Origin of the sequence: Mangrovicoccus sp. HB161399, from assembly GCF_013184745.1 — a bacterium.
Classification (GTDB): domain Bacteria; phylum Pseudomonadota; class Alphaproteobacteria; order Rhodobacterales; family Rhodobacteraceae; genus Mangrovicoccus.
This window is the reverse complement of record NZ_JAATVU010000030.1, coordinates 1-57,671: the sequence shown is the minus strand read 5'-3', so window position 1 is coordinate 57,671 and position 57,671 is coordinate 1. Positions and strand designations below refer to the sequence as shown.

Here is a 57,671-nt window from a genome sequence, read left to right as displayed (position 1 = left end):
GATGGCGGCCAGAGCGCCCATCGCGCCACCGTCATTGACCGAGAAGACGCCGGCCAGATCGGGGTAGGACTGGATCATGTTCTCGACCACGCCGAGCGCGACCGAACGGTCCTGGCGGCCGTTCTGGGTGGTCACCAGCTCGATGCCGGGGAATTCCTCCAGCGCGGCGGTGCAGCCTTCGACCCGCTGCAGGATCGGCACGACCGGGATGCCGTCGAGGATCGCCACCTGGCCTTCGCCGTCCAGCGACTCCGCCAGGTACTTGCAGGACTGATATCCGGCATCGCGGTTCTTCGAGCCGACGAAGGTGTCGACCGGCCCGTTCGCGTTGGCGTCGACCGCGACCACGATCACGCCCTGCGCCTTGGCCATGTGCACCGCCGCCTCGATCCCGGCGCTGTCGGTCGGGTTCAGGAGCAGGATGTCGATGTCCTGCTGCAGCATGTCCTCGACATCGGAGATCTGCTTGGCGACGTCATGGCCGGCATCGGTGACCACCACCTCGGCGCCCAGATCTTCGGCCGCCTCCATCAGCGCCTCCTGCATCGAGACGAAATAGGGGTTGTTGAGCTCCTGGAAGGTCATGCCGATCTTCAGCGTGTCGTCGCTGTCGGCAAGGGCTGGGGCGGCAAGGGCGAAAGCGGCCAGCGCGGCGGCTCCGAGGGTTGTCTTCGTCATGGTTTCGTTCCTCCCGTTTGGTTGTTTCGGGCATGGCTTGCCCGTGTCCGGTCGGCATGCTGCCGGCCGGGGTCTGCGGTGTCTGGGTCGAGGGGCGCGCTATTCGGCGGCGGCGGAGAAGGCTCCGTTGGCGGCGAAGGTCTCGCGGAACTGCGAGGGCGACATGCCTTTAAGCTTCAGGAAATGGCGGTTGAAGTTCGACAGGTTGGTGAAGCCGGTATCGAAGCAGATGTCGGCCACCTTCATCTCGGGGCGGGTCAGCAGCATCTGGCAGGCCAGATCCACCCTGAGCTGGTTCTTGTAGCGCACCAGCGTCGTGCCGGTGTGGCGCTTGAAGGCGCGGGAAAACGCGCTCTGGCTCTGGCCGACCAGCTTGGCCAGCTCGGCCTCGTCCACGGTCTCGGTCAGGTTCTCGCGCAGGTGGGCGATGGCGCGGTTGACGCCGCCGCTGCCGAGCGCGTCCAGATCCAGCTGGTAGCTGAGGCTGGCCAGGACTTCCGGCGCGGGGGCGGAGGCCAGCAGGTCGAGGATCTCCCAGAACAGCGCGAGCCGCTTCAGCCCGCGGGCCTCGACCAGCTGTGCCATCAGCGGGCGGACGCTGCGGCTTGTCGCGTCGTCGAACAGCAGCCCGCGGTGGCTGCGCTCCAGCATCGGGCGGAGCGCCTCCATCTCGGGCATGGCGCGGCCCGCCTCGTCGATGAAGGTCTCCGGGAACTGGATGACCAGCGACCGGGCCGGGACGATCTCGCCGGGGGCAATGTCGGAAATCCAGTTCTGCGGCAGGTTCGGGCCGGTCAGGATCAGCTGGCCGGGAGCGAAGTCGCCGATGAAGTCGCCGATATAGAAGGTGCCCGAGGTCTCGACGACCAGGTGGATCTCGTATTCCGGGTGGTAGTGCCAGCGCACCGTCCGGAACGGATACCCGTGCATCCAGGCGGCAAAGCTCTCGCCCTTGCGGATATGGACCAGTTCCAGATCGGGTTGCATGTCTCGTCTCCTCCGTGCTTCCGCGGCCCTCCCCGGCCTGTCTGCGGAAGTGGAGCCACCCTACCGCGAAGCATGGGAGCGCACTACATCACCATTGGGAAAACGATGATACTTTTTTGCAGGTGGCGGGCGCGTGGCTGCGCAACGCGGCCGGTACGGAATTGCTGCAATGCAAAAGGGGCGCGCCGCAATGCAGCGGAGCGCCCCTTGTTCCGTTGGTTTTCAGCCGGTTCAGCCCTGTGCCGACCCGGTCCGGCCCGTCACGACAGGGTCTTCACGGCGGGCCAGGCGGCCATGTGGCGCTCATACTTTTCCGCATAGGCCGCGGCGAGGCGGGGATCCGGCGCGATTTCCCTCTGCACCTCGGGCGGGGCCATGATGCCGCTCCAGCCGGTGCCGGACACGCAGGCGGCGGCCAGCCGCGCCGCGCCGAAGGCGGCGCCGTAATCGCCCTCGGCGGGGACCAGCAGCGTCAGGCCCGTGGCCGAGGCCATGATCTCCAGCCAGGGCTCCGAGCGCGCGCCGCCGCCGACGGCATAGGCGGCCTCCAGCGCGGTGCCGGCCCGGCCCAGCACGCGCACGCAATCGGCGAAGGCCATGGCGACACCCTCCATCACCGCCTGCACCATCTCCGGCACTCCGGCGTCGCGGCGCAGCCCGAGGAAGGCCCCCGAGGCGCCCGGATCGTCGAGCGGCGTGCGCTCGCCCGATAGATAGGGCAGGAAAAGGGCCCGGGCGGGGGCAGCGGGCCGGCGGGGGACATGCGCCGCCAGCTCCGGAACGGGCAGGCCCGCGATCTCCGACAGCCAGGACATCGAGTCCGTCGCCGAGAGGAACACCCCCATCTGGTGCCATGTGTCCGGCACCGCGTGGCAGAAGGCATGCACGGCATCGCCGGTATTCGGCGCGAACCGGTCGGTGGCGGCGAAGAGCACGCCCGAGGTGCCCAGCGACAGGAATCCCGTGCCGGGGCGCATCACCCCCATGCCGCAGGCAGTCGCCGCATTGTCGCCGCCGCCGCCCGCGACGGGCACGCGGGGCAGCCCCCAGCGCTCCGCCAGATCGGCGCGCAGGTGCCCGGAGACCTCGGAGCCCTCGACCAGCGCGGGCATGTGGCCGTGGTCAAGCCCCGTCGCGGACAGCAGCGCGCCCGACCAGTCGCGCCGCGCCACGTCGAGCCACAGCGTCCCGGCGGCATCCGACATCTCGGCGACATGCTCGCCGGTCAGCCAGAGCCTCAGGTAGTCCTTGGGCAGCAGCACCTTGGCGATCCCGCCGAAGACCTCCGGCTCATTCTCCTGCACCCAGAGCAGCTTGGGCGCGGTGAAGCCCGCCATGACGCGGTTGCCGGCAATGCCGCGGAAATCCGCGCGCGCCTCCAGGGCGGCGCATTGCGCGGCGGAGCGGCCGTCGTTCCAAAGGATGCAGGGCCGGAGCACCGCATCGCTGCCGTCCAGCAGCACCGCGCCGTGCATGTGGCCCGAAAGCCCGATGGCGCGCAGCTGCGCCAGTTCGGCGGCGTGGCTCTGCCGCAGCTGGTCCAGCGCCGCCTCCGCCGCTGCGATCCAGCCGGCCGGATCCTGTTCGGACCAGCCCGGATGCGGCCGCGAGACGGAAAGCGGGGCATGCGCGGCGGCGACGGTGCGGAAGCAGCCGTCGACCAGCATCGCCTTAAGCCCGGACGTGCCCAGATCGATCCCGAGATACATGGGGCTATGCCGGCATCTCGATCTGCAGCTTCACGTCCGTGTCTCGCGCCTCGACCGCCCGGTCGAAGCCCGCGATGGCATCCGCGAAGGGCAGCGTGGCGGAGATCAGCGGCTTCAGGTCGACCTTTCCGGAGGCGATCAGCGCGATGGCGCGGTCATAGACATTTGCATAGCGGAATACGGTCTCGACGCGCAGTTCCCTGGCCTGCAGCCCGACGATGTCGACCGGCACCGGATCGACCGGCATGCCGACCAGCACGATCGCCCCGCCCGGCCGTGCCAGCGCGGGCAGGCCCAGGATGGCCGGGGCCGCGCCCGAGCATTCGAAGACGACATCCGCGCCCCAGCCCGCTGTCGCGGCCGCGACGGCCTCCGCCACCGGGGCATTGCGGATGTTGACCGTCTCGATCCCGTCATAGGCGCCGATGATGTCGAGCTTGGGCTGGGCGAGGTCGGCGACGATTACCTTCGCGCAGCCGCCGGCCAGCGCCGCCAGGGCGACCATCATGCCGATCGGCCCGGCGCCGGTCACCACGGCGATGTCGCCCGGCTGGATGCGCGCGCGCAGCGCCGCCTGCATGCCGATGGCGAAGGGCTCGACCATCGCGCCCTCGGCAAAGCTCACGCTGTCCGGCAGCTTGTACGTGAAGGCGGCGGGGTGGATGACTTCGGGCGTCAGGCAGCCATGGACCGGCGGGGTCGCCCAGAAGCGGACCGCGGGGTCGACATTGTAGAGCCCGAGCTTCGAGGCGCGGGAGTCCGGATCGGGGATGCCCGGCTCCATGCAGACGCGGTCGCCCGGCTCCAGCCCTTCGACTTCGGCGCCGCATTCGATGACGGTGCCGGCCGCCTCGTGGCCCAGAACCATCGGCGCCTCGACGACGAAATGGCCGATCCGGCCGTGGGTGTAGTAGTGCACGTCCGAGCCGCAGATGCCGACGGTGCGCGTCGCAATGCGAACGTCCCTCGGCCCCAGCGTGCCGGGGATGTCGAACTCCCGCAGCGAAAGCTTGCCCTTCTCCTCGAGTACAAGCGCCTTCATGTCTCCGTCCTCCCGTTTCGCGGCGGTCCCGGGCTGCGGCCCGGGACGGTGGCCGTTTCCCTTGCTGTCGTCCGGAGGGGCGGTTGTAAATGGAAACCGGCGGTTCCGGCCCGGAATCCGGCGCGGCCGGAAAAATCCTATCGGGGGGCCGTTCCTGCCTGGGCAGGCAGGCTGCGGAGGCGGGGGCGGAGATGGCCGGAAGCTGCCGCGGCGGCCCGGGACGTTTCCGTGATTCGGCCGCGCGGGGCGGTCCCGGACCGGGAAGCTGGACGCGCTGCGGCTGTTCTTGCCTCCGGATGCCGGGCAGGCCGCAATCTTGCTCCGGAGAGGGGACCCCGCATCGGCAGGCAGATCTGCCGCCACTTCGCCGCCGCGTTCAGGGAGCGGGCCGCCGCGGGGTCTTCCGGGCCGGGTGCCGCGCGGGCCAGCGACGCATGGGGCCACGCCGTGACGCCCTCGCAGCGGAAAGGCCGGCGGCTTGCGCTCGGCCGAGGCGGTCCGCCGCCATGGACCGAGGCAGCGGCTCAGGCCGGACTGTGGCGCGGGGCTTGGCGGCCCGGAGATCTGCTGGCGCCTCTCGGCTTCTGCGCGGACTCGAACGGGCCAACGTTCAGAGCGTTCCGGTGGGCCGTCCCCGCCCCGAGATGCAGGGAATGCCTGCCGCTGGGGCCGGGGACGGATCGGCCGCGGAGAGGGCGGGGCCCGGAGCTGGTCCGGGCCCCCGCCGCTGGTCTCAGTTGCTCAGCTCGGCGTCGATCGAGCCGATATCGGCCTCAAGCCGGGCATAGGTGTCCTCCAGCGACAGCTCGCCGACGATCAGCTGCGACATCCGCTGGACGATGGCCGACTGCACCGCCTGGATGCCCGGGAAGGCAGACCATTCGCGGATTTCGTCGGTCACCTTCGGGGCGTTGCGGGCGAAGACCTTCATCGCCGCGGCGGCATTCGGGTCGTCGAGCTGGTAATTCAGGTCGGGGATGTTCGCGCCCGGGATGATGACGAACTGTTCCGCCAGCTCGCGGACCACCTTCTCGGAGCCGAGGAACTCGACCAGCTTCGCGACCGCCTCGGGATGTTCCGTCGTGTTGAAGGCCGCCAGGAAGGTGCCGCCCGGCATCGGGATGCAGCCGCCGTCGCCGCAGGGCGCGTCGAGCACCGTCCATTCGAAATCCTGGCCGATCTTGGATCGGAACGGGTTCACCATCCAGTTTCCTGCAAAATAGGTGGCGACATTGGCATCGACGAACTCGTCGCCCATGTTCTTGTAGCGCGATCCGCCCGCGGCGCCCCACATCTCCTTCGGGAAGGCGCCTTCCTGGGTCCAGCGGTACATGTCGGCGATGTAGGCCTTGGCCGCTCCGTCGGGGAAGGTCAGGTGCCCGTCCTCCTCGAAATGCGCGCCGTAGGAGAAGGCCGGACCGGTGAAGCGGTGCCCCGAGCGGTCCATGGTGAAGGGAATGTCGATGCCCGTGGCGTCGGCGACGCGCTGCGAGGCCTCGACGATCTCGTCCAAGGTCGCGCCCGCCTCGGGCAGCGGTTCGCCGGCCTGGTCCCAGAGCGTCTTGTTGACGAAGGGCAGGTTGAGGGTCTGCGACAGCATGAAGCCGCCGATCTTGTCCGCGGGCGCGTCCGCGGTCTTCAGCAGGTTGAGCGTGCTGCCATGGAGCGCCGCGAACCCGTCCGGGTCGTCCATGTAGGGGTGCAGGTCCAGCGTGTAGCGCATCAGCCCGTGATCGGCGATCTTCGCCAGGTCCGGGCCCTCGCCGACGGCAAGCTGCAGCGGCAGCTGTTCGACCAGCTGCGAATATCCGGCGGTGATGTACTCCACCTCGATATCCGGGTTGGCCGCTTCGAACTCCTCCAGAAGCTCGCCCATCCGCTGGATATAGGCCGGGTCGTCATCGGTGAAGGCGAAGCTGATCGTGTCCTTGGCCAGAGCGGCCCCGGCAAACAGCGCCAGGGCGCTCGCGGCAGTCGCAAGCTTGAGCATTGTGTTCCTCCCTAGTGTGCAAAAAGTTTCGCAACACGTCTGGACAATTGTTCAAAGCTGTGGCTGTGTCAATGCCAACAAGGCGCATGATTGCAGTTCAAATCCGAAAATCTTGCGCCGGGAGGAGGAAAATCTTGCAAAGTGTAGAGCAAAACGTTGCGCAAATATTGCCTGAGCCGGTCTGGTGGGGGCTGGGCGAGGGGGCGTCGCTGAACCGCTGGCTGGTCACCCCGGCCGACTCCCGCATCTTCCCCGGCGAGGCGCGGCCGCATCCCGACCAGGTGGACTACCGCTTCGTCAACGGCTGGGTGGCGACCGGCGACCTGCCCTGCCGCGAGGCCTTCCGGAAGCTCCTGCCCGGGCTCGATCCGCGGATCCCCGATGCCTCCGCCTTCTCCGAGGTCTATCTGGGCGGGGAGAATCCGCGGGTCGATTTCACCACCTTCTGCTTCCAGCCGACCCGCATCGCGCGCTTCGCACGCGCATTGCTGCGCACGGACGCAGCGCAGAGCGCCACCTTCGAGATCGAGACCTGCGGCGTGGTCCATATGTGGCTCGACGGCCGCCCGGTGGCGGTGCATGCGCCGCTCGACCGCAACATCCCGCACACGGCGCGGGTCTCGGTCGCGCTGCCCGCGGGCGTCTCCGAGCTGACCGTCCGGCTCGAGGACATGCACGAGCGCGACACCAGCTGCTTCTTCCGGCTGGGCCTGGCCGCGGGGCAGGGGATCGAAGCGGGACTGCGCGCCGATGTCGATCCCGCCCGGCTCAAGGATGTCGAGAAGACGCTGGCCGCGCTGCGCACGACGCGGCTGTTCCACCAAGAGGGCAAGCTGGCGGTGGTTTGCGATCACAGCCCCGCGGAGCCGGTCGAGGTGGTGCTGCATGACGGCCAGTCCGCCGATGGCAGCGCGACGATGAACGTGCTGGCCGACCGGCTGCCGCTCGCCGAACCGGTGCGCTTCACCGTCACGCGGGCGGGCGAAGTGCATGAGCTCTTCGATGTGGCGGGCATCTCGCCGGGCTGCTACGCGCTGGCCTTCTCGGTGAAGGCAGGCGCGGTGCGGCTCGACGCGTCGCTCGGAACGACGATCATGGGCACGGTTGCGCGGCTCGGGGGGGGCAGCCTCGCCGAGCGGAAGGCCGAAGCCCGCGCCCGCATTGCCGCCGAACCCGGCAGCAGCATCTCGCGCGGCCTGCTCCTGCTGAAGGAAGGCGGCCCGGCGGACGAGATCGGGCGGATCGTCCGCCACACGCTGACCGGCATCGACGGACGCTACGATTGCGCGGATTTCTGGATCCTGCCGCTGATATGGGCCTGGCGCGGCCATGCCGGGACCGGCATCGGCGCGGAGCTCTGGAGCGAGGTGCGCCGCGCCATCCTCGGCTTCCGCTACTGGCTCGACGAGCCAGGCAATGACGTGATGTGGTTCTGGAGCGAGAACCATGCCTTCTGCTTCCATGTCGCGCAGTTCCTGGCGGGCGACACCTTTCCCGAGGAGGTCTTTCCGAACAGCGGCCGCACCGGCGCCGAGCATCGCGAGGCCGCCCGTGCCCGGCTGGGCCGCTGGTTCGACTCGGTCGAGGATCACGGGCTCGCCGAGTGGAATTCCTCCTGCTACTATCCGATCGACCTGCTCGGCCTCTTCACGCTGGAGGCCTGCAGCCCTGATGCGGCGCTGAAGGCGCGCGCCAGGGCGCTGATCGACAGCATCTTCGTGATGACCGCGCTGCATTCGGTCGACGGCATGCCGGTGGGCAGCCAGGGCCGGGTCTACGAGAAGGAGCTGTTCGCCGGACCCGCCACGGAGCTTGGCGCGGTTGCCGCCGTCGCCTTCGGCGGCATCTGGTGTCCGGGCCATGAACGTGCCGCCGCGCTCTTCGCGGTCTCGGACTACCAGCCGCCCGCCGCCTGCGAGGGGCTGCACCGGCTCGGCGGCCATGACCGGCTGGAGGCGCGCTACGTGCAGGGGCTGAACCGCAACGCCAAGCTCGCGCTGTGGAAATCGGCCGGAGCCCAGCTCTCGGCGGTGACCGGCCACCGCACCGGCGATCCGGGCCACCAGCAGCATGTCGCGGAGATCCAGTTCGCCGCGCATCCGCTGGCGCGGACCTGGATCAGCCATCCCGGCGAGCTGAAGGTCTGGGGCGGCGGGCGGCCCTCCTACTGGATGGCGAACGGCACCGTGCCGCGGGTCTGCATGGACGGCAACGTTGCCGCGCTGGTCTACGATCTCGGCCGCCATGGCCATCCGGTGCGCTTCACCCATGCCTTCGCGCCGGCCGAGCTGCTCGACGGCTGCATCGAGGACGGCCAGTGGCTGTTCCAGCGGGCGGGGCACGGCTATGCCGCGCTCTGGGCCTCGGCGCCGCTCGAACGGCTGGAGACCGGGCTCTACAAGGGCCAGGAATGGCGCGCCCATGCCGCGCAGGCGGGCTGGCTGATGGTGGCAGGCTCCGCCGCAACCCATGGCAGCTTCGATGACTTCCGCGCCGCGGCCCGCGCGCTGGCGCCCGAATTCGACGCGGCCGCGCTCTGCCTCGGCTGGCAGGCCGGGGGCGCCGCGCTGTCGGCGCGCTTCGCCGACGGGCTGCTGCGCGACGGCACGCCGGTGCCCTTCGCCCCTCTCTCGATCACCCCGCATGCCGGTTTCGACGGCGCGCCCCTCAAAGCTGTGGAGTTCTGAATGACCTATCACGCCAATCTGGACATTGCCTCCGCCATCGCCGCGCTGTCGCGCGGGTTCCGCAGGCTCAAGGGCATCGGCGACGAGGGCGCGGCCCCGGGCGACGAGATCGATTTCGACGAATGGGACTGGGAGGTCGGCGTCGGGCTATACGGCGAGTTCCGCCGGGCGGAGGCCGAGGGCGACGAGGCCGCGATGGACCGGCTGGCGCGCTGGTACGACCGCCAGATCGCCCGCGGCCTGCCGCGCCGCCAGGTCAATTCCACCGCGCCGATGCTGGCGTTGGCGCTGCTGGCCGAGCGCCGCCCGCGCGAGGACTGGCTCGCGATCATCGGCGGCTGGGCGGCGTGGCTTCACGAAGAGATGCCCAAGACCGAGGAGGGCGGCTACCAGCACACGGTCAAGGAGCGCGACAATGACGGCCAGCTCTGGGACGACACGCTGGTCATGGCGGTGCTCTTCGTGGCGCAGGCCGGCAAGCTCCTGGAGCGTCCCGAATGGATCGAGGACGCGCATTACCAGTACCTGACCCATGTCCGCTTCCTCGGCGACCGGGAAAGCGGGCTCTTCTACCACGGCTGGACCTTCATCGGTCGGCACAGCTACGCCAAGGCGCTCTGGGCGCGAGGCAATGCCTGGGTGACGATCGCGATCCCGGAACTTTTCCGCATCTGCCCGCCGGAAGGCGCTGTCGCGCGCTACCTGCGCGAGGTCTACCTGGCCCAGGTGCGGGCGCTGGATGCCCTGCAGAACGGCGAGGGACTGTTCCACACGCTGCTGGACGATCCCGGCAGCCCGGTCGAGGCTTCGGGCACTGCGGGCATCGCATACGGCGTGCTGGCGGGGCGCCGCGAAGGGCTGATCGGCGCGGAAGAGGCCCGGATCGTCGAGCGCGCGCTGCCCGCGATCCTGGCGCGGATCGACGGCGACGGCTTCCTCGGCGATGTCTCGGACGGCACGCCGATGGGCGACACGCTGGAATTCTACCGGCAGATCCCGAACCTGCCGACGCCCTACGGCCAGGCATTGGGGAGCCTGTTTCTGATGGAATATGACCGCGTCGCGCAGGCGGCGCGCTGAACGGATCCAGGGAGGAGACGGAAATGGCATCCATCCGGATGGACGGGCTGACAAAGGCCTACGGCAATCTCGAGGTGATCCACGGCATCGACCTCGATATAGAGGAAGGCGAGTTCGTCGCCCTGGTCGGCCCCTCGGGCTGCGGGAAATCGACGATGCTCAGGATGATCGCGGGGCTGGAATCCATCAGCCGCGGCGAGATCGCCTTCGACGGCGAGGTGGTCAACGAGATGACGCCGTCGGAGCGCGGCATCTCCATGGTGTTCCAGAGCTACGCGCTCTATCCGCATCTCACGGTGCGCAAGAACCTGTCCTTCGGGCTGGAGAACCTGCGGATGAAGCGCGCCGAGATCGACGCCCGCGTGGCCGAGGCCGCACGGATGCTGGAGCTCGACGCCTATCTCGACCGCAAGCCGAAGGCGCTGTCGGGCGGGCAGCGCCAGCGCGTCGCCATCGGCCGCGCCATCGTGCGCCATCCCAAGGTGTTCCTCTTCGACGAGCCGCTCAGCAATCTCGACGCCAAGCTGCGCGTCCAGACCCGCGGCGAGATCACCCGGCTGCACCGCCAGCTCGGCACCACGATGATCTACGTCACCCATGACCAGGTCGAGGCGATGACCATGGCCGGCAAGATCGTGGTGCTGAACGGCGGCAAGGTCGAGCAGGTCGGCCGGCCGCTCGACCTGTTCGAGCGGCCCGCGAACCTTTTCGTGGCGGGCTTCATCGGCAGCCCGCGGATGAACCTCTATGACGGCCGCATCACCGGCAGCGAAGGCGGATTGGCCCGCATCGCGTCGCCCGAAACCGGCGATCTCCTGCTGCCGCTGGGCGGGACGGCCACCGGGCGGGAGGTCAAGATCGGCCTGCGTCCGTCGCATTTCGCGGTCGGTGCCGAGGCGGCGGGATCGCCCCTGATGCTCGATGTCGACCAGGTCGAGAGCCTCGGCCACGAAACCTATCTGCATGGCCGGCTGAACGGGGCGGAGACCACCACCATCGTGCATGTCCAGAACCATCTGGACGCCGCCCCGGGCGACCGCTTGCCCGTCCGTCCGCGCGAGGGCCATGTCCATCTGTTCGACGCCGCCAGCGGCCAGAGCCTGGGGAGGGCGTGAGATGGCCGCCACCGATGACGGCTATGTGCGGCCCGCGCGCGAGGCGCCGGTGAGCAGCAGCGACCGCGGCGACCGGCTGCTCGAGGCCGCGATGGCGGTGGTCGAATGGCCCTTCACCCGGCTGCAGCGCCTGATCGGCCTGCGCCGGATGCCCTGGGTCTTCGTGCTGCCGAACATGGCGCTCTTCACCATCTTCGTGTTCATCCCGGTGCTTCTGGCGATCGGCTATGCCTTCACCGGCGGCACCGAGCTGCTCTTGTGGAACCGGCCCTTCGTCGGTTTCGAGAACTTCTCGCGGCTGCTCAGCTGCGGCAGCTACCTGGACCCGGCCACCTGCGAGCTCGACCTGTTCTGGACCGCGGTCTTCAACACCACCTGGTACACCGCCTTCAATGCCACCGGCACGCTGGTGGTGTCGCTCGTCACCGCGCTGGTGCTGAACCGGCTGACCCGCGGCAAGGCCTTCTTCCGCGCCATCTTCTTCTACCCGGTGCTGCTGTCGCCGGTGGTGGTCGCGCTGGTCTGGAAATGGTTCCTGGCGCGCAACGGGCTGCTGAACGCGGTCTTCGCCGACCTGATGGGCGAGCGGACGATCTTCCTTCTCGAAGTGCTCTGGTCGCGCTTCTGGGTGGTCTATGTCTCGATCTGGTTCCACATGGGCTTCTACACGCTCATCATCCTCGCCGGCCTCCAGGCGATCCCGCGCGACATCTACGAGGCCGCGCTGATCGACGGAACCACGCGCTGGCGGCAGTTCTGGCGGCTGACGCTGCCCCTGCTGATGCCGAACCTGCTGGTGGTGCTGGTGCTGCTCCTGATCCGCTCGGTGCAGGTCTTCGACGAGGCCTGGGTGCTGACCGATGGCGGCGGGCCGGGCACGGCCAACACCTTCGTCGTCCAGTTCATCTACGAGACCGCCTTTGCCACCGATGTCCGGCTCTACGGGCTCGCCTCCGCCGCCTCGGTGCTGATGGGGCTGGCGCTTCTCGTCCTCACGCTGGTCCAGCTCTGGCTCGGCAAGAAAGCGGAGAATTGACATGCTCGGTTTCCTGACCCGCACCCGCGGCAAGAGCCGCATGGACGTCACCGACATCCTCGCCTGGGCCTGGCTGATCCTCGGCACGCTGGTGATCGCCATCCCGATCGGCTGGGCGTTCCTGTCCTCCTTCAAGCCGGAAGCGGAGATCAACAGCTTCCCGCCGACGCTCCTGCCGCGCGCCGCCGAGGAACTGGCGATCGACGGCTATGACGAACCGCTGCCGGCCTATGCCTGGACCGACGAACAGGGCGAGACCCGCACCGTCGGGCTGGTCCGCCGCATCGGGCTGAAGGCGACGGTCGTCGATCCGGCAAGCCCGGGCGAGCGGCTGAGCGTCGATGCAAGCGCGATCGAGAAGCAGACCGTGCTGCGCCCGGAATGGTCGAACTACACCGACCCGCTGGAGCGCTTCGCCTTCCTCACCTACCTGAAGAACTCGGTCTTCGTGACCACGGTGGCGACGATCCTGACGCTGGTGCTGAACTCGATGGCGGCCTTCGCCCTGTCGAAATACCGCTTCCGCGGCTCGACCACGATCTTCGTGCTGATGCTCTCCACCCTGATGCTGCCGCTGTCGGTGATCATGGTCCCGGCCTTCATGGTCGTGGTGGGGCTGAACCTGGCCGACAATCTCTGGGGGGTGATCTTCTCCACCGTGGCGACGCCCACGGGCGTGTTCCTGCTGCGGCAGTACATGCTGACCATCCCCGACGACCTGATCGAGGCGGCGCGGGTGGATGCGGCCAGCGAGTTCCGCATCTACTGGCGGATCATCCTGCCGCTCTCGGCGCCTGCGCTGGCGGTTCTGGCGATCTTCTCGGTGATCTGGCGCTGGAACGACTTCCTGTGGCCGCTCATCGTGCTGTCGAGCCCCGAGAACTATACTCTGCAGCTCGGCCTCAACGCCTTCCAGGGACAGTTCACGGTGCAATGGCACTACATCCTGTCGATGACCGTTGTCGCGCTGCTGCCGGTGACCCTTATATTCCTCTTCCTGCAGAGGTACATAACCGAAGGGGTTGCCAGTTCCGGAGTGAAATGACGTGAGCCTGAAGAACATCGCCCAGGCGGCCGGGGTATCGGTCAGCACGGTCAGCCGGGCGCTGCAGGGCAGTTCCCGGATCTCCGAGGAGAAGCGCCGCGAGATCCTCGAGATCGCCCGGTCGCAGGGCTATATCGACACCCGCGTGCGCAAGGCCACCCAGGCGGGGCTGCACTCCATCGTCCTGGCGATGCCAGAGGCGATGCTGCAGCCCTCCGAGACCAACTTCACCTCCTGGCGCATCCTGGAAAAGCTGCGCTCGGAATGCGCGGAGCGGGGCATCCGGGTCGATCCGGTCCTCTGCCCGGGCGACCGGCTGGACCCGGACCGGGTGATGGCAGGGATCGCCGCCTCGGATGCCGAGGCCGTGGTCGTCCATTTCGACGAGAACCCCGCGCTGATCGGGCGGCTTGCCGACGAAGGGCGCCCTGCGGTCCTGCTTTTCGGGCTCGATCCCAGCTCGCGGATCAGTTCGGTCGGCATCGGCAACACCTATTCCACGGCGCTCGGGGTGCAGCATCTGCTGGATCTGGGGCATCGTGACATCCTGCTGCTGTCCTGGCCGGGGCGCTTCACCATCCGGCGGCGCGAGGCCGGGTTCCGCGAGGCGATGCGCGAGGCCGGGGCCGCCGATCCCGGCACGCGCATCCTGCGGCTGTCGGGCTTCGCGCCGGAGATCGTCGACCGCGAATTCGGCGCCTGGCTGGAGGCGCAGGGCGGGCGGCTGCCGGTGACCGCGATCCTCTGCCTGTCCGACAACATCGCGATCCGCGCCATGCACTGCCTTGCCCGGGCGGGATTCGACGTGCCGGGTGATGTCTCGGTGATGGGTTTCGACGACAGTTTCGCGGGCCAGATGTCGAAGCCGCCGCTGACCTCGATCCGGCCGCCGCTCGACGACATCGCGGTCACGGCGCTGGAGGAGCTGGAACTGTCGCTGCGCCGCCCGGGCAGCCATCTGGCGCGGCGGATCGAACTGGGCTGCCAGATCAGCCTGCGCGACAGCTGCGCGGCCCCGCCGGTCCGCCGGGCCTGACGCAGCGGGCTCCGTGCCGGCGGGTGGCGGCGCCATCGGCGGCCTGGCGCTGCGTACCGGCGAGAGTTCAGGGTTCGGGCAGGCGTCCGGCAGCCTTCGGACCGTTTGGCGGCCGGGCCCGCCTCATGCGGGTTGCCCGCCAGGCAGGGTCCGCCGCGCTCTGCACACTCCCGCGCAAGTCCCGGAAGATCCTGCCTGCGCGGCGCTTTTCATTGACCGGAAATCTGAACAATCTTGCGAAAATTGCAATGATCGAGAAGGAAATCGGGAAGAACGCGGTTCGCAATGCGCCGAGCCTGCCCGCAAGCAGCAGCATGGCGGCGGTCGCGCCGATGCCGTTGCCCCAGGTGTTCCGGAGTCTGGCCGGCGGCTTCTTGCTGGCCATCGCCATCGCCATCGCCAGCGCACCGCGGCCGGCCGGGGGCACGAACCGCCTGACCAGCAGGGGTATCGCCAGCGCGGACAGCGGCCGGGCGGTCCAGCACATGTCGCCTGTCCAGAGGGGCGTGCCGATATTGCCGATGGTGCCGTTGAGAGCATGGCAGATCCCGGTCGCGCTGCGTCTGGATGATCCCGCGGCTTCCGGGGCTGGTCCGGTGCCCATCGCCATCTCCTGCCGGATTGCGTAGCCGCTGAACGTGCCGAGCCGGAAGGAGCCGATCGCGGAGGGCTTCAGGCGCATGCCCGGCATGAATTCGCGGCCCGTCCTGCCGCGCGAGTTGCGGACGCTGGCCATGTCGGCCAGCGCTGGCTAGGCGATCCTCCGGCACCAGTGGAAGAACCGGAAGCCGCGCTGCCGGGCAACGCCCTTCGGGCCGACGGCCGTCCGGAAGCCCGCCGGGACGAAGTTCCAGACGGGCCTGCTGTACTAGGAAGACAGGATATCGCCGTTTGTCTCCAATTTATCCGCCGGATGGCATGACCAGACCACCGAAGGCGATGTGGAAGACCATCCCTTTGGCGGGCAAGTGATCAGGCGCGGCAGCAGCGGCCTGGCCCGGAGCTTCGGCGGTGTCGCCTCGTCACAGGGCATGACGGTGGCGCTGATGGGGTGGCCGTTTCGGCACGGCCGAGGCCTTCGCGGCGTCCTGCGGGAAAAAGCTTGGCCGTGTATCGGGCCGGGGCGGCGCGGCAGCGGGACGCCATCCGGCTTATGGCGGACCATCCCGGTCACCCGAAGACCGACGCACAGATGGCGTCGCGCTCGGCCGATCGCTGCGAAGCCTCGGCCGGATGGTCCGGGGCGAACGCGGCAAGAGCGCCCGCTGCTGCACCCGGATGCTGCGCCTGGCCCGGGCGTGCGAGCTGGCCACCGCGGCCGGACTCCCGCTCACGGAGATCGCCTCGCGCTGCGGCTGCGCCGATGCCGCCGCCTTGAGCAGGGCACTGCGCCGCCCCGTCGCTGCCAAGCCGCGGATGCCGCCCGGGAATTGACGGAATTGCCCGGCGGCCCGAAGACCTGCCGCCGACGACGCGGTGCGAATGGCCCTGTCCAATGCCAAGCAGGGTCGCCGCCACGCCCTGAACCGCCGCCGCAATCACAATGGCGCTCCGTTTCACTGCGCTGCTTCAACTCCGCTTCAGGCCGAAGAGCGGGACGGAGCCCCCGGACTCCATGCCGGCGCCTCCGGCTGGGAAGGGCCGGGGCAAGCTTTGTGCTCCGGACGAGGCGGCAGCCCTTTCCGGATCGCAGCGGGTCAGCACCTGCCGCGCTCCGTGCCTCCGGCGCGCCGTGCGGATGGCGCCCCGGGCAGTCCGCGTCCGCATGGCCCAAGGACGGCTGCACGGCCCGCCCCCGTCCCTCTATCTATCGGTCCGCAGAGCGGCAGCAGCGCAGCGCCACGTCCGGGTCGCGCGCTTCCTCCGCTTGGCGCCCGATCTTGCGGCGGGTGCGGCCCGATCGGACCGGCCCGGGAAAATGGCGGGTCGGGCAAGGTTGCATGCCGTGCGCATCGCCCATAAGCGTGAAGGGCCGCGGTCCGAGGGCCGCCCGCATTCCTGCAAGGAGCCCCGATGTCCTTCGCCCCCGATGCGTTCCGCCATCACCCCGGCCTCGCCGGCAAGATCCGCGATCCCGGCGACAGTTTCTTCCGCAATCTCGATCTGGCGGAAATCGACCGGATCTGGGCGGAAGCCGGAATGACGGAGAATCCGCGCTACAGCGACGAGGCCCGCGAAGCGATGCGGCGCCAGACGCTGGCGCCTTGGAGCGGCAGGGATCTCTGGGTCTTCGCCTACGGTTCGCTGATGTGGGACCCGGCGGTATATTTCGCGGAGGTGCGCCGGGCGCGGCTCCCGGGCTACCGGCGCAGCTTCTGCCTGGTCGACCGCTCCGGCGGGCGGGGCTCCGCGGAAGCCCCGGGCCTGATGGCGGCGCTCGACCACGGTCCCGCCTGCGACGGGCTGGCCTTCCGGCTCGCTGCCGGCAGCGCAGACCGCGAGTCCGAGGTGATCTGGCGGCGGGAGATGATGGCGCCCTGCTACATGGCGGTCTTCGCGCCGGTGGAAACCGCGCATGGGCCGGTCGAGGCCCTGTGCTTTGTCGCCGATCCCGAGGCCGACATGATCGATACGGAGATCAGCCGCGCGGATCAAGTCCGCTACCTTGCCACCGGCAGGGGGCGCCTGGGGACCAGCCGCGAGTACCTGGTCAACATCATCGAGGGCTGCCGCGAACTGCGCATCGACGATCCGGAGCTGGATGCGCTTCTGGCCGAGGTGGACGGGTGGAGCGAACCGGACGATGCCCTGTCGGCAAAGGCGAAGCGCGGCTGATCATCGGCGGGAACGCGGGACGGACTGCGTCCGGCGCCGTGCCGGGCAGGCGTGCCGGCGGCGCGTCGATGCTTGCCCCCCAGCCCGCGAGGCCGCAGCCGAACCGGAAGCGCCGGACAGCCGCCTAGCTGCCCGGGCGGGGCCGCGGCAGACAGGCCCAATCTTGCATTCCGCGGGCGTTTCGCGGGATACGGCGGCCAGACAGCTTCCCTTGGGCGGACCATTTCAAAGCGAAAGCCACAATGCCTCAGACCGACCATCTCAAGACCGATTGCTCGAAATGCGCAGCCCTGTGCTGCCTCGCTCTGGCCTTCGACAAGGGAGAGGATTTCGCATTCGACAAGAACCCCGGCGAACCTTGCCGGAACTTGTCGGGGCACAGTTGCACGATCCACGGCAAGCTGGCTCGGGAAGGCTTTCCGGGCTGCGTCGCCTATGATTGCCTGGGTGCCGGCAACCGCGTCGTCCAGGAGGTCTTCGGCGGCCGGTCCTGGCAGCAGGATGCGCGCCTGACGCGGCCGATGATGGAGGCCTTCTCGGGGATGCGGGAAGTCCACAAGCGCATCGACTTGCTGCGCGCCGCCGAGGTTCTGCCGCTGGAGCCGCATGACGACCGGACGCGCCTGGACTTCCTCGGCCGCCTCGAGCGGCACCGCTGGAGCGGGCAGGAGCTCAATGACTTCGAGGTGGGCCTGGCGCTGGAGATCGACATCTTCTTCCACGGGATCAGGAAATACGTGCCCGCGCACCTGTCCGGCGCATGGTGACCCCCTGAGCTGAGCGCGCAGGACTGCGCTGTCCGGCCCGCCGCGGACAGTTCATTCCCCGGCGCGCTGCCGCAGGGACCTGTCGTCCGGCGAGTGCCGAAACCGGCCGCTTCGTCAGATTCGCCAATGGGGCTCCGCCGCGGCGCCGCTAGTCCGCGTCGCTCGGCAGGCTGTTGCAGGCACCTCGGGCGCGGTGCCGTGGCAAGCGGCCGGACAGGTCCGCGAGGGGGGGGGGAGAGGCAGCTTCTGTCGCGCGGCCCAAGGCCTTGAAGCCCGACGGGTTATCGGCACCGGGGCCAGTCCTCCGCGCCGTCGCAAGGTTGTCGGCTCCCCATTCTCCACATTCGCCGACGCCGTGCGCATCGATCAGCATCAAGGCCGGAGTGCCCTCCTCGCCGCCACTGTTCCTGAACTTGGCCGGGGTGTCGCTCCGCTGCCGGGAGGGCACGATGCAGAAGATCATGTCAGGGCTGGGAACGGCGCTGCTTTTTGCCGGAGCCAGCGCCGCGCAGGATGCCGCGGTCCGAGGGACCGGCTCTGCGGTTTCCCGGAATGAATTTTCTCCAGAGGCGCAGCGATATTCTCCCTATTCCGGGCAGGATTTGCCCCACCGGGTCTTCCGGGGCGACCCGCACTTGCACAGGTCTTGCTCGTGGGACGCAGATCTCGTGGGTGGCCCCCTCGGCGCCGATGACGCCTCGCACTTGGCACGTGGCGAGCTTCGGAGTGCGCGCCAAGCTGGTCCGCCCGTTGGATTGGAGGGTGGCTGCGGATCATGCCGGAAGCTTCGGCGTCGTGCAGATGCTGGACCGCGCCGCCCCCGAGATTCCGGGCACGGAAGTCGGGAGGAGCACCCACGATTTCTGCCGGGCCGGAGAAATTTGCCGCGCTTCCGAACACTGGGGCTTCAGTGCCATCATTGGCGGCAACGGCCCTCTGGATGATCCCGAACTCGCCCGGCCGGTCCGGGAAGAGATCGTCGGCTGCGCAGACATGCTCAACGATTCGGGCGTGCTTGCCGGCTTCACCGGCGACCGCGTCCGGAGCAGGATCGAGGCGAAGATGCTGTGCCTCAAGCCTCTCGGCGAATGTAACGCCTCATTGGAGCCCGGCTGCCAGACCGCAGGGCGCCACATCCGCATCATTCGCGGCCGTGCTTGGACCAATGGCACTGGCAGCTCGTCCATGAACCGGCCCGGCGTCCCCGGCACCGAACGCGTTGGCTGATCTGACATGGGGAGGGGCAGCACATCAGGCAGCAGACTTCCGCAGCGATGCCGTCGCGCTGGCAAGGGGCGGGCGGCCCTTGGATGCGGCGGCGGCGCGGGACGCGCTTGCGCCGGTCGTCGAAGAGGACGGCCGCATTCCCGCGCAGGTCCGGGACAACGTGACGGTGCCGCAATCCGGAACCCGTCCGGCCATGCGGGAGGACCGGGACGGCGTCTCCGCCCGGGCCGAAGCGCTGTGCCCGGCGGCGGACGGACCGGAGACCGCGGACGGCGCGGCGGGATCTCGGCGTTGCCTGCGAGTCCTGGCACAGCGTCAGCCGGGAATGATTGCATCGCGGCCTTGACCTTCCAGCTGCTGGAACTCCCATCTCCCGGGAAACACCCGGTCCAGCGCGCAGGAGGCGGCCATGCCCCACGATCACTCCCATGCTCCCGCAGTCATCCGCGATCCCGTCTGCGGCATGACCGTCGATCCGGATGCGGGCAAGCCAGAGGCCCAACATGGCGGGCACCGCTACCATTTCTGCTCCGAGGGATGCCGGGAGAAGTTCCTGGCCGCCCCGGACGACTACCTGACCTCGACCGATCCGGTCTGCGGCATGGAGGTCGACCGCTCGACGGCGCAGCACATGCTGAAGCATGACGGGCAGCGGCACTATTTCTGCTCGGAAAAATGCCGCTCGAAATTCGAGGCCGATCCGGTGGCCTATGCCGATGGGCGTCCCGCCCCGGAGCCGATGCCCGCGGGCACGATCTATACCTGCCCGATGCATCCCGAGATCCGGCAGGACCATCCCGGCGACTGCCCCAAATGCGGCATGGCGCTGGAGCCCGAGACGCCCTCGGCCGATAGCGGCCCGAACCCGGAATACGTCGATTTCCGGCGCCGGCTGGCGATCGCCGCGCCCTTGGCGGCGGCGGTCTTCGTGCTGGAGATGGGTGCCCATCTGGGCATTCCCTTCGCCGACTGGATCGGGCACCGTGCCTTCGGCTGGGTGCAGTTCCTGCTGGCCACGCCGGTCGTGTGGATCTGCCGGCCGTTCTTCAAGCGGGGCTGGGCCTCCATCGTGAACCGCTCTCCCAACATGTGGACGCTGATCGCGCTCGGCACCGGAGCGGCCTACCTGTTCTCGGTGGTCTCGCTGGTCGCTCCGGGGCTGTTCCCGGCGGCGATGCGCGACGGCATGGGCATGGCGCCGGTCTATTTCGAGGCGGCGGCGGTCATCCTCGTCCTCGTGCTGGTCGGCCAGGTGATGGAACTGGCAGCGCGCGAGCGCACCGGAGACGCGATCCGCGCGCTCCTCGACCTCGCGCCCAAGACCGCGCGCCGGGTGACGGAGGCCGGCGAAGAGGATGTGCCGCTCGACGAGGTCGCCGCGGGCGATCTCCTGCGCGTGCGTCCGGGCGAAAGCGTGCCGGTCGACGGCACGGTGACCGAGGGCCGTTCGGCCGTGGACGAGAGCATGATCACGGGCGAGCCGGTGCCGGTCGAGAAGACGGAAGGCGAGCCCGTCACCGGCGGCACGCTGAACAAGTCGGGCAGCTTCGTGATGCGTGCCGAAAGCGTCGGCGCCGAGACGACCCTGTCGCGCATTGTCGGCATGGTCTCTAAGGCGCAGCGCTCGCGCGCTCCGATCCAGGCGGTGGCGGACCGGGTGGCGTCGTATTTCGTGCCCGCCGTAGTGGCCGTGGCGGTGCTGGCCTTCCTGGCCTGGGCGCTTTTCGGCCCGTCCCCGGCGCTCAGCTATGCCTTCGTCGCCGCCGTGTCCGTGCTGATCATCGCCTGCCCCTGCGCGCTCGGCCTCGCCACGCCGATGTCGATCATGGTGGCGACGGGGCGCGGCGCGCAGGCCGGCGTGCTAATCCGCGATGCCGAGGCGCTGGAGCGGTTCTCCAAGGTGGACGTGCTGGTCGTCGACAAGACGGGCACCTTGACCGAGGGCAAGCCGGCTTTGACCGACACGGTTCCGGCGGAGGGCATCGAGGCAGGCGAGCTGCTGTCGCTGGCCGCCGCTCTCGAGCGCGGCTCCGAGCATCCGCTGGCCGAGGCGATCCTCGCGGGCGCGCGCGAGGCGGACGCCGAGGAGCTCTCCGCCGACGGGTTCGAGGCGGTCACCGGCAAGGGCGTCACCGGCACGGTCGGCGGCCGGCGCGTGGCGCTCGGCAATGCCGCGCTGATGGCGGATGAAGGTGCCGGGACCGCCGCGCTGGAAGCGGAAGCCGGGAAGCTGCAGGGCGAGGGCAAGACCGCGATGTTCGTCGCCGTCGACGGCCGCGCCGCAGGGATCGTCGCGGTGGCCGACCGCATCAAGGAAACGACGCCGGAGGCGATCCGCGCTCTGCACGAGGCCGGGCTGCGCATCGTCATGGCAACCGGCGACGCCGAGGCGACGGCCCGGGCAGTGGCCCGCGAGCTCGGCATCGACGAGGTCCATGCCGGGGTCAGCCCGGAGGACAAGCATGCGCTGGTGGAGCGGCTGCAGGCAGACGGGCTGTCGGTGGCGATGGCCGGGGACGGCGTGAACGATGCGCCTGCGCTGGCCGCCGCGGATGTCGGCATCGCCATGGGCACCGGGGCGGACGTCGCGATGGAAAGCGCGGGCATTACGCTGGTCAAGGGCGATCTCGGCGGCATCCTGCGGGCGCGCAGGCTGGCCGAGGCGGCGATGGCGAACATCCGCCAGAACCTGTTCTTCGCCTTCGTCTACAACTCTGCGGGCGTGCCGCTGGCCGCGGGGCTTCTCTATCCGCTCTTCGGCGTGCTGCTGTCGCCGGTGGTGGCCGCGGCGGCGATGAGCCTGTCCTCGGTCTCGGTGATCGGCAACGCCCTGCGCCTGCGCGCGGCCAAGCTGTGACCGGGCCTCAACCCAGGCGGGCATGCCGGGAATGTGATCCGGCAGCCGCGCGGAAGGGCGTATGACAGCGCCATGACCCGGCTCGTCCTCCGCCTTCTCGTCCTGTCGCTCGCCGTCCTTTGGACCGCGCTGCCCTCCGGGCAGGCGCATGCGGCGGGCATGGGGGCGGCCTGCTGCGATCCGCCCGCCGCGATGCAGATGCAGGCCGCTCCGGCGGTTCCGATGCATCACGGCATGGTCTGCATGTCCCACTGCCTTCCGGCCGACAGGCTGCCCGATGCCAGCCCGGCGGGAGCCGGGGGCCGCGTGTCGCGCTTCGCGCCGCGCCCGGCCGACCTGTCGCTGGTCTCGCGCGCCATCGCGCCCTCCACGCCGCCCCCCCGGATCTGACCTGCGCGGGATCCGCTCCCGCAGCTTCCTCCTCCTCCCCATTTCCCAGGAGATCGTCATGATCCGCCTTACCCGCCGCGGCTTCCTTGCCGCATCCGCCGCCATGTCCGCCTCGCAGCTGCTGCCCGCCCGCGCGCGCGCTGCCGCGGACACGCTGTCCCTCGCCGCCGGAACCCGCACCATCGAGGTCAAGGGCCGCGCCGCCACCGTCTTCGGGCTCCGGAACGGTTCGGGCGGCCAGGGACTGGTCCTCGATCCCGGCCAGCGCTTCCGCGTCGAGCTTGCCAACACGCTGGACACCGAGACCATCATCCACTGGCACGGCCAGATCCCGCCGAATGCCCAGGACGGCGCGCCCAACACCAATCCGATGCTCCGTCCGGGCGACCGGCGCGGCTACGACTTCGCGCCGCGTCCGGGCACCTTCTGGATGCACAGCCACATCCCGCAGCAGGAAATCGCGATGCTCGCAGCGCCGCTGATCGTGCGCAGCGCCGCGGATGCTGCCGCGGACCGCCAGGAGGTGACGATGTTCCTGCACGATTTCAGCTTCCTGGCGCCGGAGGAGGTGCTGGCCGAGGTCTCGGGCGGCGGGCAGCACGGGGAGAACGCCCCCGCGGCGGGAACGATGCAGCACCAGATGCCGGGCATGGCCATGGCCCCGGCCATGCCGCAGACCGGGGCGATGCCGGGAATGGACGGCATGGCGATGGACCTGAACGATTTCGACTTCGACGCCTATCTCGCCAATGACCGCACGCTCGACGATCCCGATGTCGTCGCGGTGGAGCGGGGCGGCCGCGTGCGGCTGCGGATCGTCAATGCCTCGTCGATGACCTCCTACTGGATCGACACCGGCAGCCTGGCCGGCCGCCTCGTGGCGGTGGACGGCGATCCGGTCCTGCCGCTGGGGGGCAGCCGTTTCCCGGTCGCGCCCGCACAGCGGCTGGAGGTCGATCTCGACCTGCCCGCGGACGGCGCCGCGCGCCCCGTGCTGGCGCTGCGGGAGGGCGCGCGCGAGCGCACCGGGATCGTCCTTGCCCCACCCGGCAGCACCGTGCCGCGGCTGTCGTCCCTGGCGGAAGGGACCGCGCCGCCGGTGGCGGGGGACATGCGGATGGAGGCCGCCCTGCGCGCCGCTGCGCCGCTGGTCCCGGGGGCGCCGGAGCAGCGCCGCGTCGTGACGCTCGGCGGGACGATGGACCCCTATGTCTGGACGATCGACGGTGAGGTCTGGGACGGGCATGTTCCGGTCGGCGTCACGCATGGCGCGCGGGTCGAGATGGAGTTCCGCAACATGTCGATGATGGCCCATCCGATGCACCTGCACGGCCATGCTTTCCAGGTGGCGGCAATCGGCGGCAAGGCGCTGGCCGGGGCGATGCGCGACACGGTTCTCGTTCCGGCGATGGGCTCTGTCACGGTGGCCTTCGATGCCGGGGAGGCGGCGCGCTGGATGCTGCACTGCCACCAGATGGGGCATCTGGCGAGCGGCATGATGACCGAGCTCGAAGTCCGCGCGCTCGCATGAGCCACGGCCGCCGCCCGTGCAATGCCGGGGACGGGCGGCGGCCAAGGGCTGGCAGCGCCGGGACGGAAAGCAGCAGGGCAAGAGGATCGTTGCGCGCCGCACGCCGTGGATTTGCCCGCGGCAGCCAGGCCCGGAGAGCCGCGGGCACCTGATGGATCCTCGGGACCGGCAGGATGTCCGGGCCGCGTCCGCCGCCCATGGTCCCCGGCTTTTCGGCCGCTTCCGCCGCCCGGCCGGTCCGCCGCAGCATCGGCTGTCGTTGCCAGGCGCCTTGACGGCAATGGCGTCGGCACCGGAAAAGCGCCGCCCGGACGGCGCTGCCGATGTGCCGAAGCGGTGTCTCCGCCCCGGTCCGGCCTGCCCGGGCGACAGTCCAGTGGGCATCCGGGTCAGTCTTCCTCGCGGAACTCCGCATGGCATGCGTTGCACATCGCCGCCACGTGCCAGGCCGCGGAGACCGGGCCGCCGCTTCCCATCATGCCGCCGCCCTGCATCATCCCGGGCCCCATGACCGCATCTTCCCAACTCACGGGAAGCTTGCCGCGGGGCTGGCCGTCCGCCTGGGCCGCCAGTTCTCGCGACCAGTCGCCGAGCGCGGAGGCGTAGTGCTCGAATGCGGGGAAATCCCGCCAGATCTCCGCCTTCGCCTCGCTCGGCGCGCCGGACGATCCCTCCGGGAACAGGGCCGTCATATGGGTGCCGGCCTTCGAGGAAATCTCTTCCGCCGCGCGCCGCACCGCTGCGGGATCATAGGCCAGCTCTCCGTGCATCATCGCGAAGATCCGGTCGGCCAGCTCGTCGAAACGCTCCATCAGCTCCATGCGCTCCCCGACGACGCCCGTGGCGTTCTCATGCGCAGCTGCAGCGGCGCCGGCCGCCGCGAGAACCAGCACAGTCAGTGACAGTTTCATGATTCTTCTCCTCAGTGGCGCGTTTCCGTCCCCAGCATGCGCCACCGGCGCGCCGCTGTCACTCGGGGGGCGGTCCGGCCCCGGCAGGCGGGACATGCAGGCCACGCCATCCTCCGCATGTTCCGGGAACCGTGCCGGCAGGGGCCTGCATCGGCACGCAAGGCGCGGAAGCGGTATCAAGGCACCTGTGCGCCGCCGCCGGGCAGGGTGCCCCTACCGGATTGCGTTGTGCTCCCGCCGCATACGTGCGAACCCGGGGGAGTGCCGGGACGGTCCGCGGCAGCGGGGACATGCCCGGCAAGGCCCTGCGCGACCGGCAATGCCGCACGGCCGCGACACGAAACGCGCGCGACCTCTTCTCAGGATCAGGGCAACCGCCCTTGCCAGAAGGCTGAAGATGAAAGACTCCAGGCTCCGCATCAAGCTCGGCTGCCGGTTCGGTTTCGACCTTCCCCAGCCGACCCCGATGATCGTCCTGCTCAACGTGCACTTTTCGCGCGTCAGCGATCTCGAGCATCCCGACCACCTGATCACCTCGCCCTCGGTGCCGCTCTCCGCCTATCGCGACATGTTCGGAAACTGGTGCACCCGGATGACCGCGCCGGCCGGCGCCTTCTCCGTCGGCACCTCCGCCGTCATCGCCGACAGCGGCCTGCCGGATGCCGTGCCTCCCGCCGTGACTTCGGACCGCGTGGAGTCGCTGCCGGATGACGTGCTCGTCTTCCTCCTGGCCAGCCGCTACTGCGAGAGCGATCTGCTGCAGGACACGGCCTGGTCGCTGTTCGGCGCCGTCCCGCCGGGGGGCGCGCGCGTGCAGGCGATCTGCGACTATGTCCACAGCCATATCCGCTTCGACTATCTCGCCGCGCGCGCGTCGCGCAGCGCCGCCGAAGCCCATGCGGAAGGGACCGGGGTCTGCCGCGACTTCGCCCATCTGGCCATCGCCTTCTGCCGCGCGATGAACATCCCCGCGCGCTACTGCACCGGCTATCTGGGGGATATCGGCACGCCGAAGCCCTGGCCGCCGGGCGATTTCGCCGCCTGGATGGAGGTCTGGCTGGACGGGCAGTGGTGGACCTTCGACCCGCGCAACAACGCACGCAGGATCGGCCGGGTGCTGGTGGCGCGGGGCCGGGATGCCACCGACGTGCCGATGGTGCATTCCTTCGGACCCAGCACGCTGAGCGGGTTCGAAGTCTGGTGCGACGAGATCGTCTGACCATGCCCGGCGCCATTCCGGCCGCCCGGGATGGCCCGGCCCGGGCCGGCGCGCCGGGACCGGCTGACCGCCTCAGCGCGCCTTGCGGGCGAGCCGGTCCTTTTCCGCCGTCAGCAGCGATTCGACCTCGGCCATCGCTTCTGCAGCCGGGAGCCCCGCAGGCACGGCCGGCAGATAGGACAGCGTCACCGTTCCCGCGGCCTTGACGTTCCGGCGCCAGAAGCAGCCGGCATTGTGGGCCACCGGAACGACCGGAATCCCGAGCTTGCGGTAGAGCGCGATCAGCCCGGGCTGGAACTTGCAGCTGTCGCCGACATCCGTCCGCGTGCCTTCCGGGAAAATCAGGATCGACCTGCCCGCGGCGACCTCGCGGCGGGCCTCGGTGATCATCGCCGCCAGGGCGCGGCCGCCCGCGCCGCGGTCCACCAGGATCATCGGCGCGTTGCCGAGATACCATCCGAACACCGGGATGCGGCGCAGCTCGTGCTTGGCGACCATGCAGATTTCCGGGACGAGGCGGTTGAAGGCCAGCGTCTCCCAGGTCGACTGGTGGTTGGCGACATAGATGCAGGGCCCGCCGGGATGCTTGTTCTCCAGCCCCTCCTCGCGGAAGCGCAGCCCCAGAACGGCGCGCATCAGCGCGAAGGTGCCGTCGGTCCAGACCCGGATTGCCGCGCGGGTCAGGGCGGGACGCCGCAGCAGGGCCAGGCCCGGGATCAGCAGGCCGAGGACCAGCGTCCAGAGGGCGAAAAGCCCGTCGAACAGGGCCGATCGGGCGCGCGCCGGGACCGGGCGTCCGGTGCCGCGGGACTGCGGGAGGGCTGCCTCGCGAACGGATGCGTCAGGCATCGAAGCGCGGCCCCTGCTGGGTCAGGGACGTGAACCCGGCGGTCCGTGCCGCCGACAGGAAGGCGCTGCGCGCGCTGCCGACCGAGCACATGCATTCCGCCGCTTCGTCGAGCCGGCCGAGGGCCCTCTGCCGGGCGTCGTCCGAAACCGGCCATTTCCGGCGCAGCCAGTACTGTGCCTGCTCGATCGTGCTGATCCTGATCCGGTCGCCGTCGGGGGACAGGGCGAGCAGCATCGGATCGCCCCAGTAGATATCCATCAAATTATGCGTTCTTTCGTTGTTTGGGTTCCGCTGCCGGGCGCCGGAGCGCGGCTGGCTGTGCGGGCGGCCGTGTCTTCCGTGTCCGGAAGGCCGCCATGTCGGGAAGATTGTCCCGCAGCTGCGGCTGCGGCGGTGCCGTCCGGCCGGAGCGCCGGGGCGGCAGCGGGTGCCGACCGCCGGCTTGGCGGCCCTGGCAGTGTCGCGGGCCTGCCTTCCGGCGCGAAGCATCGCGGCCAGTGCCGCGCGTGTCTCCGCCTGCCGGTGCAGGCCGGGATCCGCTTTGCTGTCCCGCAGCCTGTCCCCGACCGGAGCGGTCGGGGACAGGCTGGCTGTCATGTCCTTGCGGGCCATCCGGCGGATGCCGGAAATGTCCCGGACGCGCGGGCGCCGGGACATGCCTGGCCGTGCTTATGCAAGCGCCAGATTCTTTGCGTTCTCGCGCCCGTCGCGGCCGGTCTCGACCTCGTAGGTCACGGCCTGGCCGTCATTGAGGCTGGAAAGCCCGGAGCGTTCCACGGCCGAGATATGGACGAAGATGTCCTTGCCGCCGGTTGCGGGCTCGATGAAGCCGAAGCCTTTGGTGGGGTTGAACCATTTCACGGTGCCATTGGCCATCGTGATGTCTCCTGAAGTTAGTTGCTGCCCGCAGCATGCGGCAGCCCGGCCCGATCAGATCTTGTTGGCAGACTGAAGCCGGTGAAGGAGACAGGTTGCAAAAGGAAAAAACGTAGCATGACACCCCTATACGTTCGGCGCGGATTCCGCAAGAGCGGCTTGCGCCGCCCGTGTCGGCGGCCCGGACTGTATCGGACCCGGACGCCGGCCGCGGATGCAGCTGGCAGCAAACCGCCGGGAGAGGTCTGGCGACATGGCGCGGAATCGGAGGTCGCGGCCGCATGCAGCGGCGTCTTCCCTAGTGATCGAGCGGAGGGCGGCTGCATGTGCGGGAGGGCGGGACGCCGCAGGGACTCCACGGACCAGGTTCAGGTGCGGATGGTCACGCTGCGCGGCCGCGCCAGGCTGTCCCGGAGAAGCGGCGATCGGCGCTGATGGGCGGGGGCGCGAGATGCGGCGCGCCGCTGTCCGGCGGGATTTCCGCGGCCATGGTTCCGGCATCGCCTGCATCCTGACCGGCAAAGGCGCGCCACGGAGGATGGCGGGGCCGCCGCACCGGCAGGCGCCGGGGGAAACGGAGCCCCGGCCCTGAGCGCGCCTCGGCCGGGCTGTCAGCCCTTGCCCGCGGCGGCTGCCTTCAGCGTGGGGCACGGTGCGGGCCGGTGGACGCCTTCGGCATCGGTTTCGGCATGGGAATAGCAGGCCGCCCCGAGGAAATCCTTGGACAGGAAGCGTTCCGCGAAGCGGATGCGGCGGGGCAGGTTTGCCGTCTTCGGAGCGGGACGCAGGAATTCCTTCATGAAGGTGCGCGCCGCAACATGGACATCGCGCGTGCTGCGCAGCCGGTCCAGCATGGATGCGTACCGGGTCTTCAATTCGTAGGAGAGATAGCCGTAGTTGGCCGCGTAGGTCTGCTGCCCGCCATGCGCCTGCGCGAAGCGCCGGAAGGCCTGCTTGCGCGCGCCGCACCATTGCGAATAGCCGTAGCAGCCGCCGTTGATCTCCTGCAGCATGAGGAAATTGCCGGACTCGTGCGCCAGGTTCCCTGCGATTGCCGCGGCGCTTTCGGGCGGCAGCGAGAAGTCGGTCTCCAGATCCTGCATGAGCCGTTCAGGGACGCTCACCGGAATTGCGGCATCGCGGCTTGCTCCGGGCGGCGTGCTGCACGCGGCGAGAAGGGCGAGCAGGGCGGGGCAGCAAAGGCGCGTGATCAGCATGGGCATCCGGTGTGAAGACATGTGCAGGGCGCCGCAGCATCGGCAGCCCGGGGTGCCTAGGCCGCCGGCGGCCGCGGGGCAAACGGGAACATCCGCATCGGCGGGGGTTCGCCGACGGTGCCGCCGCAGTGCCGGTTTCCGCGGCCATGGCGCCGCGGGGAGAGCCTGCCGTGCCGGTTCTCCTTGCCGTCCGCCCGGGCGCTAGGCCAGCTCTTCGCCGCTCAGCCTGACCAGCCGGGCGATCTCCCCGGCCGTGGCGCGCAGATCCGGCAGCAGATCCCGGGTCCGTTCCTGGGTCAGGCGCTGCGGGATGGAGGAGATCGTCACGGCCAGATAGGCCATGCCGCGCGGGTTCGGCACCGGCACGGTCAGCCCCGCGACGCCGACGAAGGTGACGTCCCGCGCCCAGCCCCATCCCTTCGCTCGGACATGCTCCACCTCGTCTCGGAAGCTGTCCGGCGTGGCCGCGCCGAACAGCCCGCGGTCGCGCGCGGCGCGGGCGATGATCGCCTCGGCCTCGTCCTCGGGCATCGCCGCCAGCAGCGACCGGCCGGAATGGCCCGAGACCAGATGCAGCGTCTGGTTGGCCGAGACGACATGGGTGCGGATCGGATAGGCGCCCTCGCAGCGCAGCAGGTAATGGGCGAAATCCCCGGTCCGCATCGCCAGGTAGACCGTATCGCCGCACCGGTCGGCCAGCGACTGGACCACCGGGCGCAACCGTTCCGGGTCCCCGACCGGGCTGGGCGCGCTCAGCCCCATCTCGTAGAAGACCGGGCTTAGGCGGTAGCGCCGGTCTCGGGTGCGCTGGACGAAGGCCTCTTCCACCAGTGTCGAAAGGATGCGGTGGATGGTCGGGCGGCTCAGCCCGGTTTCGCCGGTCAGGTCGATCAGCCGGGCGCCGCGCGGGCCATGCTGGCCGAGGCAGCGCAGAATCATGCAGGTGCGCTCCACCACCTGGCTCTTGCCCGAGCGGTCCTTTCCGTCTTCCATCCTGCCTCCAAAGTCCGACATGCGAACTAATATGCGGTTTTTACCCATGCCAGATGCTTTGATCTTGCGCAACATACAGCCTTTCAAAGATGACGTCCGGAGAAAAGAGTCAATATGCCGGACGTTCCGGCGGGAGGAAGCACATGGAAAAGCGGTTCGAGGGGCAGGTCGCTGTGATCACCGGCGGCGCGCGCGGCATCGGCCGGGCGGTCGCGGAGCGGCTCGCCGCGGAGGGCGCGCGGGTCGCCGTCTGGGATCTGAAGGGGGCCGCGGAGGCGGCGGAGTCCCTGGGCGGCGGCGCGATCGGAGCCGCGGCGGATGTCTCGGACGAGGCCTCGGTGGAGGCGGCGCGCGCGGCGACGGAGGCTGCGTTCGGCCGGATCGACGTGCTGGTCACGGCCGCGGGGATCACCGGTCCGACGCTGCCGGTGCAGGGGCATCCCTACGCGCCCTGGCGGCAGGTCATCGACATCCATCTGGGCGGCGTCTTCCTTTGCGCGCGCTCCGTGCTGGACGGGATGGTGGCGCGCGACTACGGGCGGATCGTGACGGTTGCCTCGGTGGCGGGCAAGGAGGGCAACCCGAACGCCTCCAGCTATTCGGCGGCCAAGGCGGGCATCATCGGCTTCACCAAGTCGCTGGGCAAGGAGCTGGCCGGGACCGGCGTGCGGGCGAACTGCCTGGCGCCGGCGCTGATCGACACGCCGCTGATGGCGCAGCTGCCGCCGGAGCAGGTGGAGTTCTCGCTGTCGAAGATCCCGCAGGGCCGCTTCGGCACGGTCGGGGAATGCGCCGCGATGCTCGCCTTCATCGCCAGCCCGGAATGTTCCTTCTGCTCGGGGGCGGTCTTCGACATGTCCGGAGGGCGGGCGACCTATTGAGTCCGAAATGCGGTCCGTCTGGTCCCGAGCTTCCCGGCCCCGGAATTCCAGGAAAAACTCAAAATAATGAGGAAAAATACCCATCCTTTGGTGTGTCCGAAATGATCTGGGTCAAATCCGGCTGAAGGAAAGCCAAAAAAATTTTCAGAAAGTCCGCATTCCGGACCAACGGCGTTGACCGGACCGGAGCAAAATATCACCTTTGACCGCAGGAGGAACGCTGGTCCCGGACCTGTCCGGGGCGAGCCGTCCGGCCGGGACCGAGAGCCGGCCAATTCAGTGAACAGGGGATCCCGGTTTCCCGCGGAGGTCGTTCCGCGGGGCGGGCGGGATCCGTCCAAGGGAGGACATCATGCGAACACCCCGGAGCCTTCTGGCCTCCGTCCTTGCCCTGTCTGCCGCCGGTGCGGCACAGGCCGATGACGACACGTTCAAGTATGCGATGATCGACCCCTTCTCCGGCCCGGCCGCGGTGGTGACCGAGCGGATCGAGAAGGTGCTGCGCTTTGCCGTCGGCGAGGTGAATGCGGCCGGGGGGCTGAACGGAGAGAAGATCGAGATCCTGACCTTCGACAACAAAATGTCGGCGCAGGAGACCGCGATCCAGGCGCAGAAGGCGATCGACGCCGGGGCGCGCATCCTGCAGACGTCGGTGTCGTCCTCGAACACCTTCGCGCTGGTGGATTTCGTCCGCAAGCACAACCGCCGCAACCCCGAGGACCAGGTGATCGTCTTCGACGGCGCCTCGCACGATCCGGCGATCACCGGCGAGAAATGCAGCTACTACAGCTTTTCCTGGGTGCTCGATGCCGACATGAAGACTGCCGGTCTGGCCGCATACCTGAAGGATCGCCCCGAGATCGCGAAGGTCTACCTGCTGAACGCCGAAGGGTCTTCTGGCCAGACCTCGCGCGCCTCGGTGCTGGAGATGGTGGGGGCCGCGCGTCCGGACATCGAATGGGTCGGCGACGACACCCATCCGCTGCAGAAAATCACCGATTTCACGCCCTACATCGCCAAGATCCGCGCTTCCGGCGCGCAGGCGGTGATCACGTCGGACTGGGGCGCGGACCTGGCGCTGGTGCTGAAGGCTGCAGGCGAGGCCGGGCTCGATGCCGAGTGGTTCACCTATTTCTCCACCGGTCCCGGCGCGCCGACCGCGATGGCGCAATCCGGGCTCGACGGGCTGGTCTATTCGGTCTTCGACGGCGATGCGGGCATTCGGAACGCAGCGCTCGAAGCCCATGAGCAGGCCTTCCGCGACGCGACCGGCGGGCAATCGGCCAGCCCGTTCCCGGGCGACAGTTCGGCCCTGAAGGCGCTGAAGCTTGCCGCCGACAAGGCGGGGTCGAATGACCTGGACAAGCTGATCCCGGCGCTGGAGGGGATGGAATTCACCACGATCTTCGGCGCGCCCGCGGTGGTGCGGCCCGAGGATCACCAGCTGGTCACCCAGATGGCCGTGTCGAAATTCGTGCCGGTCGATGACGGTGCGCTCGACGAGGAAGGCACCGGCTGGGGCTGGCAGAACGTCGCGCTGATCCCGGCGGAAACGATCACGCTGCCCTCGGCCTGCGAGATGGACCGGCCATGAATGTCGCGATGCGCACCGGCGCGGCCCGGCCCATGACGCAATATCCCTGGCGCGAGATCGCCTCCGGCCTCGGCTTCCCCGAAGGCCCTGTCGTCCTGCCGGATGGCAGCGTGCTGGTCTGCGAGATCGAGGCCTGCCGCCTGACCCGCATCCGGCCCGACGGCAGCAGGGAAACCGTCCTCGACATCCCCGGCGCGCCGAACGGCGCGGCCGTGGGCGCGGACGGCGCGCTCTACATCTGCAACAACGGCGACGGCTTCGCCTGGGGGGCGCCCGGCGGCGTCACCCAGCCGGTCGGCGGCAATCCGGGATATTCCGGCGGCCGGATCGAGCGGGTCGACCTTGCCACCGGGGAGATCGCCGAGATCTGCCGCGAGGTGGACGGCCATCCCCTGCTGATGCCGAACGACCTGGCCATCGATCGCGACGGCGGCATCTGGTTTTCCGATCACGGCATGCGCGAACCGCGCAGCTTCGTCCATGGCGGGCTCTATTTTGTCCGCCCGGACGGGACCGGCGCCCGCACCGTCGCCTATCCGGTGACCACGGCAAACGGCGTTGGCCTGTCGCCCGATGGCGGCACGGTCTATTGCGCCGATACCGAGACCGGGCGGCTCCATGCCTGGACGATCACCGGGCCGGGCGAGGTCGCGCCCGCCGATCCGGCCTTTCCCGGCGCGTCGGTTCTGGCGCAGCTGGAAGGGTTCCGCCGCTACGACAGCCTCGCGGTCGAGGCCTGCGGCAATATCTGCGTCGCCGGCCTGACGCCGGGCTGCATCTCGGTGATCTCGCCCGAGGGCCGCGAGGTCGAGACGGTGGAGACGCCCGACCCCTTCACCACCAACCTCGCCTTCGGCGGTCCGGACATGCGCACCGCCTACATCACGCTCTCCGGCAGCGGGCGGCTTATCGCGATGGACTGGCCGCGGCCGGGGCTGGCGCCGAACTTCTCGGGGCTTGCCGCATGAGCATCGACGTCCTCGCCTTTTCCCTGCTCAACGGCACGCTCTACGGGATGCTGCTGTTCCTGCTGGCCTCCGGGCTGACGCTGATCTTCTCGATGATGGGCGTCCTGAACTTCGCCCATGCCAGCTTCTTCATGCTGGGGGCCTATCTGGGCTTCGAATTCTCGCAGGGCCTGGGCTTTTTCCCGGCGCTGATCCTGGCGCCGCTCTGCGTCGGCCTGATCGGGGCGGGGGTCGAACGCTTCGGCCTGCGCCGCGTCCACCGTTTCGGCCATCTGGGCGAGCTTCTCTTCACCTTCGGCCTCGCCTTCGTCATCGAGGAGGCGGTGCAGATGATCTGGGGCCGCAGCCCGCAGGCCTATCCCGTGCCGGCCGCGCTGGATTTCACCGCCTTCGAGATCTTCGGCACCGGCTATCCCGCCTTCCGGCTCTTCATGCTGGCCGTGTCGGCGGCGATCTTCGCCGGCCTGGCGCTGCTTCTCAACCGGACCCGCGTCGGCCTGATCGTGCGCGCCTCGCTGACCCATCCCGAGATGGTCTCGATGCTCGGCCACAACGTGCCGCTCGTCTTCATGTCGGTCTTCGGCGCGGGCTCGGCGCTTGCCGCCCTGGGCGGCGTCATCGCCGGGCCGATCCTCGTCACCCAGCCCTCGATGGCCGCGGGTCTCGGCCCGATCCTCTTCGTGATCGTCGTCGTCGGCGGGCTGGGCTCGCTCGGCGGGGCCTTCGCCGCCTCTCTGATCGTCGGCTTCATCCAGACCTTCGCGGTCGCCATCGATTTCAGCGTGGCCGATGCCTTCGGGCTGATCGGCGTCACGGCCCCACCGGCGGCGCTCGGCGCGCTGCTGCGCGACGTCTGGAACGTCTCGGTCAGCCAGGTCGGGCCGGTGATCCCGTATCTGCTGCTGGTCGCCATGCTGATCTTCCGGCCCATGGGCCTCGCCGGCAAGCGCGCCTGACGCGAAAGGACTGGACCAATGACCGACAACGCGATCAACACCCCTGCGCAGCCGCGCCCGCTGGCGGCAGGGCTCCTCTGGACCGGAGCGGCGCTCCTCCTCCTCGTGGCCCTGCCGCAGGTCTTTCCGGGCCGTGCCGCGGTCTCGACGCTGAACTATCTCGGCACGATGGCGCTGTTTGCGCTGTCCTATAACGTGCTCCTCGGCCGGACCGGGCTCCTGTCGCTGGGCCATGCCACGTTCTTCGGCCTCGGCGGCTTCATCGCCAGCCATGCGGTGCTGGCCATGGCCGATGCCGGCTGGTCCTTCCCGCTGCCGCTGATCCCGGCCATCGGCGGGGCAGGGGCCTTCGCCCTCGGGATCTTCGGCGGCTGGCTTGCCTCCGGCCGCGGCGGCATGCCCTTCGCCATGATCACGCTGGGCCTTGCCGAACTGGTCTTTGCCGCCGCGGCGCTCTTCCCGTCGATCTACGGCTCGGAAGAGGGCATCGGCATCGACCGCATGGATCTGGGCGCGTCCTTCGGCTTGGACTACGCCTCGGCCGCCGACATCTATGCCATCGTCGCCGTCTGGCTGGCCCTCTGTGCAGCCGGGCTGTGGTTCCTCGCGAAGACGCCGCTCGGGCTGCTGATGACCGCAGTGCGCGACAATGCCGAGCGGGTCGAGTTCCTTGGCTTCTCGGCCCGCCGCATCCGCATGAGCGCCTATGCCGTGGCCGCCGGTGTGGCCGGCGTGGCAGGCTCGCTCGCCGCGCTGAACTTCGAGATCATGACCGTGCACGAGCTCGGCGCGGGCACCTCCACGCTGGTCCTGCTGATGACCTATATCGGCGGCACGCGGCATTTCCTCGGCCCGGTTCTGGGTGCGGTGGTGATTGGCCTGATGAAGCTCTGGTTGTCGGACATCAGCCCCGCCTGGATGATGTATTTCGGGCTTCTGTTCGTCTTCGTCGTCATGGCGGCGCCGGGCGGGCTGGCAGGCATCCTCGCCTCCGGCATCGGGCTGGCCCGCTCCGGCACGCTGGGCGCCCAGGCGCATCTGCTGGGGGCCATTGCCGCCGCCGGGGCCATCGCCTTCGCCGGGATCGTGGTGCTGGTGGAACTCGGCTACCGCGCCGGACTGGACGCGGCGCTGGGGCCTGACATCACTGTGCTGGGCCTCGGCCTGAACACGCAATCCGCGGGAAGCTGGGCGCTCGGCACGGTCCTGCTGCTCGTTGGCGCCGCCGCGCTCCGACCGCTCAACGCGCGTCTCGCCGACCTGCGCCACAGCCTCGCCAAGACGGGAGAGACCGCATGACCGCAGCCCTCGACATCCGCGGCCTGAAGAAGGCGTTCGGCCCGGTGGAGATCATCCGCGGCGTCGACCTGGAGGTCCGCAAGGGCGAGCGCCATGCGCTGATCGGCCCGAACGGCGCCGGGAAATCGACGCTCTTCCACCTGATCTCGGGGCGGCTCGCGCCCACGTCCGGGCAGATCCTCTTCGAGGGCCGCGACATTGCCGGGCATGCGCCCGCCGAGATCTGCCGCGCGGGCCTGTCGCGCAGCTTCCAGATCACCAACATCTTCCCCGAGATGACGGTTCTGGAAAACCTGCGCTGCGCTGTCCTGTGGAAGCTCGGCCACCGCTATTCGATCCTTCGGCCCGTCTCGGGGCTTGCCGACGTGGCCGAGGATTGCGCGCGGCTCCTCGACCAGCTGCGGCTGAGCCACCGCCGCGACGCCCGCGCCGACAGCCTGACCTATCCCGAACAGCGGGCGCTTGAACTGGGTCTCGCCGTGGCGTCCGGCGCGCGGACGCTGCTCCTCGATGAGCCGATGGCGGGGATGAGCCATTCCGAGACCGCGCAGGCGCTGCGGTTGATCATGGAAGTGACCGAAGGCCGGACGCTCCTAATGGTCGAGCACGACATGGGCGTGATCTTCGAGATGGCCGACCGGATTTCGGTGCTGGTCTATGGCCAGGTCATCGCCACTGGCACGCCGGAGGAGATCCGCCGCGACCCGGCGGTGAAGGAGGCCTATCTGGGCAGCACGGAGGAAGCGGCATGAAGCCGGAACTGGATATCCGCGCGGAGACGCTCCTGTCGGTGCGCGGGCTGAACGCCTGGTACGGGAAAAGCCACATCCTGCACGGCGTCGAGCTTGAGGTGCGGCAGGGCGAGATCGTCAGCTTGCTGGGCCGGAACGGCGCCGGGCGCTCGACGCTCCTGAAGGCGATCATGGGGGCCGTGACCACGACAGGCGAGGTCGCCATCGGCGGGCGGGCGGTCGCGGGGCGCAAGCCGCACGAGATCGCCCATGCCGGGATCGGCTACGTCCCCGAAAGCCGCGATGTCTTCCCCGCACTGACGGTGAAGGAGAACCTGCGGCTGGGGCTGAAGCCGAAGGGCGAGGGGCGCTGGAGCCTGGAGGACATCTATGAACTCTTCCCGGTGCTGAGGACCCGTGCCGATACGGCGGCCGGGTCGCTGTCGGGCGGCGAGCAGCAGATGCTGACCATCTGCCGGACGCTGATCGGCGATCCGGACCTGATCATGGTGGACGAGCCCACGGAAGGTCTGGCGCCAAAAATGGTGGCGGCGGTGGGCGAGCTGCTGGAGCGGATCGCGGCGCGCGGCGTCTCGATCCTGCTTGTCGAGCAGAAGCTGGTGATCGCCATGGACATCTCGCACCGGGTCTACGTGATGGGCCATGGCGAGATCGTCTTCGAGGGCACGCCCGCCGCGCTTCAGGCCGCACCGGAAATCCGCGCCGAATGGCTGGAGGTGTGAGATGAGCCGACCTGTAGCACTCGTCACCGGCGCCCGGCAGGGGCTTGGCCGCGGCATCGCGCTGGCGCTGGCTGGCGCGGGCTTCGACCTCGCCTGCCTCGACATCGTTGCCGACGAGAAGGCGGAGGCCGTCACCGCCGAACTGGAAGCGCTCGGTGCAAAGGCCTGGTTCGGCCAGATGGACCTCGCGGATCTCGACAGCCACGGCCCGGCGCTCGATGCCGCCGAGGCGGCCCTGGGCCCGGTCGATGCGCTGGTCAACAATGCCGGGATCGCGGCGCGGCCCCTGACCGACATCCTCGATCTCGGGATGGAGGCCTTCGACCGCAATCTCGGCGTCAACCTGCGCGGCACCTTCTTCCTGACGCAAGCCATGGCCCGCCGGATGATCGCGCGCGACAGCCCGCACTACCGCTCGGTCACCTTCATCACGTCGATCGCAGCCTCCCATGTCTCCATCGACCGCAGTCCCTATTGCGTTTCGAAGGCCGGGCTGTCCATGGCGGCGCAGCTCTATGCCGACCGGCTGGGCGCGCATGGCATTGCAGTGCATGAAATCCGCCCCGGATTCATCCGCACCGAGATGACCGGCTCCGCCCCGGTGGCCAAGATCGACGGCTATGTCGAGAGCGGCCAGGTCGCGCAGCGGCGCTGGGGCCAGACCGGCGATATCGGCGCCGTCACCGCGGCGCTTGCCTCCGGCGCGCTGCCCTATGTCACCGGGCAGCCGATCCATGTCGACGGGGGGTATCACATCCCCACCGCCTGACCCCCCGGGGCAGCGCCCCGTTCCAATGCATCCCCGCCCCGGCCGGAGCCCATCGAGGCCCCGGGCAGGGGATCCCATGCCTGAAGGAGATTTCGAATGCTGGACGACCAACCCTTCCGCGAGGGGACCGCCGAAGCGGGCGGGACCGAGATCCGCTACCGTGTCGCCGGACCCGACAACGGCCGCCTGCCGCTGGTGCTGGTGCATGGCACCGCCGGCAGCATCGACGGCCATTACGGCTACATATTCCCGATGATGGCCTACCGCCAGAAGGTCATCGCGCTCGACTGGTCCGAGCCCGCGGGCGGGACGCTCGAGCTGTCCGATCTGGTCGCGCAGGTCCGCGCGGTGATCGAAGCCGAATGCCCCGGCCAGCCGGTCCAGCTCATGGGCTATTCGCTGGGCGCGGTCGTCGCGGCACAGCTGGCCGCCGAGATGGGGGAGCGCATCGCCACCCTGATCCTCGCGGCGGGCTGGCTGAAGACTGACACGCACCAGAAGATGCGCAACCGCGTCTGGCGCCAGCTGCGCGACCAGGACAGCGCCTCGATCACCGAATACATGACCTTCTGCGCCTTCTCGCCTGCCTTCATGAAGCTGAAGACGGTCGAAGAGATGGCAGGCGCGGCGCAGATGCTGAAGATGAGCCCCTTCGTCGACCGGCAGATGGATCTGAACACCCGCATCGACATTGCCGCGGCATGCGAAACCATCGCGGCGAAGACGCTGGTGATCGGCTGCACCTTCGACATGATGGTGCCCAGGCATCATTCCAAGCAGCTCTTCGGTGCGATCGAAGATGCCCGCTATGCCGAGATTCCGTCGGGCCATGCGGTGGTGCACGAGCGCGCCGCCGAACTGTTCCATTACGTCGACCGCTTCACCCGCGACCCGGACGAATTCCCGGCCGGCACGATCATTCCCGCGCAGAAGCCCTGAGGAGACCATCATGACCCCCAAGATCATCATCATCGGCGCGGGCTTCGCCGGGCTCGGCATGGCCATCCGGCTGAAGCGCGCGGGCCGCGACGACTTCCTGATCATCGAGCGCGCGGAGGATGTCGGCGGCACCTGGCGCGACAACCACTATCCGGGCGTGGCCTGCGACGTGCCCTCGCATCTCTATTCCTACAGCTACCTCCCCAACCCGGACTGGAGCCGGGTCTTCTCGCCCGGCGGCGAGATCCAAGCCTACATCCGCAAATGCGCCGAGGACGAGGGCATCCTCCCGCATGTCCGTTTCGGCACCGACATGACCGCCTGCCGCTGGGATGACGCCGCCGCCGAATGGGTCGTGGAGACCAGCGCGGGCGAGTTCCGCGCGCCGATCCTGATCACGGGCACCGGCCATCTGGCCGACAGCCGCATGCCCGAAGTCGAGGGGCTCGAGAGCTTCACCGGCGAGGCCTTCCACTCCGCCGACTGGAACCACGCGGCAGATCTCGAGGGCAAGCGCATCGGCGTGGTCGGCTCCGGTGCCTCGGCGATCCAGATCATCCCCGAGATGCAGAAACGGGCCTCGGAAATGGTCGTGTTCCAGCGCTCCGCCCCCTACATGATCCCGCGCTGGGACCGCGCCTTCACCGCAGGAGAGCGCCGCCTCTGCGCCCGCGACCCGGAAACCATCGAGGCGATGCGCTCGGAAATCTTCTGGATGGGCGAGTTCAATTTCGCGCAGCGCCGCAATATCCCGCGCTTCCTGGGCGAGGCCAAGGCGCTGGCGCTCGGCCATCTGGAGGCGGGCATTGCCGATCCGGACCTGCGCGCGAAGCTGACGCCGGATTACGAGGTTGGCTGCAAGCGGCTGCTGATCTCCAACAGCTACTACCCGGCGATGGCCTCGGAGAATGTCACGCTGGAGGCCTCGGCGCTGAAGCGCATCGAGGGCGGCACGGCCTATGGCGCCTCGGGCGAGGGCTACGAACTGGACGTCCTGGTCTTCGCCACCGGCTTCGAGGCGGTGCGCCCGCCCTTCGCGAAACGCATCTTCGGCCGCGACGGGCGCAGCCTCGACGCGCGCTGGGACGAGGGGATGCAGGCCTGCGACTCCATCGCCTGCGCGGGCTATCCGAACCTCTTCATCATCAACGGTCCGAATACCGGGCTCGGCCACAACTCGGTGGTCTACATCATCGAGGCGCAGGTCGACTACATCATGGGCGCGCTGGATCACATCGAGGCCTCCGGTGCCGAGGTGATCGAGGTCACGCGCGAGGCCGAGGATGCCTACATGGAGACGCTCGACGCGATGGCGGCCGGGACCGTCTGGCTCGCGGGCGGCTGCAAGAGCTGGTATGTCGACGACCGTTCCGGACGGCTGACGCTGGTCTGGCCGGATTTCGCGCACAGCTTCCGTGACGAGAACGGGGTGTTCCATCCCGAGAAATACACGCTGGCGCCCGCGCCGGTGGCTGCGGAGTGACGGGCATGCTGGGAGGAAAAACCATCATCGTCACCGGCGTGTCCTCCGGGATCGGTGCCGAGACCGCGCGGCAGGTCATGGCGCAGGGCGGCAAGGTGATCGGCGTCGACCGCAATCCGCCGACGCTCGACCTGCACGCCTTCCACCGGGCCGACCTGATGGACGGGGCGGCGCTGGACGCGCTGGTCGCCAAGCTGGCCATGGCCAAGGCGGACGGGCTGGCGAATATCGCGGGCGTGCCGCCCACCGCGCCGCCCGAGGTCGTCGTGACCGTCAACCTCGTGGCGCTGAAGCGGCTTACGCTGGGGATCGTCGACAGCCTCGCCGACGGGGCGTCTATCGTGAACCTCGCCTCGCTGGCCGGGATAGGCTGGGAAGGCGAGGTCGCGAAGATCAGGGCGGCCGAAGGTCTGGCCCATGCGGAGGTGCCCGAATTCTGCCGCGCGCAGGGCATCACGCCGGAAAACAGCTATTTCTTCTCCAAGCAGGCACTGGTTGCCTGGACGCACGGGATGCGCTGGACCTGGCGCGGCCGAGGCATCCGCATGAACGCGGTCAGCCCCGGCCCTGTCGACACGCCGATCCTCGCCGATTTCCTCGAGACGCTGGGCGAGCGCGCCGAGGAAGACATGCGGATCATGGACCGTGCCGGGACGCCTGCCGACATCGCGCCGGTCGTGTGCTTCCTGCTGTCGGAGGGATCCGGCTGGCTCCGCGGCGTCAACATTGCCACTGACGGCGGAATGCGCGCCCATATCGAGGCGACCTCGAACGGTCTGAACTGAAGGATGGATGCAATGAGCCTTGATCTCCTGATCGGCGGCGCGGACAGCGCTGCAGCGGACGGCCGCAGTTTCGAGCGGCAGGATCCCGTGACCGGACAGCTGGCGACCACCGCCGCCGCTGCCGACGTCGACGACGCGCTGCGCGCCGTGGCCGCGGCAGAGGCGGCCTTTCCCGCCTGGTCGAGGACCGGCCCCGAGACGCGCCGCGCCATCCTGATGAAGGCGGCCGACATCATGGAGGCGAGAAGCCGGGACTTCGTCGACGCCATGGTCGAGGAAACCGGCGCGACGACTGTCTGGGCCGGGTTCAACGTCCATCTCGCGGCAGGCATCCTGCGCGAGGCTGGCGCAATGGCCACGCAGGGCGGCGGCGAGGTGATCCCCTCGAACAAGCCCGGCACCCTGGCGATGGCCGTCGCGCGCCCGCGCGGCGTCTGCCTCGGCATCGCGCCCTGGAACGCGCCGGTGATCCTCGGCACCCGCGCCGTCGCCATGGCCCTGGCCATGGGCAACACCGCGGTGCTGAAGTCTTCGGAGCTTTGCCCGCGCACCCACCGGCTGATCGGCGAATGCCTGGTCGAGGCGGGGCTGCCGGCCGGCGCGGTCAACGTGATCTCCAACGCGCCCGAGGATGCCGCCGAGGTGGTCCGCGCGCTGATCGAGGCGCCTGCCGTGCGGCATGTGAACTTCACCGGCTCGACCGGGGTGGGACGGATCATCGGAAGGCTCGCGGGCGGGAACCTCAAGCCCGCGCTGCTGGAGCTCGGCGGCAAGGCGCCGCTCCTCGTGCTGGAGGATGCCGATCTGGACGGCGCGGTGAACGCGGCGATCTTCGGCGCCTTCATGAACCAGGGCCAGATCTGCATGTCGACCGAGCGGATCATCGTCGTCGAGGCCGTGGCCGACGCCTTCGTGGAGAAGCTGGCGGCGCGGGCGGCGGCGCTGCCGCACGGCGATCCGAGGGGCCAGGTGGTGCTGGGCTCTCTGGTGACGCCGGCTGCGGCCGAGAAGATGGATGCGCTGATCGCCGATGCGGCCGGGAAAGGGGCGAAGCTGGTCGCGGGCGGCACGCGCGACGGCGCGGTCCATGCCGCGACGCTTCTGGACGGGGTCACGGCGGAGATGCGGATCTATGCCGAGGAAAGCTTCGGCCCGGTCAAGCCGATCATCCGCGTGAAGGACACGGACGAGGCCGTCCGGGTGGCGAACGACACCGAATACGGGCTGTCGGCGGCGGTGTTCAGCCAGGACATCACCCGCGCCTTCGACGTGGCGAACCGGCTGGAAAGCGGCATCTGCCACATCAACGGGCCGACCGTGGCGGACGAGCCGCAAATGCCTTTCGGCGGCACCAAGGCCTCGGGATACGGGCGTTTCGGCGGCAAGGCGGGCATGGCCGAGTTCACCGAGCTGCGCTGGATCACTGTCGAGGACCCGAAGCAGGGCTATCCGTTCTGATCCTCTCCGATCCTCCGTCCGGACTGCCCTGTCCGGTCGGAGGAGCTTGCTTCGAAGGAGGCGGGGTTCGCGGCCTGCAGCCGAGGGACGCCAGATTGGCGCCGCCGCTCTGCGATGGCTGGGTGGCGCCATTGGGACCCGTCTTGCCATCTGTCTCGGGGGCCGGGCCGCAGCGGCGCGCGTGAATGCTTCGCGAGTGCCGTTCGGGCCCCATGGCCGCAACCTGTCGAGCTTCAGGAAGCGCTTGACGTGGGCAATGAGCATCCCGGGCTTCTTGCGCCTCCGCGGTGCCTCGACATTGGCGCCGGTGCCAGTCAGGTCACGGGCAGCCCGGCGGGCATATTCATGGACATGCCTGACGTCTTTCGCGAACCGGCTGGCGCGGGTAGGCTGCCCCGATCAGGTGATCCGGTTTCTGTCTTGGCGCATGACTGCCTTCGGCGCTGCCGCCCGGATGACCGGCTCCGATCCGACCTATGATCCAATCTTTCATCTGGCTCGGAAGCCTGCTTCAGGGAGGCCCGCTTTTCAGGGGGCACCGGACCAAGCTGCTCGGCACGAACCCGATCGAGCGCCTTAACGGCGAAATCAGGCGTCGAACCGATGGCGCCGGTGTCCGGGCACTCCTGCAGACGGGTGGCAGTCACCCCCTGACTTCCCAAACGAGGGATCAATCCGTCGTCTCGCCGGCGCGGTCCTGATGGAGCGGACAGAGGAATGGACCGTTCAGCGCGCCGGGTACGTGCGCTGGAAACACCTGCCCGGTCGGGAATGATTCCGCCGTCAGCCTGCCTTCGGCACAAGGAGACCGACCGTCTCGACCCGCCGATAGGCGCGACGCCCATTTCTAGCCAAACCAGAACGTGGAACACCATGCATCATTCGCGGCTGCACTCGGACCAGTGGCGCTTTCCGCTCATTCATGAAGCGCACCTCAGCCTTCGGGTGAAGCCAGCCGGGAAGGGCACGCGTCAGGTCTGGTGCCCATTCGCGCAGCAACGCGCGCAAGTGTCGGCGCAAAGGCGTGCCGCTTTCCGGCTTCCGCACGCGCTTGCGGTGGCGGCCGTCGAAGCGCGGTCCGGACCTTCCGGCCCGGCCTTGCACGGTTCGCATGCCCGCAGGATCCGGCGGCGCGGGCCCGGCCCCCCGGTGACCGGCGCAATCTCTGCCGGTTCCGTCAAGTGGAACGCGGTTCCAACCGCGCCACCGCCGCCGTTTCTGGGCCTGTGCGGGCGACCATGGGCCAAGCCGCCGGGACGGCACCTGCGGTGCCGGCTTCCTGCATGAAGAGCCAGGTCGGCGCCGCAGATGCATGCGCAGGCGCGGCAGAGTTAACGGCAAGGTAAGCATGATCTTTCCAAGCGACTGATTTTAATGGATTTCATGATATGTTTCCAGGCACTGCGGATAGTGGCGAGTCGAGGCTGTCATGAGCGAACAATTGAACGAGCTGGCGGAAAAGGCCGACGCACTGGAAGCGAAGCGGTTCACCGCGGAGGATATTGACGTGTCCGACGGCGCCATTGCCGGACAGGCGGCCTTCGACCCGCCATCAGGGCTGGCGTCTGAAAGCTATGACAGCCTCGGTCTCGCGCAGGATGCGGAAACGGCCGTGCCGCCGCCCTTCCGCGACCTGAACCTGAACAGTTCCGGGCTGATGCCCGACGCGCCGGTCGGCAGCGGGGCTGCAACCGGCCCGCTGCTGACCGGTGCGGTGTATGAGCAGCAGGCGTCCTTCGCGGGTCCCGCGGCGCCGGCCGGAGAGCCTGCGCCCTTGGAGCCCGACGGAAGCCAGGCGGTGGCACAACCAGCCGATCCGCGCCTGCAGGCGCCTGCGCCGGACGGGTCCAGCGGTTTCGGTCCAGCGATGCCGGACCTCGGTTCTCCGGGCGTCGCCGATGCCGAGAGGCCAGGCGGCAACCTGCCCGGGGATCCCCCGCTGGCAGACGGGCTTCCCGCGGACCCCGGACCTGCGGTCGCCGGCCCCGAGGAGATCCCGCAGGAGCCAACCACATTCGAAAGCCCGGATCAGGTCGCGGACACGCTGCCGGAAGACCCCGGCCTGCCGGGCGGTCGCGAGCTTCCTTCCGCGGAGGTCACCGGCCCGGCTTGGGACCTCCTTCCGGGGGATGTTCCGCCGGGAAGCGGAGACCCCGAGAGTAATCCGGTGGCAGACCCTGCCGCGGTGGAACCGGGCGATCTGGACCTGTCGCTCAGCGGCGGCGACCTGGCCGACCCGGCGGACGAGAACCTGGCGGCGGATCTGGGCGGGCTCGATCTCGAGGTTCCGCTCGATCCGGCGGAGGCGCTGCTTGGCGACATCGACCTGTCGCTCGGCGGCGGCGACCTGGCCGACCCGGCGGACGGGGACCTGGCGGCGGATCTGGGCGGGCTCGATCTCGAGGTTCCGCTCGATCCGGCGGAGGCGCTGCTTGGCGACATCGACCTGTCGCTCGGCGGCGGCGACCTGGCCGATCCGGCGGACGGGGACCTGGCGGCGGATCTGGGCGGGCTCGATCTCGAGGTTCCGCTCGATCCCGTCGAAGCGATCGTGGGCGACATCGACCTGTCGCTCAGCGAGGAAGGGCTCGGCATCGATCTGGGGCTTCTCTCCGGGAGCAGCGAGTCCGGAACGGACAGCATCCTTGCGGAGACCGATGGCGGGTTCCTTTCCAGCGACCTCGCGGGCGACGCATTGGACGGCCTGACCGGCACGGCCGGCGGCGGCGATGTTCCGCTGGACGGGCTGACCTCCGGGATCGACGCGGTCATCTCGGGCGGCTCTGCCGACGGCGGCGGCAGCCTCGTGGGCAAGATCGGCGGGTTCGGCTTGTTCTGAGGCGCCATGATCCGCCAGCATACAAGACGCGCTCCGTCCCGGGTGATCGCTGTCGCGACGGGTTGCACCGTGCTCCTGGAGCTCGTCGTGCCGCTGGCGGTGCTCCAGACCTATGACCGCTTCATCCCGAATGGCAGCACTGCCTCCCTGGCGGTGCTGCTGGGCGTTGCGGCCGCCTGCCTCGTCGCGGAATACATGCTGCGCCAATCCCGTGCCGTTCTGCTGAACCTGCGCGGGACCAGCTTTGCCCACCAGGCCGGCTGCCATGTCATGGGCGAGCTGCTGCGGGGCGGGTTCGGCGAGGCGCCCGGTCCGCGGACCGGCGAGAACCTCGCGCTGCTGGCCACCGTGCGGGGCATGCGCGAAATGACCAGCGGGCAATGGATGTCGAGCCTTGCCGAACTGCTGCTGGTGCCGCTGTCGCTGGCGCTGATCGCGCTGATCGCGGGGCCGCTGGTTCTGGTGCCGCTGGTGCTGATCGCCGCCTTTGCGGCCAGCTCGTGGTTCGCCGGGCGCAAGCTGGCCGCCGACCGGGCGGCGCGGCAGGATTCCGACGCGCTCAGGATGAATGCCATGGTCGAGATGTTCCAGGGCTTTCCAACGGTCAAGGCGCTGTCGATCGAGCAGATCATGCGCCGCCGCTACGAGACGGTGAAATACGGCAGCACCCTCGCGCACATGAACGTCATGCGGCGCATGACCGGCCTGTTCGATGCGACGACCGCGTTCGGCACGCTCCTGGTGATGAGCCTGATCATGGCCGGGGCCTTCCTGACCGTGACCGGACAGATCACGGCCGGGGCGATGATCGCCTCGGTGATCCTGTCGGGCCGCACGATGGCGCCGATCCAGAAGGGGCTGAGCCTGATCAACCGCCGCCAGGAGTTCCTGATCGAGAAGCGCCAGGTCGACGCCATGCTGGAGGCGCGCGGCAGCAGCCTGCCGGTGCCGGCGCAACGCGAACCAGCGAACGAGGGCAGGCTGGCGCTGCGCGGCGTGTCGCTGTCCAGGCCGACGGGCACGCGGGGCGAGCGGGTGGTCCTCGGGGGGGCAACGCTGGAACTCGCGCCGCGGGAGATGACTCTGGTCGATGCCGGCAACCATGCCGACCTGGAGACCCTCTACCGCATGCTGGCGGGGGTCCTGCCGCCCCGCAGCGGCGCGCTGGAGCTCAACGGCGTGCCGATGGTGCAGGTGCCGGAACATGTCCGGACCCGACAGGTCGCTTGCCTGCAGGGATCGGCCGCGCTCTACCGCGGCACGATCATGGACAATATCTCGCGCTTCGGCACGGTCTCGATCAGCGATGTCCTGTTCATCGCGCGCCATCTAAGGCTCGACGAGGACCTGTCGGTGCTGCCGCGCGGCTACGACACGTTCCTGCGCGGCGACGGCGGCGACCCGATCCCTCCGGGGCTGCGCCAGCGCATCGCCATGGCCCGCGCGCTTGCCCCGCGGCCAAGGCTCATCCTGTTCAACCACGCCGATACCGGCCTGGACCAGCGCAGCTACACCGCGCTTTTCGAGCTTTTCGCTCGGCTGCGCGGCCACGCCACGCTGGTCGTTTCCACCTCCGACGGCAACCTGCGCGGTCTCGCCCGTCACAGATGGTTGCTGGGCAACGGAAACTTCACGGCTTCGGCCGTAGCGTCCGGGCAGAAAATAGAGGTTGCCCAGTACCGAGAACTCCGCGTGTGACATCCACAATCTTTTCGGGTTCTGCCGTCTCGCCTCCATCGAAGGAGGCGGCGCTGTCGATGATGGAGACTGCAACGCAGCTGCTCTATGCGCGGCTGCGCGGCTCGGGCTGGCGGCTGCACCCCGAGGACGAGCCGCTGGCACGCTGCTTCTGCGCGCTGCTGATCAAGCTCGATCCGATGGTGCATCCGGCGCTGATCGCGACGGTGCTGCATGGCGGCGGCGATGTGCCCTTCGACGAGACCGCCTTCGTCAACGCGATGGCGGCGCTCGGATTCCGCTACCTGCGCGTGACCTGCCGTCCGTCGCAGCTTGACGACCGGCTTCTGCCGGCGCTTCTGAAATACCGCAGCGGCGCGCGGCTGTGCTACATCGAGGACGGCGCGCCGGTGGTGCTCGACGGCAGGAGCTCGCGCCATGTGCCGCCGGATGCCGCCGACCGCCGCACCGAGACTCTGGTCTTCTCGCGCCTCGTCGAGAGCGACCGGCCCAGTTCCAAGGCAGCGCGCGCCAGCACCGGCCGGACATGGTTCGCGACGGTCCTGCGCCGTTTCCTGCCGCAGCTGCGGTACCTGCTGCTTCTGGCCGTCTTCCTCAACATCCTTGCGCTCTCGGTGCCGCTCTTCATCCTGCTGATCTATGACCGGGTGCTGGGCATCGGCGAGACCGGGCCGCTGATCCATCTCGCCAAGGGCGCGGTGCTGATCGTCGCGGCCGACTACCTGCTGCGCCGGGTGAAGTCGCGCGTGGCGACATGGATCATGGCGCGGCTCGACTACATCGTCGGCTGCGCCAGCTTCGAGAAGCTTCTCGCGCTGCCGGCCTCGCTGCTCGACCGTGCCGAGATCTCGGAACAGGTGGCGCGGATCAAGACCTTCGAGGCGGTGCGCGATTTCCTCTGCGGCCCGCTGATGGCGACGGCGCTGGAGCTGCCGATGGCAGCGCTGTCGCTGCTGCTCATGGGCCTGCTCGGCGGCAAGCTGGTGGTGATCCCGCTGGTGGCGCTCGCGCTCTATGCCGTGCTGATCCTGCAGGGCAGGGCGCGGATCGCGATCCTGATCCGCCGGGCGGCGACCGAAAGCTCGAAGATGCAGCAATTTGCGCTCGACACCTTCGCCAAGCTCGACTCCATCCGGCTGGACGGGCTGACGGAGAAGTGGCTCGACCGCTACCGCGAAGCCTCCGGGCGAGAGCAGATGGCGCAGCTCAGGCTGTCGCTGACCGCCTCGCGCGCCGAGATCCGCGGCCACCTGGTGGCGGGGCTCGCCGTGCTGGCGCTGCTTTATTTCGGCGCCCACGCGATCTGGGCGGGCAGCCTGAACGCCTCGGCGCTGATTGCCTGCGTGGTGCTGCAGATGCGGGCGCTGGCGCCCTTCCACGCGCTGACCGGGATGCTGCCGCGGCTGGAGCAGCTGCGCAACGCCATCGCCCAGATCGACCTTCTCATGGATTACGACGAGGAGGATGCCGAGGCGCGCACGCTGACCACGACGCGGCTCGACGGCAGCCTGCAGCTGAGCGACGTCGCGCTGCGCTACGAGGCGCGGGCGCCGCTGATCTTCTCCGGGCTCAACCTCGACATCCGCGCCGGTGAGGTCATCGCCGTGACCGGCCCGAACGGCAGCGGCAAGACCAGCCTGATGCGGCTGGTGCTGGGCCTCGTGCAGCCGCAGATCGGCGGCATCCGGCTCAGCGGCTTCGACATCCGCCAGCTCAGCCCGCATGACCTGCGCGGCCAGATTGCCTACATGCCGCAGACCGTGACCTTCTTCAGCGGCACCATCGCCGAGAACATGCGCTTCGGCATGCCGGTGGCGCGCGACAGCGAGATCGAGGAGGCGCTGCGCGAGGCCGGTGCCTGGGACGAGGTGGAAGAGCTGCCCGAGGGGCTCTGGACGGTCATCGACCCGCCCGCGCTGCAGGCGTCCAATCCGCTCCTGCACGAGCGGCTGGCGCTGGCGCGCGCGCTGCTGCGGCCGTCCAACATCCTGCTGATCGACGAGCGGCCGTCCTCCGTGCTGCTTGCCGGGCTGGCCGAGGACCTCAAGCGCTGCATCGTGCGCCACCGCGGCGCAAAGACCATCGTGATCGTCAGCCTGCGGACCGATTTCCTGCGGCTTGCCGACCGCGTGCTGGCCCTGACCGGCGACAGCCGGACCCGGATCGGCACGCTCGACCAGCTGATGGCGGAGCAGAGCTGATGGCGCCGCGCGGCAGCCTTCCGCCGGCAACCGTGCCGGAGCAGCTCCGGGCGGTGCCGCAGCGGCCCCGCCCGCTGCAGCGGCTGACATCGCCGCAGCTGCGCCATCTGGCCGAATCCGCGCGCCTGGAGGAGCGGCCGGACCATGTCGGATCCCGCCTGACGATCTGGAGCATCGCGGCGATGCTTGCCGCCTTTCTCGTCTGGGCCGGCTTCGCGCGGCTGCCCGAGATCGCCCGCGCGGAGGGCCAGATCACCCCATCGGGTTTCGAGCGGGAATTGCAGCTGCCCGAGGGCGGCACGCTTGCCTCGCTGTCGGTGCGGTCCGGGCAGACGGTGGCCGCCGGAGAGGAAATCGCCCGGTTCGACGACCGCGCGCAGCGCGCCGAGCTGCGCCAGGCTGAGCAGCAGCAGCTGTCGCTGCGCATCCGGGCGGAATGGCTTTCCGCCTTCGCCGAGGAGCGCGATCCCGATTTCGCGGGCTTCGGCGGTGCCGAGGACGCGGAAGAAGTCGCCGCCGGCCGGGCAGCCTATCGCGCGATGCTGGCTTCCCTGGCCGACCGGCAGCGGATCACCGACGAGCAGATCGCGCAGAATGCGCGGGATTACAGCATCCTGGCCGAGGAGCGCATCGCCGAGCAGAGCCGGGTCGCAGCCATGCGCGACATCCTGGGACGGCGCGAGCAGCTCCACGAAAAGGGCCTGGTGGTCTATACCGCGATCCTCGAGTCACGGCAGGACGTCACCGATGCGGAGACCGCGCTGGCCGCGCTCGGCGACCGCATGCAGCGCAATCGCATAGCGCAGCGCGAGCTGGAGGCGCAGCGGGAATCCCAGGCAAGCGCGGATATCGCGGCGGCGCGCGGGACGCTGCAGGAAACCCGGGCCGACTTGGCCGGGGCGGCGATCCGGATCGCCAACCTTCGGGAGGAAATCGACGGTCGCCGCCTGCTGGCGCCCCTGGCCGGGACGGTCAAGCTGCCCGAGCGGCTGGCGCCCGGCGATTTCGTCGCGGCGGGCCGGCCGGTGGCCCATATCGTGCCCGAAGGCGACCGCCTGGTCGCCCGCGTCCGGATTCCCGCCGCGGATGTCAGCCGCGTGTCGCCAGGCCAGCACGCCGAGCTTCGCGTCGGCGCGCTCGACTTCACCCGGTTCGGGAAGGTGCCGGGCGAAGTCGTGGCGGTCTCGCCCGGCGCGCTGATCTCGGAGCGGGGCGAGGTCTACTACGCCGCCGAGATCGCGCTGGAGGTCCAGTCGCTCAGCGACGGCCAGGATAGGCAGTCTCTGCTGCCGGGAATGCCCGTGGATGCGGAGATAGTTAACGGTTCCCGCACCATTCTGGAATACCTGTTCAAGCCGGTGAAGCTGGCGCTAGAGGATGCGTTCCGGGAATAATGACGATGACCGAGGCCATTGACCCGAGAGACGGCGCCTCACCGGCTGCGGCAGGCGATGTCACCGTCCTTGCCGTCGACGACAACGCCACCGCGCGGCTGATGATGAAGAGCCTCGCCTCCCGCCTGGGCTACCGGCCGCTCGAGGCGTCGGACGGGGCGGAGGCCCTGCGCATGCTCGGCGCGCATCCCGAGATCCGCGTTGTCCTCCTGGACCGCGACATGCCGGGCATGGACGGCATCCGCACGGTCGGCGAGATGAAGAAGACCGCCCGCTTCTCGCGCATCCCCGTGGTCATGGTGACCGGCGCGAACACGCCGGAGGAGGTCCGCGAGGGCATCGAGGCCGGAGTTTTCTACTATCTCGAGAAGCCGCCGGACCCGCGTCTTCTGGCCTCGGTCCTGTCCTCCGCCCTGCGCCAGTCGCAGCAGGCAGCGGCGCTGCAGGACGCGCGGGTCAGCACGACGGGATTCGACCTGACCGATGCCGTGCGCTTCCGGTTCCGGACGCCGAAGGAGGCGGTGGCGCTCGCCGGGTTCGTCGCCAACTATTTCCCCGATCCCGAACGCACACTCGACGGCATTGCCGCGCTGCTGTCCAACGCGGTGGAGCACGGTCTCTGCCGCATCGGCTACGAGGCCAAGGGGGCGCTCCTGGCCCAGGGGAATTTCGCCGCGGAGCTGGAGCAGCGGGCCGCCCGTCTGCCGAAGGGGCAGCATGCCACCGCGGCAGTGATGCGCCGCCCCGACGGCGTCCTGCTCGCGGTCACCGATCCTGGGCCGGGATTCAACTGGCGGGACTACATGCAGATCGACATGTCCCGCTCCGCTGCATCGCATGGCCGCGGCATCCTGCGCGCCAGGGCGACGGCTTTCGACGAACTCAAGTTCAACGAGTCCGGCAACCAGGTGGCCGGCCTCGCCAGGCCCAGGGAGGAATTCGAGTGGTGAGCGTTGCGAAGCATGGCGCGGCAGATGCCCGCGCGGCGACCGGGAGAAAGCCGTCCGGCGGTCCTGTCATCCTTCTGGCCGGACTGGTCCTGATCGCCTGCATTGCGGCGGACGCGTCCTTCCTGCGCAACAGCCACAAGGAGCGCCTGGAACAGGACCGCACCCAGGTGGAGGACCTGGCGGACATGCGCTTCGACAAGGCGCTGGAACAGCTCCAGACCCAGCTGCGCGCGCTCGAGGCCCTCTACATGGCGTCGAACGATGTCGATGCCGCCGAGCTTTCCACCTTTGCCGAATTCGCCGTGCGGCCGGAGCCCGGCGCCGATGCGGTGAAGCGCTACGGCTGGATTCCGCAGGGAAGGGACAGTCAGGTTCTGGCCGTCGACGGCAGCATCCCCGGAAGTTCCGTGGCGCAGGCAGAGCTAGGCAGCGGGCTCCGGGACCGCCTGGCCGTGCTGGACGAACAGCGCGATGCCGCGCTCTGGGTCGTCCGCGGCGGCGTGCTTGCCTCCGATTCCGGGGACGCGGGGCTGGTCACGGCGCTGCATCCGGTCGGCTCGTCCTCCCGCCATGGCGGCACGAACGCACGCGGCGTCCTGTTCCTGACCTTCGATGCCGGCCAGTTCGTGGCGAACCTGAAGCTTCCGCCGGATGTGCTGGACGCGGAATTTGCGATCGATCCGGAGCCGCTCCAGGACGTTCCGCCGCCCGAGCCCGGCCAGCCCCGGCCTCCGCAGCCGCAGCGCGTCACCGGCCTGCTCGGCGGTGCGGTGGTGGCGCTTGACTACCAGCTGGCACCGGTGCCCTTCCTCGACCACTTCCTCGAACGCGAGCTGAGGCCCCAGCTCTACGTAGCCGGCGGCTTCCTCTTCCTCGCCCTGACCATGTACTTCAACCTGCGCCAGATCCAGCTGGGCCAGCGCGCCGCGGCACGCGCGGCGGAGGCGGCGGAAGCGGCCGAACAGTCGAACTACCAGAAATCGCGCTTCCTCGCGACGATGAGCCACGAGATGCGGACGCCGCTGAACGGCATCATCGGAATGGCGGACCTGCTGCGCAGCAGCAGGCTCGACGAAGAACAGGCGAAATACGCCCAGACGCTCGGGGCCTCCGCCGAGGGGCTGCTGGCGCTGATCAACCAGATCCTCGATTTCTCCAAGAACGAGGCGCAGGACATCGAGCTCGATCCGCAGGAGGCCAATCTCGGCGAGATCGTCACCGAGGTGGCGAATGCCGCCAACGTGCTGGCCGCCCACAAGGGGGTCGAGCTGGTCCTGTCGCTGCCGATGCAGGCCTGCATTCCGGTCATCGTTGACGAACTCAAGCTGCGCCAGGTGCTGACCAACCTCGTGTCGAACGCCGTCAAGTTCACCTCCGAAGGCTCGGTCACGATCGGGGTGGTGCTGCAGACGCGGCTTCCCGGCGGCGAATCCGTCTTCGAATTCAGCGTCGAGGACACCGGCATCGGCATCGACCCGGCGCGGATGGAGGCGATTTTCGAACCCTTCCAGCAGGCCGACATCTCGACCACGCGGAACTACGGCGGCACCGGGCTGGGCCTGTCGATCACGCGCGAGATCGTTTCGGCGATGGGCAGCCAGGTGCGGGCCTCCAGCACGCCCGGACAAGGGTCGCGCTTTTCCTTCGAGCTGACGCTGACCGGCGACAATTTCAACCGTCCGCAGCGGCGGAAGTCCTGCTTTCTCGGCATCCACAACATTCTGCTCTATGCGCCCGAGTCGCCGCAGCGCCATGCCTCAGTCACCGCGATCGAGACCGCCGGGGCCGAGGTCCGCGTCGCGGGCAATCTGGCCTCGGCCGAGGACATGATGCTCCAGGCGCTGGACGCCGGGGATCCGGTCGACCTGATCCTGGTGCCCGATGCGGCCCATGCTGCCGAGCTGCAGCGGTTCCGCGGCGGCGGAGGGGAAACGGCGGCGGCGCGGATCGGCATCCTGCGCTCTTCGCGGCTGATCGGCCACGCGGTCACACCGAAGGAACGGGACATGGCCGATTTCCTCATCCAGTTCCCGCATACGGCCGTGACGGTGGTGGACAGGGTCTATCATGCGCTGAGCCGCCGCGCTGAGACGAATGCCCAGCGTCCGGCCCCGAAGACGGAACGCGAGCAGCGCTTCGACGGGCTCCGCGTGCTGCTGGTCGACGACGACCAGGTCAACCAGATCTATGGGCGGGCTGCGCTCGAAGGGTTCGGCTGCCAGGTGACTTCGGCCTGGAACGGCCAGGAGGCGATCGCAGCGGTCGAGGCGGATCCGCGGCTGGAGATCATTTTCCTTGACTGCCAGATGCCGGTCATGGACGGGCTGCAGGCGGCGCAAGAGCTGCGGGGCCGGATGAAGAACGGAATCGTTCCGGAGATCCCCATCCTGGCCCTCACGGCAAATGCGCAGGCATCCGACCGCCAGGCGTGCCTGAAGGCCGGAATGGACGATTTCATGACCAAGCCGGTGCGCCGGGAAGAGCTGGCCAAGGCACTCCAGCACTGGCTGCCGGGCTGGCAGGCCGGGCCGGATGCCAGGCAGGCCGGAAGCGCATTGGCCACCCCCGCGGAGACGCCGGCCGAAGGAGCCGCCGCGGATCCTGCCGCACCGCCCGAGCCTGCTCTTGTCCTGACTGCCGACATGATGCCCGCGGCGGCCCCGCCTGCCGCCCCCGGCGCCGCGTCCGAAGCGGGCGTTCCCCTGCACCCTGGCTCCCAGGCTGCCGCCGACGACGCCCCGCGGAGGGCGGCAGCATTCGACAGGAAGACCCTGCTGGAGACCAAGGCGCTTCTCGGGGATGGCTTCTCGGAGTTCCTGCGTTCCTTCGTTTCGTCGACCCAGGCGTCCATCCAGTCGCTCAGGAATGACATCGGGGCGAAGGAGTTCGACCTTGCGCGCCGGACCTCCCACAACTTGAAGAGCTCCTGCAAGATGGTCGGCGCGCTTGAGATGGCCGAGCTGATGGTGGAACTGGAGGCGGAGCTCAAGAAGGTCGCGCCATCGATGAACCTCGTGGCCACGCTTCTGGCCCAGGCCACCGCAGCCTACAGGTCCTACCTGAACTCACTCAAACAGGCCTAGAAACCGCAATCTCTAAAGAAGCGCGCACCCAGCTTCATCCGGAGCTGCGATAGGCCGGGTTATGTATATTTCCTAATCCCGCAGGTCCAGCCAGCAAAGTTCCCGGGCTAGAATCAGCCGAGACGGGAAAGCGCCCCCGGAGGGGCGTTTCGCTACTGGCCGGAAATATCTCGAGCGGTCAACCATCGCCGGTGCCGCTGGCTTCGGCATGGCGCCGTCCTCTTCCGGGACAGTCTGCTCGTTCGGGGTCGGCAGGGCCATTTCATCCATCTCCACCTGGGTCAGAAGACATACGGACCGCAAGCAATCCCGGATTGGACCTCCACCCGCGACAAGAGCCAGCTGCCTCAGCTTGCCTGAACGGCACGGGGGATGCCGTCCCGGCCAAGCGCCCTTCCCTGCCCGGCCGCAGCTCCCGGCCTGCGCGGCCGCGAGCCAAAGACCGTGCCGGCCGGCACGGCAGGGCGCCACCGCTACGCACGCATGCATCCATCCGCGAATTCGACGGCTTCGGCACCGGCAAGGGTCCGGACCCGGTTCAGTTCCGCTTCGAGGCCAAGGGTCCGCGCCTTGCCCATGCGGAGCCCCGCTTCCGGCCAGAACGCGCGGACGGCAAGCTTGGCGCCGGTCCGCTTCGCATCGATGCGGCCGATCAGGCCGTCGCCCTGCAGGACGGGAAAGACGTAGTAGCCGTATTGCCGCCGGGCTTCGGGGACGAAGATCTCGATCCGGTATCGGAAGCCGAACAGCCGTTCCGCACGGCTCCGGTCGCGCAACGCCGGGTCGAAGGGCGACAGCAGCCGCACCCGCGACGACGGTTCCGGCAGCGAGGATGCCTCATCTAGCGCGGCCGCGGTCGTGAAGCTGCGGCGGCGGTCTCCGTCCGCCGTTCCGATCTCCGCCTCGAGGATGCGTCCTGCCGCAAGCGCCTCGCCGCACCAGGCTTTCGCCTCGTCCCGCGTGGCGATGTCGAAGAAGGCGGCCAGCTCTCCGCTGGTGCCGAAACCCAGCCTGTCCAGCGCCTCCGACATGGCCCAGTCGACGATTTCGGCATCGTCTCTGCGCTCGGCCAGGCGCTCCGCCGGGATCACCCGCTCGGCCAGGTCGTAGAATTTCCGGAATCCCTGGCGGTGCGACACTGCCAGCTGCCCGGACCGCCACAGGAATTCGAGGGCCGTCTTGGACGGATGCCAGTCCCACCAGCCGGAAGACGGCTTCGCTTCGCCGCCGCCGAGGTCGCCCGAACAGGTGGCGCCCTGATCGGAGACATGGCGGCGCACGGCATCGAGCTCCGCCTCCCAGCCTGAGCGGCGCGCCCGCGGCCAGCGCGCCCGCATCCGCGCTTCGTCGCGGGCGAATTTCAGCCGCCACATCGGATAGAACTGCATCGGCATGACGGCAGCGTCATGAGTCCAGTGCTCGAAGGCAGAGCGGCGGCGCGAGACCAGCTGTCCGAGCGCCTCCGGCCGGTACCTTGCGCGGCGCGACCACAAGATGAGGTCATGGGCGCGGGCGAGCGTATTGACGCTGTCGACCTGGACGAAGCCGAGATCGTGCAGCACGCCGCCGAGATCGGTGCCCCGGCCGGGTCCTGTCCCGGGACGCAGGAGCAGGTGCCGGTCCAGGAACAGGCGCCGTGCACGCTTGTTGTCGAGGAACGGGCGGGTCATGTTGCGCGGAATCTCCGGCAAGGCGCTGATTGTCTCCGCATCTTCGTGGCGGCAAGGCGCATCGGGACCGGAGCGCTTTCCGGGGTTTCCGGCCCGCTCACGACGCGGCGAAGGTGAGCAGAAGGTTGTTCGCCGGCATTGCGTCGATTGCGACCGGATCGAACCCGGCCGAGGCGGCCGCGCCGGAAACGGCCTCGAGCGACTTGTAGCCGATCGACGGATCGCGGGCACGCAGAACAGCGTCGAAGTCCCGGTCCCCGTCCGATGCGTAGCCGGCCGCGCGCAGGAACGGACCGTAGACAATCGCCCTGCCCCCAGCGCCCAGTGCCGCGCGTGCCCCTTCGAAGAGCGGCGCGAGGGCGGATTCGGGGATCAGATGAAGCAGGTTGACCGCCAGAACTGCCTGCGCGGACCCCGTCTCGACCGGCCATGGTGCCGCGATGTCGATGGCAAGAGGCGCAGCGAAGTTCGCCGCGCCGCTCGCCCGGCGCCAGGCCTCGATGCTGCCGCGCTGGCCGGGATCGATGTCGGAGGGCACCCAATCCAGCGCCGGGAACGCCTCGGCAAAGGCCACTGCATGCTGTCCGGTTCCGCTCGCCACTTCGAGGACCCTCCCCTGCGCGGGCAGCCTCGTCCGCAGGGCCTCGATGAGGGGACCGGCGTTGCGCAGGGCTGCCGCGGCGATCCGGCGGCCATCGGGTGCGTCTGCCGCCTCTTGGAAAATATGTCGTGCCATGGCGGGAGGCTGCCAGCCCTAGACGGCCGCGTCCAGCCGTCCGGAGCGGTATCGGCAAGATTTCCCCTTACGCCGCGGGGGTCGGCTTCGGGCGGATCGCCGGTCCGCTTGGGCCCGGCCGGGATCCGGCGTCCGGAGGCACCCGAATGCGGAACCCGGATGTCTACCAGGCTGCTGAAATAGTCGTATCTCGACGCCGGTTCCAGAACATGATTCACCCGCTGCGGAGCAGCGGCGGAGACAGGCATGCGCAGTGCAGACGGGACGGGCGGATCGCTGTCCAGCCATGCCGATCCGGAGACGCGCGTCCCGGCGCAGCATCCGCTGCGGAAGATCCGGCAGGTCGCCAAGCGAGCCATGGCGCCGCCACCGGTCCGAGGCCCATGGCGAACGCACCCGCCAGCCTCGATGCCGGGTTCGAGGTGCTCCATGCCGATTTCGGGCGCCCCTCGATCGCCCCCGGGCGGCCGATCCGG

Annotated in this window: 45 protein-coding genes and 1 pseudogene (1 of these 46 running past the window's edge); 32 read left to right on the top strand and 14 right to left on the bottom strand. The window is 69.2% G+C overall.

All coding sequences use genetic code 11. The features are described 5' to 3' along the window. The 5 genes from HCC78_RS17380 to HCC78_RS17360 all read right to left on the bottom strand — a co-directional run. A protein-coding gene (locus tag HCC78_RS17380; RefSeq protein ID WP_172330061.1) for an ABC transporter substrate-binding protein crosses the window boundary here: on the bottom strand, nt 1-678 show its 5' portion. 237 nt of this gene lie to the left of the window's left edge; only the first 678 of its 915 coding nucleotides appear in the window; its start codon is at nt 676-678; the stop codon falls past the left edge of the window. A gap of 99 nt (nt 679-777) precedes the next feature. After that, nucleotides 778-1,665: an AraC family transcriptional regulator gene (locus HCC78_RS17375; RefSeq protein WP_172330060.1), complete on the bottom strand. Its 888-nt coding sequence runs from the start codon at nt 1,663-1,665 to the stop codon at nt 778-780. Between the two features lie 260 nt (nt 1,666-1,925). After that, a complete protein-coding gene (xylB, locus tag HCC78_RS17370) occupies nt 1,926-3,374 on the bottom strand; it encodes a xylulokinase (protein ID WP_172330059.1) in 1,449 nt (482 codons plus the stop codon). 4 nt (nt 3,375-3,378) lie between these two features. After that, nucleotides 3,379-4,416: an NAD(P)-dependent alcohol dehydrogenase gene (locus HCC78_RS17365; protein ID WP_172330058.1), complete on the bottom strand. Its 1,038-nt coding sequence runs from the start codon at nt 4,414-4,416 to the stop codon at nt 3,379-3,381. 733 nt (nt 4,417-5,149) lie between these two features. Next, on the bottom strand, nt 5,150-6,406 hold the full coding sequence (locus HCC78_RS17360) for an ABC transporter substrate-binding protein (RefSeq protein ID WP_172330057.1): 1,257 nt from the start codon (nt 6,404-6,406) through the stop codon (nt 5,150-5,152). A gap of 167 nt (nt 6,407-6,573) precedes the next feature. Between HCC78_RS17360 and HCC78_RS17355 the strand changes: the two genes are divergently transcribed. The 6 genes from HCC78_RS17355 to HCC78_RS17330 are packed head-to-tail and all read left to right on the top strand — an operon-like array spanning nt 6,574 to nt 14,405. Then, complete coding sequence (locus HCC78_RS17355; protein WP_172330056.1) at nt 6,574-9,093, top strand: hypothetical protein; 2,520 nt, start codon at nt 6,574-6,576, stop codon at nt 9,091-9,093. Then, on the top strand, nt 9,094-10,173 hold the full coding sequence (locus HCC78_RS17350) for a glycoside hydrolase family 105 protein (RefSeq protein ID WP_172330055.1): 1,080 nt from the start codon (nt 9,094-9,096) through the stop codon (nt 10,171-10,173). Between the two features lie 23 nt (nt 10,174-10,196). Next, entirely contained in the window at nt 10,197-11,288 is a 1,092-nt protein-coding gene (locus HCC78_RS17345; protein ID WP_172330054.1) for an ABC transporter ATP-binding protein, read from the top strand. A gap of 1 nt (nt 11,289) precedes the next feature. After that, a complete protein-coding gene (locus HCC78_RS17340) occupies nt 11,290-12,324 on the top strand; it encodes a carbohydrate ABC transporter permease (protein ID WP_172330053.1) in 1,035 nt (344 codons plus the stop codon). Nucleotide 12,325: 1 nt separating this feature from the next. Further along, nucleotides 12,326-13,369 (top strand): carbohydrate ABC transporter permease, encoded by a 1,044-nt coding sequence (locus HCC78_RS17335; protein WP_216671202.1) that lies wholly within the window; start codon nt 12,326-12,328, stop codon nt 13,367-13,369. A gap of 1 nt (nt 13,370) precedes the next feature. Then, on the top strand, nt 13,371-14,405 hold the full coding sequence (locus HCC78_RS17330) for a LacI family DNA-binding transcriptional regulator (protein WP_172330052.1): 1,035 nt from the start codon (nt 13,371-13,373) through the stop codon (nt 14,403-14,405). Nucleotides 14,406-14,472: 67 nt separating this feature from the next. Here HCC78_RS17330 and HCC78_RS17325 read toward each other — a convergent pair whose 3' ends face one another. Beyond that, nucleotides 14,473-15,141: a BCCT family transporter gene (locus tag HCC78_RS17325; RefSeq protein ID WP_172330051.1), complete on the bottom strand. Its 669-nt coding sequence runs from the start codon at nt 15,139-15,141 to the stop codon at nt 14,473-14,475. Nucleotides 15,142-15,617: 476 nt separating this feature from the next. Here HCC78_RS17325 and HCC78_RS34845 point away from each other — a divergent pair. The 7 genes and pseudogenes from HCC78_RS34845 to HCC78_RS17290 form a co-directional block, all read left to right on the top strand. Beyond that, a pseudogene (locus HCC78_RS34845) lies at nt 15,618-15,839 on the top strand (helix-turn-helix domain-containing protein); the annotation flags it as partial. A 579-nt stretch (nt 15,840-16,418) separates the two neighbouring features. Continuing rightward, complete coding sequence (locus tag HCC78_RS17315) at nt 16,419-17,180, top strand: gamma-glutamylcyclotransferase (RefSeq protein WP_172330049.1); 762 nt, start codon at nt 16,419-16,421, stop codon at nt 17,178-17,180. 242 nt (nt 17,181-17,422) lie between these two features. After that, nucleotides 17,423-17,947 (top strand): hypothetical protein, encoded by a 525-nt coding sequence (locus tag HCC78_RS17310; protein WP_172330048.1) that lies wholly within the window; start codon nt 17,423-17,425, stop codon nt 17,945-17,947. A gap of 726 nt (nt 17,948-18,673) precedes the next feature. Beyond that, on the top strand, nt 18,674-19,174 hold the full coding sequence (locus HCC78_RS17305; protein WP_172330047.1) for a hypothetical protein: 501 nt from the start codon (nt 18,674-18,676) through the stop codon (nt 19,172-19,174). A 409-nt stretch (nt 19,175-19,583) separates the two neighbouring features. Then, nucleotides 19,584-22,031, top strand: a complete 2,448-nt coding sequence (locus HCC78_RS17300) for a heavy metal translocating P-type ATPase (protein WP_172330046.1) — start codon at nt 19,584-19,586, stop codon at nt 22,029-22,031. 72 nt (nt 22,032-22,103) lie between these two features. After that, entirely contained in the window at nt 22,104-22,421 is a 318-nt protein-coding gene (locus HCC78_RS17295) for a hypothetical protein (RefSeq protein ID WP_172330045.1), read from the top strand. Nucleotides 22,422-22,479: 58 nt separating this feature from the next. Next, nucleotides 22,480-23,952 (top strand): multicopper oxidase family protein, encoded by a 1,473-nt coding sequence (locus tag HCC78_RS17290; protein WP_172330044.1) that lies wholly within the window; start codon nt 22,480-22,482, stop codon nt 23,950-23,952. Nucleotides 23,953-24,341: 389 nt separating this feature from the next. On the opposite strand, the gene HCC78_RS17285 is transcribed toward HCC78_RS17290, so the two are convergent. After that, nucleotides 24,342-24,863: a cytochrome c gene (locus tag HCC78_RS17285; RefSeq protein ID WP_172330043.1), complete on the bottom strand. Its 522-nt coding sequence runs from the start codon at nt 24,861-24,863 to the stop codon at nt 24,342-24,344. A 397-nt stretch (nt 24,864-25,260) separates the two neighbouring features. Between HCC78_RS17285 and HCC78_RS17280 the strand changes: the two genes are divergently transcribed. After that, nucleotides 25,261-26,082, top strand: a complete 822-nt coding sequence (locus HCC78_RS17280) for a transglutaminase family protein (RefSeq protein WP_253949229.1) — start codon at nt 25,261-25,263, stop codon at nt 26,080-26,082. 72 nt (nt 26,083-26,154) lie between these two features. Here HCC78_RS17280 and HCC78_RS17275 read toward each other — a convergent pair whose 3' ends face one another. The 5 genes from HCC78_RS17275 to HCC78_RS17255 all read right to left on the bottom strand — a co-directional run bounded on the left by HCC78_RS17275 (nt 26,155) and on the right by HCC78_RS17255 (nt 30,018). Continuing rightward, complete coding sequence (locus tag HCC78_RS17275) at nt 26,155-26,931, bottom strand: 1-acyl-sn-glycerol-3-phosphate acyltransferase (RefSeq protein WP_172330042.1); 777 nt, start codon at nt 26,929-26,931, stop codon at nt 26,155-26,157. Next, nucleotides 26,924-27,190 carry a DUF982 domain-containing protein gene (locus HCC78_RS17270; protein WP_172330041.1) on the bottom strand — a complete coding sequence of 89 codons (267 nt, stop codon included), beginning with the start codon at nt 27,188-27,190 and terminating at the stop codon, nt 26,924-26,926. The genes HCC78_RS17275 and HCC78_RS17270 overlap by 8 nt, the downstream gene beginning before the upstream one ends. Before the next feature lie 411 nt (nt 27,191-27,601). After that, nucleotides 27,602-27,808, bottom strand: coding sequence for a cold-shock protein (locus tag HCC78_RS17265; RefSeq protein WP_172330040.1), 207 nt, complete (start codon nt 27,806-27,808; stop codon nt 27,602-27,604). A gap of 611 nt (nt 27,809-28,419) precedes the next feature. After that, nucleotides 28,420-28,911 (bottom strand): phage tail tip lysozyme, encoded by a 492-nt coding sequence (locus HCC78_RS17260; RefSeq protein ID WP_172330039.1) that lies wholly within the window; start codon nt 28,909-28,911, stop codon nt 28,420-28,422. A gap of 315 nt (nt 28,912-29,226) precedes the next feature. Beyond that, nucleotides 29,227-30,018 carry an IclR family transcriptional regulator gene (locus tag HCC78_RS17255; RefSeq protein ID WP_172330038.1) on the bottom strand — a complete coding sequence of 264 codons (792 nt, stop codon included), beginning with the start codon at nt 30,016-30,018 and terminating at the stop codon, nt 29,227-29,229. 143 nt (nt 30,019-30,161) lie between these two features. On the opposite strand from HCC78_RS17255, the gene HCC78_RS17250 reads away from it, so the two are divergent. The 18 genes from HCC78_RS17250 to HCC78_RS17160 all read left to right on the top strand — a co-directional run bounded on the left by HCC78_RS17250 (nt 30,162) and on the right by HCC78_RS17160 (nt 54,789). After that, nucleotides 30,162-30,899, top strand: a complete 738-nt coding sequence (locus HCC78_RS17250) for an SDR family NAD(P)-dependent oxidoreductase (RefSeq protein ID WP_172330037.1) — start codon at nt 30,162-30,164, stop codon at nt 30,897-30,899. Between the two features lie 352 nt (nt 30,900-31,251). Then, nucleotides 31,252-32,493: a branched-chain amino acid ABC transporter substrate-binding protein gene (locus tag HCC78_RS17245; RefSeq protein WP_172330036.1), complete on the top strand. Its 1,242-nt coding sequence runs from the start codon at nt 31,252-31,254 to the stop codon at nt 32,491-32,493. After that, nucleotides 32,490-33,461, top strand: coding sequence for an SMP-30/gluconolactonase/LRE family protein (locus HCC78_RS17240; RefSeq protein WP_216671201.1), 972 nt, complete (start codon nt 32,490-32,492; stop codon nt 33,459-33,461). The genes HCC78_RS17245 and HCC78_RS17240 overlap by 4 nt, the downstream gene beginning before the upstream one ends. Next, nucleotides 33,458-34,417: a branched-chain amino acid ABC transporter permease gene (locus HCC78_RS17235; protein WP_172330035.1), complete on the top strand. Its 960-nt coding sequence runs from the start codon at nt 33,458-33,460 to the stop codon at nt 34,415-34,417. Before HCC78_RS17240 ends, HCC78_RS17235 begins: the two co-directional genes overlap by 4 nt. Nucleotides 34,418-34,435: 18 nt before the next feature. Continuing rightward, complete coding sequence (locus HCC78_RS17230; protein ID WP_172330034.1) at nt 34,436-35,716, top strand: branched-chain amino acid ABC transporter permease; 1,281 nt, start codon at nt 34,436-34,438, stop codon at nt 35,714-35,716. Continuing rightward, the gene (locus HCC78_RS17225) at nt 35,713-36,468 is read left to right on the top strand and encodes an ABC transporter ATP-binding protein (RefSeq protein WP_172330033.1); all 756 of its coding nucleotides are present in this window, start codon (nt 35,713-35,715) and stop codon (nt 36,466-36,468) included. Before HCC78_RS17230 ends, HCC78_RS17225 begins: the two co-directional genes overlap by 4 nt. Beyond that, a complete protein-coding gene (locus tag HCC78_RS17220; protein WP_216671200.1) occupies nt 36,465-37,190 on the top strand; it encodes an ABC transporter ATP-binding protein in 726 nt (241 codons plus the stop codon). The genes HCC78_RS17225 and HCC78_RS17220 overlap by 4 nt, the downstream gene beginning before the upstream one ends. Before the next feature lies 1 nt (nt 37,191). Further along, the gene (locus HCC78_RS17215) at nt 37,192-37,959 is read left to right on the top strand and encodes a 3-ketoacyl-ACP reductase (RefSeq protein ID WP_172330032.1); all 768 of its coding nucleotides are present in this window, start codon (nt 37,192-37,194) and stop codon (nt 37,957-37,959) included. A 96-nt stretch (nt 37,960-38,055) separates the two neighbouring features. Continuing rightward, the gene (locus tag HCC78_RS17210) at nt 38,056-38,898 is read left to right on the top strand and encodes an alpha/beta fold hydrolase (RefSeq protein WP_172330031.1); all 843 of its coding nucleotides are present in this window, start codon (nt 38,056-38,058) and stop codon (nt 38,896-38,898) included. 10 nt (nt 38,899-38,908) lie between these two features. Then, the gene (locus HCC78_RS17205; protein WP_172330030.1) at nt 38,909-40,381 is read left to right on the top strand and encodes an NAD(P)/FAD-dependent oxidoreductase; all 1,473 of its coding nucleotides are present in this window, start codon (nt 38,909-38,911) and stop codon (nt 40,379-40,381) included. Nucleotides 40,382-40,386: 5 nt separating this feature from the next. Continuing rightward, nucleotides 40,387-41,166, top strand: a complete 780-nt coding sequence (locus HCC78_RS17200; RefSeq protein ID WP_172330029.1) for a coniferyl-alcohol dehydrogenase — start codon at nt 40,387-40,389, stop codon at nt 41,164-41,166. A 12-nt stretch (nt 41,167-41,178) separates the two neighbouring features. Continuing rightward, nucleotides 41,179-42,624, top strand: a complete 1,446-nt coding sequence (locus tag HCC78_RS17195; protein WP_172330028.1) for an aldehyde dehydrogenase — start codon at nt 41,179-41,181, stop codon at nt 42,622-42,624. A 1,429-nt stretch (nt 42,625-44,053) separates the two neighbouring features. After that, nucleotides 44,054-45,463, top strand: a complete 1,410-nt coding sequence (locus HCC78_RS17185) for a hypothetical protein (RefSeq protein ID WP_172330027.1) — start codon at nt 44,054-44,056, stop codon at nt 45,461-45,463. 69 nt (nt 45,464-45,532) lie between these two features. Next, the gene (locus tag HCC78_RS17180; RefSeq protein ID WP_172330026.1) at nt 45,533-47,161 is read left to right on the top strand and encodes an ABC transporter transmembrane domain-containing protein; all 1,629 of its coding nucleotides are present in this window, start codon (nt 45,533-45,535) and stop codon (nt 47,159-47,161) included. Between the two features lie 59 nt (nt 47,162-47,220). After that, nucleotides 47,221-49,362, top strand: coding sequence for a peptidase domain-containing ABC transporter (locus HCC78_RS17175; protein ID WP_172330025.1), 2,142 nt, complete (start codon nt 47,221-47,223; stop codon nt 49,360-49,362). Next, a complete protein-coding gene (locus HCC78_RS17170; protein ID WP_172330024.1) occupies nt 49,362-50,756 on the top strand; it encodes an HlyD family type I secretion periplasmic adaptor subunit in 1,395 nt (464 codons plus the stop codon). Before HCC78_RS17175 ends, HCC78_RS17170 begins: the two co-directional genes overlap by 1 nt. A gap of 5 nt (nt 50,757-50,761) precedes the next feature. Continuing rightward, nucleotides 50,762-51,706, top strand: a complete 945-nt coding sequence (locus tag HCC78_RS17165; RefSeq protein WP_172330023.1) for a response regulator — start codon at nt 50,762-50,764, stop codon at nt 51,704-51,706. Continuing rightward, nucleotides 51,703-54,789: a hybrid sensor histidine kinase/response regulator gene (locus HCC78_RS17160; protein WP_172330022.1), complete on the top strand. Its 3,087-nt coding sequence runs from the start codon at nt 51,703-51,705 to the stop codon at nt 54,787-54,789. Before HCC78_RS17165 ends, HCC78_RS17160 begins: the two co-directional genes overlap by 4 nt. Nucleotides 54,790-55,262: 473 nt before the next feature. Here the strand turns inward: HCC78_RS17160 and HCC78_RS17155 are convergent, their stop codons facing one another. Both HCC78_RS17155 and HCC78_RS17150 read right to left on the bottom strand, forming a co-directional pair. After that, nucleotides 55,263-56,459, bottom strand: coding sequence for a winged helix-turn-helix domain-containing protein (locus tag HCC78_RS17155; RefSeq protein ID WP_172330021.1), 1,197 nt, complete (start codon nt 56,457-56,459; stop codon nt 55,263-55,265). Nucleotides 56,460-56,556: 97 nt separating this feature from the next. Beyond that, nucleotides 56,557-57,195: a DUF938 domain-containing protein gene (locus HCC78_RS17150; protein WP_172330020.1), complete on the bottom strand. Its 639-nt coding sequence runs from the start codon at nt 57,193-57,195 to the stop codon at nt 56,557-56,559. Between the last annotated feature and the right edge of the window lie 476 nt (nt 57,196-57,671).

Excerpts from the sequence above, each read along its gene's own strand:
- HCC78_RS17290 (WP_172330044.1), top strand. The coding sequence starts at position 22,480 with ATGATCCGCCTTACCCGCCGCGGCTTCCTTGCCGCATCCGCCGCCATG.
- HCC78_RS17205 (WP_172330030.1), top strand. The coding sequence starts at position 38,909 with ATGACCCCCAAGATCATCATCATCGGCGCGGGCTTCGCCGGGCTCGGC.
- HCC78_RS17150 (WP_172330020.1), bottom strand. The coding sequence starts at position 57,195 with ATGGCACGACATATTTTCCAAGAGGCGGCAGACGCACCCGATGGCCGC.
- HCC78_RS17240 (WP_216671201.1), top strand. The coding sequence starts at position 32,490 with ATGAATGTCGCGATGCGCACCGGCGCGGCCCGGCCCATGACGCAATAT.
- HCC78_RS17215 (WP_172330032.1), top strand. The coding sequence starts at position 37,192 with ATGAGCCGACCTGTAGCACTCGTCACCGGCGCCCGGCAGGGGCTTGGC.
- HCC78_RS17365 (WP_172330058.1), bottom strand. The coding sequence starts at position 4,416 with ATGAAGGCGCTTGTACTCGAGGAGAAGGGCAAGCTTTCGCTGCGGGAG.
- HCC78_RS17155 (WP_172330021.1), bottom strand. The coding sequence starts at position 56,459 with ATGACCCGCCCGTTCCTCGACAACAAGCGTGCACGGCGCCTGTTCCTG.
- HCC78_RS17165 (WP_172330023.1), top strand. The coding sequence starts at position 50,762 with ATGACCGAGGCCATTGACCCGAGAGACGGCGCCTCACCGGCTGCGGCA.
- HCC78_RS17300 (WP_172330046.1), top strand. The coding sequence starts at position 19,584 with ATGCCCCACGATCACTCCCATGCTCCCGCAGTCATCCGCGATCCCGTC.
- HCC78_RS17210 (WP_172330031.1), top strand. The coding sequence starts at position 38,056 with ATGCTGGACGACCAACCCTTCCGCGAGGGGACCGCCGAAGCGGGCGGG.
- HCC78_RS17265 (WP_172330040.1), bottom strand. The coding sequence starts at position 27,808 with ATGGCCAATGGCACCGTGAAATGGTTCAACCCCACCAAAGGCTTCGGC.
- HCC78_RS17345 (WP_172330054.1), top strand. The coding sequence starts at position 10,197 with ATGGCATCCATCCGGATGGACGGGCTGACAAAGGCCTACGGCAATCTC.
- HCC78_RS17340 (WP_172330053.1), top strand. The coding sequence starts at position 11,290 with ATGGCCGCCACCGATGACGGCTATGTGCGGCCCGCGCGCGAGGCGCCG.
- HCC78_RS17245 (WP_172330036.1), top strand. The coding sequence starts at position 31,252 with ATGCGAACACCCCGGAGCCTTCTGGCCTCCGTCCTTGCCCTGTCTGCC.
- xylB (WP_172330059.1), bottom strand. The coding sequence starts at position 3,374 with ATGTATCTCGGGATCGATCTGGGCACGTCCGGGCTTAAGGCGATGCTG.
- HCC78_RS17220 (WP_216671200.1), top strand. The coding sequence starts at position 36,465 with ATGAAGCCGGAACTGGATATCCGCGCGGAGACGCTCCTGTCGGTGCGC.
- HCC78_RS17270 (WP_172330041.1), bottom strand. The coding sequence starts at position 27,190 with ATGGATATCTACTGGGGCGATCCGATGCTGCTCGCCCTGTCCCCCGAC.
- HCC78_RS17375 (WP_172330060.1), bottom strand. The coding sequence starts at position 1,665 with ATGCAACCCGATCTGGAACTGGTCCATATCCGCAAGGGCGAGAGCTTT.
- HCC78_RS17285 (WP_172330043.1), bottom strand. The coding sequence starts at position 24,863 with ATGAAACTGTCACTGACTGTGCTGGTTCTCGCGGCGGCCGGCGCCGCT.
- HCC78_RS17350 (WP_172330055.1), top strand. The coding sequence starts at position 9,094 with ATGACCTATCACGCCAATCTGGACATTGCCTCCGCCATCGCCGCGCTG.
- HCC78_RS17255 (WP_172330038.1), bottom strand. The coding sequence starts at position 30,018 with ATGGAAGACGGAAAGGACCGCTCGGGCAAGAGCCAGGTGGTGGAGCGC.
- HCC78_RS17325 (WP_172330051.1), bottom strand. The coding sequence starts at position 15,141 with ATGGCCAGCGTCCGCAACTCGCGCGGCAGGACGGGCCGCGAATTCATG.
- HCC78_RS17315 (WP_172330049.1), top strand. The coding sequence starts at position 16,419 with ATGTCCTTCGCCCCCGATGCGTTCCGCCATCACCCCGGCCTCGCCGGC.
- HCC78_RS17230 (WP_172330034.1), top strand. The coding sequence starts at position 34,436 with ATGACCGACAACGCGATCAACACCCCTGCGCAGCCGCGCCCGCTGGCG.
- HCC78_RS17195 (WP_172330028.1), top strand. The coding sequence starts at position 41,179 with ATGAGCCTTGATCTCCTGATCGGCGGCGCGGACAGCGCTGCAGCGGAC.
- HCC78_RS17335 (WP_216671202.1), top strand. The coding sequence starts at position 12,326 with ATGCTCGGTTTCCTGACCCGCACCCGCGGCAAGAGCCGCATGGACGTC.
- HCC78_RS17185 (WP_172330027.1), top strand. The coding sequence starts at position 44,054 with ATGAGCGAACAATTGAACGAGCTGGCGGAAAAGGCCGACGCACTGGAA.
- HCC78_RS17275 (WP_172330042.1), bottom strand. The coding sequence starts at position 26,931 with ATGCCTGACGCATCCGTTCGCGAGGCAGCCCTCCCGCAGTCCCGCGGC.
- HCC78_RS17295 (WP_172330045.1), top strand. The coding sequence starts at position 22,104 with ATGACCCGGCTCGTCCTCCGCCTTCTCGTCCTGTCGCTCGCCGTCCTT.
- HCC78_RS17200 (WP_172330029.1), top strand. The coding sequence starts at position 40,387 with ATGCTGGGAGGAAAAACCATCATCGTCACCGGCGTGTCCTCCGGGATC.
- HCC78_RS17170 (WP_172330024.1), top strand. The coding sequence starts at position 49,362 with ATGGCGCCGCGCGGCAGCCTTCCGCCGGCAACCGTGCCGGAGCAGCTC.
- HCC78_RS17235 (WP_172330035.1), top strand. The coding sequence starts at position 33,458 with ATGAGCATCGACGTCCTCGCCTTTTCCCTGCTCAACGGCACGCTCTAC.
- HCC78_RS17175 (WP_172330025.1), top strand. The coding sequence starts at position 47,221 with ATGATGGAGACTGCAACGCAGCTGCTCTATGCGCGGCTGCGCGGCTCG.
- HCC78_RS17280 (WP_253949229.1), top strand. The coding sequence starts at position 25,261 with ATGAAAGACTCCAGGCTCCGCATCAAGCTCGGCTGCCGGTTCGGTTTC.
- HCC78_RS17225 (WP_172330033.1), top strand. The coding sequence starts at position 35,713 with ATGACCGCAGCCCTCGACATCCGCGGCCTGAAGAAGGCGTTCGGCCCG.
- HCC78_RS17250 (WP_172330037.1), top strand. The coding sequence starts at position 30,162 with ATGGAAAAGCGGTTCGAGGGGCAGGTCGCTGTGATCACCGGCGGCGCG.
- HCC78_RS17260 (WP_172330039.1), bottom strand. The coding sequence starts at position 28,911 with ATGCAGGATCTGGAGACCGACTTCTCGCTGCCGCCCGAAAGCGCCGCG.
- HCC78_RS17360 (WP_172330057.1), bottom strand. The coding sequence starts at position 6,406 with ATGCTCAAGCTTGCGACTGCCGCGAGCGCCCTGGCGCTGTTTGCCGGG.
- HCC78_RS17310 (WP_172330048.1), top strand. The coding sequence starts at position 17,423 with ATGCCTCAGACCGACCATCTCAAGACCGATTGCTCGAAATGCGCAGCC.